The 57,671-nt window shown below is 32.9% G+C and carries 46 protein-coding genes (2 of these 46 running past the window's edge); 20 read left to right on the top strand and 26 right to left on the bottom strand.

Going from position 1 to position 57,671, the window contains the following annotated elements; all coding sequences use genetic code 11:
- Nucleotides 1-82, bottom strand: the 5' end (the start) of a protein-coding gene (locus FUA22_RS12710; RefSeq protein ID WP_147768919.1) for a TonB-dependent receptor domain-containing protein. Its footprint begins 2,879 nt before the window's first position; 82 of the gene's 2,961 nt are visible here — the first part of the coding sequence; the start codon lies at nt 80-82; its stop codon lies off the left edge, out of view.
- 223 nt (nt 83-305) lie between these two features.
- Between FUA22_RS12710 and aspS the strand changes: the two genes are divergently transcribed.
- The 3 genes from aspS to FUA22_RS12695 are packed head-to-tail and all read left to right on the top strand — an operon-like array spanning nt 306 to nt 4,129.
- A complete protein-coding gene (aspS, locus tag FUA22_RS12705; protein WP_147768917.1) occupies nt 306-2,060 on the top strand; it encodes an aspartate--tRNA ligase in 1,755 nt (584 codons plus the stop codon).
- Between the two features lie 45 nt (nt 2,061-2,105).
- Entirely contained in the window at nt 2,106-3,893 is a 1,788-nt protein-coding gene (locus tag FUA22_RS12700) for a chloride channel protein (RefSeq protein WP_147769081.1), read from the top strand.
- Nucleotides 3,893-4,129 (top strand): hypothetical protein, encoded by a 237-nt coding sequence (locus FUA22_RS12695; protein WP_147768915.1) that lies wholly within the window; start codon nt 3,893-3,895, stop codon nt 4,127-4,129. Before FUA22_RS12700 ends, FUA22_RS12695 begins: the two co-directional genes overlap by 1 nt.
- Here FUA22_RS12695 and FUA22_RS12690 read toward each other — a convergent pair.
- Both FUA22_RS12690 and FUA22_RS12685 read right to left on the bottom strand, forming a co-directional pair.
- Nucleotides 4,126-4,575, bottom strand: a complete 450-nt coding sequence (locus FUA22_RS12690; RefSeq protein WP_147768913.1) for a nucleoside deaminase — start codon at nt 4,573-4,575, stop codon at nt 4,126-4,128. The genes FUA22_RS12695 and FUA22_RS12690 overlap by 4 nt on opposite strands.
- A 91-nt stretch (nt 4,576-4,666) precedes the next feature.
- The gene (locus FUA22_RS12685) at nt 4,667-5,494 is read right to left on the bottom strand and encodes a T9SS type A sorting domain-containing protein (protein WP_147768911.1); all 828 of its coding nucleotides are present in this window, start codon (nt 5,492-5,494) and stop codon (nt 4,667-4,669) included.
- A gap of 189 nt (nt 5,495-5,683) precedes the next feature.
- Between FUA22_RS12685 and dxs the strand changes: the two genes are divergently transcribed.
- Nucleotides 5,684-7,441, top strand: coding sequence for a 1-deoxy-D-xylulose-5-phosphate synthase (dxs, locus tag FUA22_RS12680; protein WP_147768909.1), 1,758 nt, complete (start codon nt 5,684-5,686; stop codon nt 7,439-7,441).
- Here the strand turns inward: dxs and FUA22_RS18655 are convergent.
- On the bottom strand, nt 7,431-7,556 hold the full coding sequence (locus tag FUA22_RS18655) for a hypothetical protein (protein ID WP_262713235.1): 126 nt from the start codon (nt 7,554-7,556) through the stop codon (nt 7,431-7,433). The two genes, dxs and FUA22_RS18655, sit on opposite strands and share 11 nt — an antisense overlap.
- A 75-nt stretch (nt 7,557-7,631) precedes the next feature.
- Nucleotides 7,632-8,954 carry a dGTP triphosphohydrolase gene (gene dgt / locus FUA22_RS12675; RefSeq protein WP_147768907.1) on the bottom strand — a complete coding sequence of 441 codons (1,323 nt, stop codon included), beginning with the start codon at nt 8,952-8,954 and terminating at the stop codon, nt 7,632-7,634.
- 158 nt (nt 8,955-9,112) lie between these two features.
- Between dgt and FUA22_RS12670 the strand changes: the two genes are divergently transcribed.
- From FUA22_RS12670 to FUA22_RS12660, 3 genes are all read left to right on the top strand, one after another.
- Nucleotides 9,113-9,502 (top strand): carboxypeptidase-like regulatory domain-containing protein, encoded by a 390-nt coding sequence (locus FUA22_RS12670; RefSeq protein WP_147768905.1) that lies wholly within the window; start codon nt 9,113-9,115, stop codon nt 9,500-9,502.
- A 246-nt stretch (nt 9,503-9,748) separates the two neighbouring features.
- Nucleotides 9,749-12,490: a TonB-dependent receptor gene (locus FUA22_RS12665; RefSeq protein ID WP_147768903.1), complete on the top strand. Its 2,742-nt coding sequence runs from the start codon at nt 9,749-9,751 to the stop codon at nt 12,488-12,490.
- A 127-nt stretch (nt 12,491-12,617) separates the two neighbouring features.
- Complete coding sequence (locus FUA22_RS12660; protein ID WP_147768901.1) at nt 12,618-14,642, top strand: hypothetical protein; 2,025 nt, start codon at nt 12,618-12,620, stop codon at nt 14,640-14,642.
- A gap of 101 nt (nt 14,643-14,743) precedes the next feature.
- Here the strand turns inward: FUA22_RS12660 and FUA22_RS12655 are convergent, their stop codons facing one another.
- On the bottom strand, nt 14,744-15,082 hold the full coding sequence (locus tag FUA22_RS12655; protein WP_147768899.1) for a toxin-antitoxin system YwqK family antitoxin: 339 nt from the start codon (nt 15,080-15,082) through the stop codon (nt 14,744-14,746).
- 382 nt (nt 15,083-15,464) lie between these two features.
- Here FUA22_RS12655 and FUA22_RS12650 point away from each other — a divergent pair, with 382 nt between their 5' ends.
- On the top strand, nt 15,465-16,670 hold the full coding sequence (locus FUA22_RS12650) for a porin (RefSeq protein WP_147768897.1): 1,206 nt from the start codon (nt 15,465-15,467) through the stop codon (nt 16,668-16,670).
- A gap of 72 nt (nt 16,671-16,742) precedes the next feature.
- Nucleotides 16,743-19,079: an inorganic phosphate transporter gene (locus tag FUA22_RS12645; protein ID WP_147768895.1), complete on the top strand. Its 2,337-nt coding sequence runs from the start codon at nt 16,743-16,745 to the stop codon at nt 19,077-19,079.
- Between the two features lie 52 nt (nt 19,080-19,131).
- Here the strand turns inward: FUA22_RS12645 and FUA22_RS12640 are convergent, their stop codons facing one another.
- On the bottom strand, nt 19,132-20,874 hold the full coding sequence (locus FUA22_RS12640) for a Na/Pi cotransporter family protein (RefSeq protein ID WP_147768893.1): 1,743 nt from the start codon (nt 20,872-20,874) through the stop codon (nt 19,132-19,134).
- 183 nt (nt 20,875-21,057) lie between these two features.
- Here FUA22_RS12640 and ppnP point away from each other — a divergent pair, with 183 nt between their 5' ends.
- Nucleotides 21,058-21,339, top strand: a complete 282-nt coding sequence (gene ppnP, locus FUA22_RS12635; protein WP_147768891.1) for a pyrimidine/purine nucleoside phosphorylase — start codon at nt 21,058-21,060, stop codon at nt 21,337-21,339.
- Between the two features lie 97 nt (nt 21,340-21,436).
- The gene (locus tag FUA22_RS12630) at nt 21,437-22,159 is read left to right on the top strand and encodes a DUF6503 family protein (protein ID WP_147768889.1); all 723 of its coding nucleotides are present in this window, start codon (nt 21,437-21,439) and stop codon (nt 22,157-22,159) included.
- 70 nt (nt 22,160-22,229) lie between these two features.
- Here FUA22_RS12630 and FUA22_RS12625 read toward each other — a convergent pair whose 3' ends face one another.
- The 3 genes from FUA22_RS12625 to FUA22_RS12615 form a co-directional block, all read right to left on the bottom strand.
- On the bottom strand, nt 22,230-24,725 hold the full coding sequence (locus FUA22_RS12625) for a ribonucleoside-diphosphate reductase subunit alpha (RefSeq protein WP_147768887.1): 2,496 nt from the start codon (nt 24,723-24,725) through the stop codon (nt 22,230-22,232).
- A gap of 198 nt (nt 24,726-24,923) precedes the next feature.
- On the bottom strand, nt 24,924-25,904 hold the full coding sequence (locus FUA22_RS12620; protein ID WP_147768885.1) for a ribonucleotide-diphosphate reductase subunit beta: 981 nt from the start codon (nt 25,902-25,904) through the stop codon (nt 24,924-24,926).
- A 303-nt stretch (nt 25,905-26,207) separates the two neighbouring features.
- Nucleotides 26,208-26,771, bottom strand: coding sequence for a DUF3109 family protein (locus FUA22_RS12615; RefSeq protein WP_147768883.1), 564 nt, complete (start codon nt 26,769-26,771; stop codon nt 26,208-26,210).
- A 76-nt stretch (nt 26,772-26,847) separates the two neighbouring features.
- Here FUA22_RS12615 and FUA22_RS12610 point away from each other — a divergent pair, with 76 nt between their 5' ends.
- Genes FUA22_RS12610 through FUA22_RS12600 form a run of 3 tightly spaced genes read left to right on the top strand, consistent with a single transcriptional unit; the run spans nt 26,848 to nt 28,242 of the window.
- Entirely contained in the window at nt 26,848-27,429 is a 582-nt protein-coding gene (locus FUA22_RS12610; protein WP_147768880.1) for a MarC family protein, read from the top strand.
- Nucleotides 27,430-27,431: 2 nt separating this feature from the next.
- Complete coding sequence (locus tag FUA22_RS12605; RefSeq protein ID WP_147768878.1) at nt 27,432-27,635, top strand: hypothetical protein; 204 nt, start codon at nt 27,432-27,434, stop codon at nt 27,633-27,635.
- 1 nt (nt 27,636) lies between these two features.
- Nucleotides 27,637-28,242 carry an NAD(P)/FAD-dependent oxidoreductase gene (locus FUA22_RS12600; protein ID WP_147768876.1) on the top strand — a complete coding sequence of 202 codons (606 nt, stop codon included), beginning with the start codon at nt 27,637-27,639 and terminating at the stop codon, nt 28,240-28,242.
- Here FUA22_RS12600 and FUA22_RS12595 read toward each other — a convergent pair whose 3' ends face one another.
- The 4 genes from FUA22_RS12595 to FUA22_RS12580 all read right to left on the bottom strand — a co-directional run bounded on the left by FUA22_RS12595 (nt 28,243) and on the right by FUA22_RS12580 (nt 33,759).
- Nucleotides 28,243-30,753, bottom strand: coding sequence for a T9SS type B sorting domain-containing protein (locus FUA22_RS12595; protein ID WP_147768874.1), 2,511 nt, complete (start codon nt 30,751-30,753; stop codon nt 28,243-28,245).
- 104 nt (nt 30,754-30,857) lie between these two features.
- Complete coding sequence (locus tag FUA22_RS12590; protein WP_147768872.1) at nt 30,858-32,450, bottom strand: S41 family peptidase; 1,593 nt, start codon at nt 32,448-32,450, stop codon at nt 30,858-30,860.
- Entirely contained in the window at nt 32,450-32,881 is a 432-nt protein-coding gene (locus FUA22_RS12585) for a deoxycytidylate deaminase (RefSeq protein ID WP_147768870.1), read from the bottom strand. Before FUA22_RS12585 ends, FUA22_RS12590 begins: the two co-directional genes overlap by 1 nt.
- 287 nt (nt 32,882-33,168) lie before the next feature.
- Nucleotides 33,169-33,759, bottom strand: coding sequence for a HupE/UreJ family protein (locus FUA22_RS12580; RefSeq protein WP_147768868.1), 591 nt, complete (start codon nt 33,757-33,759; stop codon nt 33,169-33,171).
- Nucleotides 33,760-33,914: 155 nt separating this feature from the next.
- Here FUA22_RS12580 and FUA22_RS12575 point away from each other — a divergent pair, with 155 nt between their 5' ends.
- Together FUA22_RS12575 and FUA22_RS12570 are read left to right on the top strand one after the other, a co-directional pair.
- Nucleotides 33,915-34,427 carry a hypothetical protein gene (locus tag FUA22_RS12575; RefSeq protein WP_147768866.1) on the top strand — a complete coding sequence of 171 codons (513 nt, stop codon included), beginning with the start codon at nt 33,915-33,917 and terminating at the stop codon, nt 34,425-34,427.
- A gap of 3 nt (nt 34,428-34,430) precedes the next feature.
- The gene (locus FUA22_RS12570) at nt 34,431-37,883 is read left to right on the top strand and encodes a T9SS type A sorting domain-containing protein (protein ID WP_147768863.1); all 3,453 of its coding nucleotides are present in this window, start codon (nt 34,431-34,433) and stop codon (nt 37,881-37,883) included.
- A 77-nt stretch (nt 37,884-37,960) separates the two neighbouring features.
- On the opposite strand, the gene FUA22_RS12565 is transcribed toward FUA22_RS12570, so the two are convergent.
- On the bottom strand, nt 37,961-38,674 hold the full coding sequence (locus tag FUA22_RS12565) for a tetratricopeptide repeat protein (RefSeq protein ID WP_147768861.1): 714 nt from the start codon (nt 38,672-38,674) through the stop codon (nt 37,961-37,963).
- A 265-nt stretch (nt 38,675-38,939) separates the two neighbouring features.
- On the opposite strand from FUA22_RS12565, the gene FUA22_RS12560 reads away from it, so the two are divergent.
- Nucleotides 38,940-39,410, top strand: a complete 471-nt coding sequence (locus FUA22_RS12560; protein WP_147768859.1) for a CBS domain-containing protein — start codon at nt 38,940-38,942, stop codon at nt 39,408-39,410.
- Nucleotides 39,411-39,412: 2 nt separating this feature from the next.
- Here FUA22_RS12560 and FUA22_RS12555 read toward each other — a convergent pair whose 3' ends face one another.
- The 5 genes from FUA22_RS12555 to FUA22_RS12535 form a co-directional block, all read right to left on the bottom strand.
- On the bottom strand, nt 39,413-39,949 hold the full coding sequence (locus FUA22_RS12555; RefSeq protein WP_147768857.1) for a hypothetical protein: 537 nt from the start codon (nt 39,947-39,949) through the stop codon (nt 39,413-39,415).
- Nucleotides 39,950-40,141: 192 nt separating this feature from the next.
- Nucleotides 40,142-40,492, bottom strand: coding sequence for a hypothetical protein (locus tag FUA22_RS12550; protein ID WP_147768855.1), 351 nt, complete (start codon nt 40,490-40,492; stop codon nt 40,142-40,144).
- Nucleotides 40,464-41,024, bottom strand: coding sequence for a GNAT family N-acetyltransferase (locus FUA22_RS12545; protein ID WP_147768853.1), 561 nt, complete (start codon nt 41,022-41,024; stop codon nt 40,464-40,466). The genes FUA22_RS12550 and FUA22_RS12545 overlap by 29 nt, the downstream gene beginning before the upstream one ends.
- 10 nt (nt 41,025-41,034) lie before the next feature.
- Nucleotides 41,035-41,985: an aldo/keto reductase gene (locus FUA22_RS12540; RefSeq protein WP_147768851.1), complete on the bottom strand. Its 951-nt coding sequence runs from the start codon at nt 41,983-41,985 to the stop codon at nt 41,035-41,037.
- Nucleotides 41,986-42,036: 51 nt separating this feature from the next.
- On the bottom strand, nt 42,037-42,546 hold the full coding sequence (locus FUA22_RS12535) for a DinB family protein (protein WP_147768849.1): 510 nt from the start codon (nt 42,544-42,546) through the stop codon (nt 42,037-42,039).
- 167 nt (nt 42,547-42,713) lie between these two features.
- Between FUA22_RS12535 and FUA22_RS12530 the strand changes: the two genes are divergently transcribed.
- Nucleotides 42,714-43,046, top strand: a complete 333-nt coding sequence (locus FUA22_RS12530) for a single-stranded DNA-binding protein (RefSeq protein WP_147768847.1) — start codon at nt 42,714-42,716, stop codon at nt 43,044-43,046.
- A 49-nt stretch (nt 43,047-43,095) separates the two neighbouring features.
- Here FUA22_RS12530 and nadB read toward each other — a convergent pair whose 3' ends face one another.
- The 3 genes from nadB to FUA22_RS12515 all read right to left on the bottom strand — a co-directional run bounded on the left by nadB (nt 43,096) and on the right by FUA22_RS12515 (nt 47,617).
- Nucleotides 43,096-44,655 (bottom strand): L-aspartate oxidase, encoded by a 1,560-nt coding sequence (gene nadB, locus FUA22_RS12525; protein ID WP_147768845.1) that lies wholly within the window; start codon nt 44,653-44,655, stop codon nt 43,096-43,098.
- 1 nt (nt 44,656) lies between these two features.
- Nucleotides 44,657-45,583, bottom strand: coding sequence for a quinolinate synthase NadA (nadA, locus tag FUA22_RS12520; RefSeq protein WP_147768843.1), 927 nt, complete (start codon nt 45,581-45,583; stop codon nt 44,657-44,659).
- 225 nt (nt 45,584-45,808) lie between these two features.
- Complete coding sequence (locus tag FUA22_RS12515; protein WP_147768842.1) at nt 45,809-47,617, bottom strand: hypothetical protein; 1,809 nt, start codon at nt 47,615-47,617, stop codon at nt 45,809-45,811.
- A gap of 302 nt (nt 47,618-47,919) precedes the next feature.
- Between FUA22_RS12515 and FUA22_RS12510 the strand changes: the two genes are divergently transcribed.
- Nucleotides 47,920-50,508, top strand: coding sequence for a phosphoenolpyruvate carboxylase (locus FUA22_RS12510; RefSeq protein ID WP_147768840.1), 2,589 nt, complete (start codon nt 47,920-47,922; stop codon nt 50,506-50,508).
- A gap of 408 nt (nt 50,509-50,916) precedes the next feature.
- Here FUA22_RS12510 and FUA22_RS12505 read toward each other — a convergent pair whose 3' ends face one another.
- The 3 genes from FUA22_RS12505 to FUA22_RS12495 form a co-directional block, all read right to left on the bottom strand.
- Nucleotides 50,917-52,155, bottom strand: a complete 1,239-nt coding sequence (locus FUA22_RS12505) for an ammonium transporter (RefSeq protein WP_147768837.1) — start codon at nt 52,153-52,155, stop codon at nt 50,917-50,919.
- Nucleotides 52,156-52,179: 24 nt separating this feature from the next.
- Nucleotides 52,180-52,518 carry a P-II family nitrogen regulator gene (locus FUA22_RS12500; RefSeq protein WP_147768835.1) on the bottom strand — a complete coding sequence of 113 codons (339 nt, stop codon included), beginning with the start codon at nt 52,516-52,518 and terminating at the stop codon, nt 52,180-52,182.
- A gap of 77 nt (nt 52,519-52,595) precedes the next feature.
- Nucleotides 52,596-53,615 carry a porin gene (locus tag FUA22_RS12495; RefSeq protein ID WP_147768833.1) on the bottom strand — a complete coding sequence of 340 codons (1,020 nt, stop codon included), beginning with the start codon at nt 53,613-53,615 and terminating at the stop codon, nt 52,596-52,598.
- Between the two features lie 466 nt (nt 53,616-54,081).
- On the opposite strand from FUA22_RS12495, the gene gltB reads away from it, so the two are divergent.
- Nucleotides 54,082-57,671: the 5' portion of a glutamate synthase large subunit gene (gene gltB, locus FUA22_RS12490; protein WP_170309909.1), read on the top strand. The gene runs 925 nt beyond the window's last position; 3,590 of the gene's 4,515 nt are visible here — the first part of the coding sequence; it begins with the start codon at nt 54,082-54,084; its stop codon lies beyond the right edge, outside the window.

Here is a 57,671-nt window from a genome sequence, read left to right as displayed (position 1 = left end):
TAATTTTGCCTTGTGCAAAAATTATCACAGGAGAAAGTAGCAGTACGAATAAGCACATTTTTAGATGTTGCACTTTACTCATAATGTATAATTTTTAGAATTAGTCGATAACAATATCTCAATAATTTATCAATTTACCATGTTTTTAGTCTATTAATTTTGTATTTGACAATTTTTAGTCAGCATATTTGATATATTGATAAATAGTTGGTTTTTAGCTAAACCCTTGATGGATAAGAAAAAAACATCTCAAAAAATATATACTACAGCGTATTTCACTAAATTTGCACTTCAATTTTTACAACATGTACAGAAGTCATAATTGTGGTGAATTAAGGGCCACAAATATAAATGAAGAAGTTACCCTAGCAGGTTGGGTTCAAAAGTCACGTGATAAAGGATTTATTGTTTGGGTAGACCTAAGAGATAGATACGGAATTACCCAATTGGTTTTTGATGAAGAGCGTACTTCAAAAGATATGATGAGGCAAGCCCAAAATTTAGGACGTGAGTTTGTTATTCAAGTTAAGGGAACTGTTATTGAGCGTGCTTCTAAAAACCCAAACATCGCAACTGGAGATATAGAAATTTTGGTTACAGAATTAAACATTCTTAACCAAGCTATTCTGCCTCCTTTTACTATTGAAGATGAAACTGATGGTGGTGAGGAATTACGTATGAAATATCGTTATTTGGATATTCGTCGTAACCCTGTTAAAGAAAACTTGATTTTTAGACATAAAGTAACTCAGGAAGTTCGTAACTATTTATCCAACGAAGATTTTATTGAAGTTGAAACGCCTTATTTGATTAAGTCCACTCCAGAAGGAGCACGAGATTTTGTAGTGCCTTCAAGAATGAACGAAGGTGAATTTTATGCCTTACCACAATCACCTCAAACTTTTAAGCAATTGCTTATGGTTGGTGGTATGGATAAATATTTCCAGATTGTAAAATGTTTTAGAGACGAAGATTTACGTGCCGATAGACAGCCTGAATTCACTCAGATTGACTGTGAAATGGCCTTTATTGAACAAGAAGATATTTTAAATGCTTTTGAAGGATTAACGCGTCATTTATTAAAAGAAGTGAACGGAGTTGAGGTAGAAAAATTTCCTAGAATTTTATACGATGATGCCATTCGGTTATATGGAAATGATAAACCAGACATCCGTTTTGGGATGGAATTTGGCGAATTAAATGAAGTTGCCCAACATAAAGATTTCAATGTATTTAATTCGGCTGAATTGGTTGTTGGAATAGCAGTTCCTGGTGGTAATAGTTATACTCGTAAAGAAATTGACAAACTTACTAGTTGGGTAAAACGCCCTCAAGTAGGTGCCTTAGGAATGGTTTATTGCCGTTGTAATGAAGACGGCACATATAAATCATCCGTAGATAAATTCTATGATCAAGAAGATTTATCAAAATGGGCTGAAGCTACGGGCGCGAATGCAGGTGATTTAATTTGTGTGCTTTCAGGAGATACTAGTAAAGTAAGAGCACAATTAAGTGCTTTACGTATGGAATTAGCAGAACGTTTAGGTTTACGCAAACCAAATGAATTTGCGCCACTTTGGGTAATGGACTTTCCTTTATTAGAATGGGATGAAGAAACAGAACGCTATCATGCTATGCATCACCCTTTCACATCACCTAAACCTGGACAAATAGAATTATTAAAAACAGATCCAGGAGCCGTAAAAGCCAATGCGTACGATTTAGTATTAAATGGAAATGAAATTGGTGGTGGATCTATTAGAATTCATGATAAAGAAACGCAATCTTTAATGTTTGATTATTTAGGGTTCACAGAAGTAGAAGCTAAAGCACAATTTGGCTTCTTAATGGATGCTTTTCAATATGGAGCACCGCCGCATGGTGGTTTAGCTTTTGGCTTAGATAGATTGGTTGCAATTTTAGGAGGACAAGAAACAATTAGAGATTTCATAGCATTCCCTAAAAACAACTCTGGACGAGATGTTATGATAGATGCTCCGGCTCCTATCGATGATGAACAACTGAAAGAATTAAGTTTAAAACTTAACATAAAATCATAACTTAATAAATCCTGCTACGTGCAGGATTTATTATTAATTTTAAAAATGCCTTTTAACGCTAAAAGTATATTACGCAAATTTTTAATCTGGAAATATAAGCATATTTCAGAACGTCAGTTTGTGTATATTCTTAGTGTTTTGGTTGGTTTTTTGGCAGGAATAGGAACTGTACTCCTTAAAAACCTCTCGCATTATATTCGTCATTTTTTTAACCTCTATATTTTTAAAGACTACCAGAGTACGCTCTATTTTGTGTTGCCTATAATTGGGCTCTTTTTGGTTTATGTCATTAAACAAACATGGTTAAAAAAACATATCGGCCATGGTATTTCAACAACACTACATGCCATATCTAAACTTAACGGAATTATTCCAAGATATAACATTTATGCTGGATTAATTACAGCGCCATTAACAGTAGGTTTTGGTGGTTCTGTCGGGTTACAAGGTCCAGCAGTAAGTATTGGTTCTGCATTAGGATCCAATGCTGCGCGTTTATTTCATATGAACACAAAAACTCGTATGCTTTTAATAGGTTGTGCGGCTGCCGGAGCTATGGCTTCCATGTTCAAAGCGCCCATTGCCGCTATTATATTCGCCATAGAGATTTTTAGTTTAGATATTGCTTTCGCATCATTAGTACCCTTACTTTTGGCATCCGTTTCAGCAGTAGTTACCTCCTACTTCTTTTTGGGGACTGACGTGTTACTTCGTTTTGAGCTATTAGATAAGTTTGAAATTAATGACATAGGCTTTTATATTGTACTTGGATTAGTAACGGGGCATATGTCTGTTTACTTTTCAAAAGTATTTTTTGGTATTACCAATTTCTTCAAAAGATTTGAAAGTAGAGCAAAACGCCTTTTAATTGGAGGACTAGCTATAGGTACTATGTTATATATAATTCCACCCCTTTATGGTGAGGGTTATGGCATTATGAATAATTTACTTAAGGGAGACCACATAGCGGCTATTGGGACTACTCCTTTTAATTTTAATTTAGATAATATTTGGATAGTTATTGGTCTTCTTTTTGGTATTTCTTTATTTAAGGCTATTGCCATGACCACAACGTTTGGAGCTGGTGGTGTTGGCGGTGTATTTATTCCAACTTTAGTAATGGGAAGCGCCTTAGGAAATGCCTTTGCCAAGGTGATTAATAACATTGGCTTTGGGTTTGACGTATCTGAATCAAATTTCACCCTAATTGGTATGACAGGTTTAATGGCAGGGGTTTTACATGCCCCTTTAACAGCTATTTTCTTAATTGCCGAAATTACTGGTGGCTATGAACTGTTTGTACCACTAATGATAGTATCTGCCATTTCATTCGCCATTACAAAATACTATGTATCGCATTCAGTATACACACTTAAACTTGCGGAACGTGGTGAGTTAATCACTCATGATAAAGATCAGAATGTTTTAATGATGCTGGAAATTGACAAGGTTATTGAAACTAATTTTATAATTCTTACACCTGATATGACTTTAGGTGATATTTTAAAAAATGCCGTGGCAAAATCCTCAAGAAATCACTTCCCTGTAGTTAATGAAGCTCATGAATTTTTGGGAGTAATTAGATTGGATGACATAAGACATATGATGTTTAACACTGATTTATATGATAAAGTTTCTGCAGATAGCTTAATGCATGCTGATGCTGGAATCATTATCTATGAAGAAGATTCCATGAATGATATTATGAAAAAATTTAAAACTAGTGGCGCTTGGAATTTACCAGTCATCAAAAATGGAAAGTACTATGGTTATATTTCAAAATCTAAATTGCTTACTGCTTACCGTCGTCAATTAATTAATGTTACTCAGTAATGAAATATTTAATTCTTATATTTTTTTTAGCTTCAGTGGGTTTGATTTTAACTGGGTTTTTAAACCAAACTGAAAATTCTCAAAAACTGATTGGTTTTGGTGTTGCGGGCTTGTTTATTATAGTATTTCCTTTGTTTTCATACTATAGATGGAAAGATAAAAATCTTAAAGATTATATGCTAACCAAAGAAAATATAGAAAAGATGAGGGAATCTCAAGAAGACAAAAAACACTAATTCAAATTACGCTTCATTATAAAAAAGCGTTTCAACAATTCACTGGCTTCATCTGCCAAAATACCACCTTCAATTACCGTTTTTGGATGCAGTTTAGTCTTCAAATTAATACAACCGCGTTCTAAATCTCTAGTACCATAAACTATTTTAGAAATTTGACTCCAATACAAAGCTCCAGCGCACATTTGACAAGGCTCCAGAGTTACATACAACGTACATTTTTGAAGATATTTTCCGCCTAAAAAATTAGCTGCAGCAGTAATAGCTTGCATTTCGGCATGTGCGGTTACATCGTTTAAAGTTTCTGTTAGATTATGACCTCTTGCTATAATCTTGTTATCAATAACAATAACTGCTCCCACCGGAATTTCACCATTATCAAAAGCGGTTTCCGCTTCTTGTAGGGCCTTCTTCATAAAATAAGTATCATCAAAAGGTTCTATCATAATGGCTAAAATACAAATTCGTCTATTATATTAAATAAAAACTCCGGTTCTAAATTAGAATCGGAGTTGAATTTTATAAAGTGATAAATATCTATTGTTTAACTACTCTTTTTACAGCCGAAGCAGTTTCTGTTTCTATTTTAAATAAATAAACGCCAGATGCTAAACTAGACATATCTATTTGACGCTCAGTTGTAGAAAATAATTTTCTACCTGTAATATTATAAACATTAATAGTCATAACTTCGTTAGTGCTATTCTCAAAATTCACAACATCCTTTGTCGGGTTAGGAAACAACTTTAAATTATTTTCACTTATTTCACTATCATTATTACTTAGAGTAATTGTTCCATTATTATAATCCGTTAATTCTTGAACACTAGCAAAAGTTCCTATAAAATCAACATTCATTACAGAAATTGGGTCAGCTTGACCAGTATCCACACAATTAAATCCTATTAATTCAACATTTGATCCGATAAGGGCATTTATGTCCCAATACCATACATCAGTGGTTCCTGACAAAAGCATAGAGTTTTCATCTGTGCCTGGTTTATGGTGAGGGTCAGCACCTGAAGTCATAAGTCTAAAATTAGCATAAACAGGAGGCCTTTCTCCTTTCATAGCAAGGATAGGGTAATTTGAAACATCTAAAATGTTATCACCTGGCACTAAGGTACGCCAATAAAACCTAATGTAATCAGCCCCATTATTTTCAAAAGTACATATTGCTCTATCATTAACCTCATCTATAGTCATAACACCATAAGTAGTACTCCAATCAGAATCCCATCCGTAAAAAGGATCAGGATCTGTAATTGGTCTTTCAAAAGTATGGAGAATTCTTTGAGCATTTACTAGACTAATAACACCAATTAAAAAGGTAAATACAATGGTTTTGTGTAATGATTTTTTCATAAAATATCGATTAATTAATTTATTGCATCAAACATATACCCTTAACGAAAAATGAGTTGTAAATTATTATTCAATGTTTGAACATATTGGTCATTTTACTTCAGTTCTTTACTGAAAGAGTGATGTATTAACAAAAAACAATTAATAGACTATTTCCCTTTGCTTTGTAAAAACATTTACTTTTGCTTGGTGCAAAAGCAATTATTAACACATATAAATTCGCCTAAAGAATTACGCCTTCTAAAGGAGGATGAACTACCTCAACTCGCCAAAGAGTTACGTGAGTTTATTATTAATATTGTAGCCTCAAAAGAAGGTCATTTAGGCGCCAGTTTAGGTGTAGTTGAATTAACTATAGCCTTACACTATGTATTTAAAACACCTGAAGATTTACTAATTTGGGATGTTGGTCATCAGGCATACGGGCATAAAATTTTAACCAACCGAAAAAATATTTTTGATACCAATAGACAATTAGATGGTATTAGTGGTTTCCCTAAACGTGAAGAAAGCGAATATGACGCTTTTGGAGTTGGTCATTCCTCTACCTCCATTTCTGCAGCTTTAGGAATGGCAATTGCTTCAAAATTAAAAGGTGAAGACAAACATCATATCGCGGTAATAGGTGATGCTTCCATTGCCAGCGGAATGGCTTTTGAAGGCTTAAACCACGCAGGAGTTACTGATGTTAATTTGTTAGTAATTCTAAATGACAATGCCATTGGCATAGACCCAAGCGTAGGTGCTTTAAAACAATATCTAACCAATGTTAAAAAAGGAACTCAACGGCGAAATAATATTATTGAAGCTTTAAATATTGATTATTCAGGTCCAATTGACGGTCATGATATTCAAAAAATTATCACTGAATTAGAACGATTAAAAACTGTTAAAGGCCCTAAATTACTACATATTATTACCACTAAAGGAAAGGGATTAAAACAAGCCGAAGAAAATCAAGTTAAATATCATGCTCCTGGAAAATTTGATTCTTCTACAGGTGAAATTATCTTCAAATCGACCTCAGAATTACCTCCCAAATATCAAGATGTATTTGGACATACCATTGTTGAGTTAGCAAAACAAAACGATAATATAGTTGGAATTACTCCGGCTATGCCTACTGGCAGTTCGCTTAAATTTATGATGGACGAAATTCCAGAACGCGCTTTTGATGTTGGTATAGCAGAACAGCATGCTGTTACATTAGCTGCAGGTATGGCAACTCAAGGTTTAATCCCTTTTTGCAATATCTATTCTACTTTTCTACAACGCGCCTATGATCAAGTAATTCATGATGTGGCATTACAAAAATTACCCGTTGTATTTTGTTTAGATCGTGCTGGTTTAGTTGGTGAAGATGGTGCTACACATCATGGAGTTTTTGATTTAGCCTATTTACGTTGTATACCGAACCTTATCATTTTTGCACCAAGAAATGAGGTTGACCTACGTAATATTATGTACACTGCTCAATTAGGTTTAGAAAACCCTATTGCCATAAGATACCCAAGAGGAAGGGGTATTACTTTAGATTGGAAACAACCTTTCAGCAAAATAGAAATTGGAACGGGCATTCAACTTAAAGAAGGTGAAAATTTAGCTGTTTTAAGTATTGGAGCAATATCTAAGAATGTGACCGAGGCAATTGAAGACTTTGACGTTGCGCATTATGACATGCGTTTTGTTAAACCTTTAGATGAAAAATTACTTCGCATAATTTTTAAAAATTACAACACAATTATAACCGTTGAAGACGGCACCATTAAAGGTGGTTTCGGAAGTGCCATTTTAGAATTTGCCGCGGAATTTAACTATAAAAACCCAATCAAAGTTTTAGGTGTTCCGGACGACTTTCTTGAACACGGTAAAGTTGATGAATTAGAGAAACTGGTTGGGTTAGACCCCAGATCTTTAAATATCTATATAAAAAAGCTTATTTATTAGCAGAAAGTTGTTGGATATTATCTGTAGATGAAGAAGCATTTGTAATATCAGCAACAACTAAAGTACAGGCATAAGCCAAAAATGCTATAACTAAAATACCTAGTATTTTTTTCATGGTAGGTTTGGTTTAGAAAAGCCAATTTAAACAAAATATCGATTAAATACAATATTTTTTCGATTAAGTGTCGAATCATAGATTAATTCCTCCAATTTTTTTGTGTTGCATTATCGCCTTACTATCAGATAGTAGAGATACATAATGGCATACTGCCAATAAGCGTTCGTACAAATCGTCACTAGAAAAATCTATAGTTTTAGGCACTCTTTTTAAAATGAGTTGGTCATAATTTGAGGCAGTTCCATCAAAACTTTTATTAACCGCATTAGTGTAAACACCTAAAAGTTTATTGATGATTTGATAACCGGCAATCTCCTTATCAATAACTTCTTCAGACTGATAAATATTCTCAACACTTATCTTTATAATATCATCAATTTGGGCTTCATATTTACTTTTATCAAATAAAGCACAATCAAAATCTCCATTTAAAATAGCTTCTTCATTATTCATGAAAATTTCTACCGCTTCATCAATTAAAGTACCAATAGCCAAAGCTCTTAAATAACTAACACGCTCTTCTTTATTATTGAGAGCATAATAGGTTTCGGTTTTAATATTGTCTCTTACTAAATTGATTAAATATTCTAATGCAAATTCTTCTTCAATCAATCCAAGGTTAATCCCATCTTCAAAATCAATAATGGTATAACAAATGTCGTCAGCAGCCTCTACTAAATAAGCTAACGGATGACGTGCATAGCTCACATCTTTTTCGCTTCGATTTTTAAGACCTAACTCTTCAGCTACATTTTCAAACATGTGCTTTTCTGTTTGGAAAAGCCCATACTTTTTATCTGCAATGTGGTTTGTTGGTTTTTTAGGCAGGGACTCTTTAGGGTATTTCATAAAAGCCCCTAAAGTAGCATAGCTTAATCTTAATTTGTTTTGAGTTATGATTTTAAAACCATTGGCATTACCTTCAAAATCACATAAGTCTTGATATTGCTTATCTGATAATTGCGTTTTATAAACTTTACCAATACCAGATTTAAAAAACTCACCAATAGCCTTTTCACCAGAATGCCCAAAAGGTGGGTTTCCAATATCATGAGCCAAAGCTGCTGCAGCCACAATAGCACCAAAATCATTAATTTGATAACCATGAACTTCTTGTAAATGCGGGTATTTTTTTAAAAGTTTCTGGCCTACTTTTCGGCCCAAAGAACGTCCTACCACGCTTACCTCTAAACTATGTGTTAACCTAGTATGAACAAAATCGGTTTCTGATAATGGAATGACCTGCGTTTTATCTTGAAGACTTCTAAATTCTGATGAAAAAATAACTCTATCATAATCTACTTCAAAACCCAACCTGGTTTCGTCTTGTTCTTTTCTTATGCGTTTATTGGTGTCGCCAAAGCGTTTTAATGATAGTAATTGTTCCCAGTTCATTCGTTCAATTTAAGAACAAGCAAGATAAATAAATTCAACAGAAATAAAACTCAAAAATTTGGTAACATTAAGGTAACATTTTAATCATAGTTGTTTAAACTTTAGGTAACACAAGTATTACATGAAAACTTTTTCTTTGCCATAGAAAAAGAATTCTGATGAAAAACTTTTTATTCATTTTAGTAACGTTAGTGACGTATAGCACTTTTGGCCAAGGATTTGGTTCTGTTGTTGGGACTTTAGGTGATGCCGAAGAGAATAACGCTCCATTAGTTTATGCGCACGTAAAGATTAAAGAAACGGGAGTCACAACTCAATCAGACCTAAGCGGTGTATTTCAATTTGAGCTTTTAAATGAAGGTACTTATACGCTTCAATTAAGTTTTGCAGGTTATGAGTCTAAAGAGTTAAAAATAAATGTTGCTTCTAATAAAATTACAGAAATCAAATCTTCATTAGGCGCTAGCTCTATTTCTTTTGCAGATTTAATAGCATTAGAAAGTACTGCTTCTAGAGAAGAAAAGGAAAATTCTACTGAAGATAATTAGTCACTCTTCTTTTAAATAGAAATGAAAAGCAACTTAATCAAGTTGCTTTTTTTATATACCAAATTCGAGCTTTTATCTATTAAGAATATTAAGTGTAACCGTATATTAAATTATTGTAACCAATTACCGTTTACAGAATAATTTAGGTAACATTTAGCTAACATATCTATTACTATTGTTTAACCTACTGGTAACATCGTATTCACATTACGGGTCTTTCTTTGCAAAAAATTTAATTACCAAATAATGAAAAAATTCACACTATTATTAGTGCTATTAATGTCTGTATTTTCCTTTGCACAAAACACAGGTTCTGTGTCTGGAAAATTAACCGACAAAGAATATAACAATGAACCTTTGGCTTTTGCTAATGTTCTTATTAAAGGGACTACTCACGGAACCACTTCAGATATGGACGGCTCTTATAGATTAGATAATTTAGAGGTGGGATCTTATACTTTAATATTTAGTTTTGTAGGTTACGAAACTCAAGAAATAGCAATTGAAGTTTTAGCGGGTAAAATAACTGAAGTTAATGTTGTTATGGCTGCTAGTGCTGCATCTTTAGATGAAGTGGTTATTACAACAGTTAAAACTAGAGAGAATGAAACTGCTTTGTTACTTGAACAAAAAAAGGCCACAGTAATTAAAGAAAGTATTGGGGCCGAAAGGCTTTCAAAAATTGGTGTTTCTAATGCTGCCAATGCAACTACCAAAATTTCTGGTGTTACAAAAAGTGAAGGTTCTGGAGCTATTTATATTAGAGGATTAGGAGATAGATATTTATCAACAACCATGAATGGCTTACCTATCCCTTCTGATGATGTTGAAAACAAGAATATCAACCTTAGTTTATTTTCAACCAACATCATTCAAAATGTTGGTATAAGTAAAACGTATTCAACTTCAAGTTATGCAGATCAAAGTTCAGGTAATGTTGATGTTGTTTCAAAAGAATATACTAAAAAAGGATTCTCAGTAGGGCTTGGTTCTGGTTATAACACCAATGTTGTTGGTTTAGATGGCAATTTTAAAAGAAGTATTATAACGGAAGATGTTACTTTAGGATTTCATAAAAAGAAATACGCGGTTGTAGACTTAATAACTAGACAAGGTTGGGATCCGTTAACCAAAAACGGTACTGGTAACTATAATATTTCTCTTTCTGGAGGGAAGAAGTTTGATGTATTCGGAAAAGAACTTGCCATTACGATTGCTGGTACTCATTCTATAGTACACCAGTATCAAGAAGGAGTATTTAGAAGTTACAGATCTAACATTTTGGATAATGAATTTACAGATACCGAATTGTTTACAACTAATATAAACTCTACGGGTTATGTAAATTTTAGGTTAAAACTGAATAATGACAATAAAATAAAAATAAGCAGTTTATCTGTTATTAATAGTTCAGACAATGTTTATGAGCAAGGTAGAAATGGTTTAGGATATGTTTTTGATCAAGATCCACAAGAAGATGGGGCTTTTGTAAGAGATCAAAACTACAAGCAAACGGTTTTGCTAGTAAACCAAATAAACGGAGAACACAGTCTTACAGAAAATAATACATTAAAATGGGCTGCAGGTTATAATTATGTTTGGGCACAAGAGCCGAACAGAATTAGGAATGAAGCCAATATTCTTGATGAAAACACAGTGCAATATGCGCATGTTGGTGATTTTCAACAGAGAAAATCTAGTCAAAATATTGAAGACACAGAATACAATGCATTTATAAAAGATGAAATAAGTTTTGGTAATCCTGATGATGATGAAATATTACCATATAAGCTTCACGTTGGTGCTAATATTCGTCAGAAAGACAGAGTATTTAGCTCTTTGTTTATTGGAGTAAGGGCTAGAGATTTTCAAGTACCTTCTGTTGATATGTTCTCTCAAACTTTTACAGAGAGCGGATTTGAAAACGGATTAGTTTTAAGAGAAAGAGACCCAGATAGATATGATGCCGATTTAAATATAATTTCAGGGTTTGCAAATTTAGATTTCGGAATAAACAAACGTTTTTCAGGAAATGTTGGGGTTAGATTTGAAAGGGATGAACTAAATGTAATTTGGGACGTAGCTAATTATGTTGGCAGAGTAGGGTCTATTTCTAAATCATACTCAGAAATCTATCCAAGTGCAAATGGAAAATACCAGCTTAATGAAAAACAAGCTTTACGTTTTGCTGCTAGTTTTACACAAACATTGCCTGAGTTTAAAGAATTAGCTCCTTTTGAATACGTATCACCTACAGGTCGTGTTACAAGAGGTGATCCTAGTTTAGAAAAATCTGATGTTTTTAATTTAGATTTAAAATGGGAGTTCTTTCCAGAAACAAGTGAGTTAATTTCAGCTACTACTTTTTACAAACAAATTAAAAACCCTATAAACTTAGCACAAACAAGAGGGTCATCAGGAATATTTCAATATTCAAATACGGGTGAAGAAGCCAATGTTTTTGGTTTAGAATTTGAAACCAGATTGAGTCTTCTTGAAAATGAAGATGAAGAGAGTCTTTTAAACTTCAATACTAACATTACAAAAATGTGGTTTAATCAAGATTTGTTAGAAGAATACCAATACAACGGGCAGACAGATTCTGAATTACAAGGTGCATCAGATTTTATAGTTAATGGTTCTTTAGGTTATAATAATCAAAAAGAAAAAGAGTTTATTGCGACATTGACTGGGAACTATTCTTCTGATAAAATATTTGCATTAGGTTCTCCTGAAGATTTTGCTAACAGTGCAGTATTATATAATGACGAGATTATTGAAAAGGGGTTCTTTACCATGGACCTTGTTATGAGCAAGCAATTAACAGATAAGCTGTTGTTGAAATTTGTGGGTAGAAATTTATTAAACCCTGAAATTGAACAAACACAGCTAATAAGAGATATAAATACTAGTGAAGTTACTAACGCAACCGTAAGTTCTTATAAAAAAGGAAGTTTATTAAGTCTTAGCCTTAAATACACTTTCTAATAACCTTTAGATAACAAAAACAGATTATTGAAAGGTTAAAAGTAACCTAGGTTTAATATTCTATTAAAGATCAGGAGAAACATGTATTCTTTCTTTGCATAGAATAAAAAAATAACAAAAATCAAAAATGAAAAAATTAACTTTAAAACTATTAAGCTTAACTATAGCTTTTTCTTCTTTAACATTAACCAACTGTAGTACTGAAGATCCAGCTCCAATTGTAGCTGGTAAGACTAAAGTATTGGAAAACTTAGATGCAGGTGTATTGAACGGGACTTTAGAAGAAAATTATTCTTTAAGTGCTTCTACTATCTATAATTTAACTGGTCAATTCATTATAGCAGATGGTGCTACTTTAAATATTCCTGCGGGGACAAGAATTCTTGCCGATAACGGAGGAACAGATGTTTATATTGCTGTATTAAAAGGTGGTGAAATTAACATTAACGGTAATGCTGGAAATCCTGTAATCATGTCGTCTTCTGATGGAAATCCTGGAGATTGGGGTGGTTTAACACTTTGCGGTAAAGCAACCACTACTGCTGGTGTTGATGCTGAAGCTGAAGTTGGTGGTTTTCTTTATGGCGGTAATGAAGATACGGATAGCTCAGGAATCATTAGGTATTTACAAATTGCTGGTACTGGAGCACAGATTAATCCAGAATCTCAATACAATGGTATATCATTTTATGCTGTAGGATCTAGTACTTTAGTAGATAATGTTGCTGTAATTAATGGTTCTGATGATGGTGTTGAATTCTTTGGAGGAACGGTATCTGTTTCTAATCTATATTTAGAAAATAATGATGATGATTCAATTGATTGGACAGAAGGTTGGAATGGTTCTGTAACTAATGCTTATATTTCTCATACTGTTTCAGGGTTTTCAACAGTTTTTGAAGGAGATAAAGATAATGGTAACCCAACCTTTACTAATATTACAGCTATTTCTACTGTAGGTGGTACAGCTTTGCAATTCAAAAAACAATCAGGAGGAACTATCACTAATTTACATTTAACTGGTTACGCTGTAGATTTAGATATGAAAGATGGCGGTGATATCTCTAATGTTCAAATTGAAGGAGCAACTCCAGATGCAGCATTAATCTCTGGAGAAACCAGTAAATATACATTAAACTCTGGTAAAGATGCCGCTGCTATTGATGCAGGTTCTTTCTCTTGGGTAGATACAGATGTAAACTTAAGTAATAATATTCTAGCTGGGAATATTTCTGGAACTACTACATTAGATGCTTCAATTTCATACTTGTTAACATCGTCTTTAATAGTTCAAGATGGTGGGAAATTAGTAATACCGGCTGGAACAAAAATTACTGCTAAAGATGCAGGTACTGATGTATATATTGCGGTTTTAAAAGGTGGTGAAATTGATATTCAAGGTGAAGCAGGAAATCCGGTGATTATTGCTTCTATAAATGGAAATGGTGGAGACTGGGGAGGTCTTACTTTATGTGGTAAAGCAACAACAACAGCTGGAATTGATGCTCAAGCAGAAGTTGGCGGATTTATTTACGGTGGTACTGAAGACACCGATAACTCAGGATCTATAAAATATCTTGTACTTAAAGGTACCGGAGCTCAAATAAATTCTGAATCTCAGTACAACGGTTTATCATTATACGCTGTAGGATCAAGCACCACAATTGAAAATGTATCTGTAATTAATGGCTCTGATGATGGTATTGAATTCTTCGGTGGAACCGTTTCTGTTTCTAACTTGTACCTAGAAAACAATGACGATGATTCAATTGACTGGACTGAAGGCTGGAGCGGAGGTGTTTCAAACGCATATATCTCTCATACAGTTGCTGGATTCTCAACAGTTTTTGAAGGTGATAAAGACAATGGTAATCCTAGTTTTTCAAACATAACAGCAATCTCAACTGTAGGCGGTACTGCTTTACAGTTTAAAAAACAGTCTGGAGGAACCATTACAGGATTACACCTTTCAGGTTATACAGTTGATTTAGATATGAAAGATGGAGGTGCTTTAGCAAACGTACAAATTGAAGGTGCAGATGCTAATGCAACTTTACTTCCAGATGAAACAAAAAAATATACTTTAAATTCTGGTAAAGATGCTACCGCTCTTGATATTTCAGGATGGACTTGGAAAGATGCTAGTCTTTAAATATTTTTAAATTTAACATATAAAAAAAGGCATCCTAAATAGGATGCCTTTTTTTATTAAGAATTTAATCTTTAAATGTGTCTGATTCAGGGCAAGTATTTTTAAATACCTGGCTGCTCTACAACATTTGCGATTTGATTATTACTATAATCTACTTCTCTTACGGTTTTACCTGTCCAGTAAATCCATTTGCCGACTTTTTTACCATTATCATAATTTGCCGAAACTGTCTTTTTGCCTGCTTCATCAAAGGTTAACCAATTACCTTGTAATTTACCATCTGCAGTATAAGTTCCTGTTTGACTTACAACTCCATTGTCATGATAATAAACCACCTCAATAAGGTTAGTTTCTTTGTTAAGTTTCATGTCGCGCTTTTGTTGACCAAAAGACGCTATTGAAAGTAAACCAGCAAAAAGAAATAAAAATAATTTCTTCATAATTATGGGTTTTTTAACATTCTATATCAAATTTACAACTTACATAATATTTACGCAACATTTACATAACATTAAATTAACATTGAAATGTAATTAACTAATTGTCAATGTGTTGTATATGAAAACTTAACATTGGAATTATTAATAATTAATTAATATTGAGGTTACATTAAGATTAACTTAAACTTTGATATTTGCACTGTCTATAGACATTAATTAGTATTTCATATAATCTATTAGTTTTTGTCGACTACATTATTATGATTTCTATGTAGACTGCCTTGGCCAAGGCAGTCTTTTTTTTGTTCTTAAATTAATCATTTGGAAACATTAAGTTAACATTGAATTTGGTTCTTTGCAGCGACAAAAATTAATAATTATAATGAAACTTAAAATTGCACTTGTTGTAGCTGCTTTATTTGCTATTAACATTACATTTAGTCAAGAAATTAGTGATACTTCTTTCGGAAAAGGCCTTATAAATTTTACTGCGAAAGACAGTTCTTTTAGCATAAAATTTGCTCCTCGTTTTCAAATGCGATATATGTCATCTTGGGATCATGATGGAAATCAATATGGTTCTCCTGATCACAATTTTATTATTCGTCGTGCACGTTTAAAATTTGATGGATTTGCTTATAGCCCTAAATTAAGATACAAATTAGAATTGGGCCTTTCTAATAGAGATTTATCTGGCGGAAATGAATTTAATCGTAATACACCTCGTTACATTTTAGATGCCGTATTAATGTGGCATTTTGCTAAAAATTGGGAATTATGGGCAGGACAAACTAAATTGCCTGGAAACGTGGAGCGAGTTATATCTTCAGGAGATCTTCAGCTAGTAGACCGTTCTTTACTTAATAGTCGTTTTACTCTAGACCGTGATATAGGTGTTCAATTACGTCATAAATTTTATTTGGGAGATAATTTCTTAATTCGAGAAAAAGTTGCCTTGTCTCAAGGTGAAGGTAGAAACGTTACTGAAGGTAATGAAGGCGGTTTGCAATACACTGCTCGTTTAGAATTATTACCATTTGGTACTTTTAAGTCTAAAGGTGATTATACTGGGTCTGATTTAAAAAGAGAAGAAAAACCAAAATTATCCTTAGCATTTACTTATAACCTAAACGAAAATGCCGTTAGAGAAAGAGGGTTTGCTGGTGATTATATGATTAGAACAGACGGTTCTATTTACGGAACAGATCAAACTACAATATTTGTAGATGCCATGTATAAACATAATGGTTTTTCATTTATGGGAGAATATGCTAAACGTGCTGCCGATAATGAAATTGCTACCGAATTGGATGGCGTAACACCAACCGGAGATGTAGTTTTAACTGGTAATGCGTTAAACTTACAGGCAGGGTATTTATTTAAAAATAATTTTGAAATTGCAGGAAGATATACAGGTATAGATTATGAAGCTATAACAACTGCGCTTCCAGTAAAACAATATACGCTTGGTTTAAACAAGTTTGTACACGGTCATAAACTAAAAGTACAAAGTGATATTGTCTACACTTCTCTTGATGGAAATGATGACAATATTACATTCCGAATAGGGTTTGATTTTCACTTCTAAAAAAATAACAGTTACATAACAATATAATCAATAATAGTCATGATATTTGCAGATATACTACAATTAAATACTATGGATAATATTTACTTATACATGCTAATAGCCTTGACAATTTTGGCTGTTGCAGATATAGTTGTTGGCGTAAGTAATGATGCAATTAACTTCTTAAACTCAGCAATTGGTTCTAAAGCACTTTCCTTAAGAACTATTATGATAGTTGCAAGTTTAGGTATTTTTATTGGAGCCGTTTATTCTAGCGGACTAATGGAGGTTGCAAGAAAAGGAATATTTGTGCCGGCACAATTCAGTTTTCATGAGATTATGCTCATTTTTATGACGGTTATGATTACTGATATTTTATTGTTAGACTTCTTTAATACTCTGGGATTACCAACTTCTACTACTGTTTCTATTGTATTTAATTTACTTGGAGCTGCTGTTATTATGGCTCTTATTAAAATTAGCGCATCGGATACAGAAACATTTGCTGATTTAGGTACCTATATAAATACCAAAAAGGCTATTGAAATTATTAGCGGAATTTTACTCTCGGTAGTCATAGCATTTAGTGTGGGAGCGGTAGTTCAATGGTTCTCTCGTTTAATATTTACATTCCATTATTCTGAAAAAATAAAAAACTTCGGAGCTCTTTTTGGAGGTGTTGCCTTAACAGCTATTCTTTATTTCATATTCATGAAAGGTTTAAAAGGAACACCTTATTATAGCGATATGAAAGGTATGATTGAAGGGAATGAAATATATATAATTCTTGGTGGTTTTGTGCTGTTCACAATTCTTTCTTTTGCTTTTCAAAAAATTACTAAAAAGAGTATTCTACTTGTAGTAATTGCTGTAGGAACGTTTGGTTTAGCTTTAGCATTTTCAGGTAATGATTTGGTTAACTTTATTGGTGTTCCAATGGCCGCATATCATTCATTTGAAGCTTGGTCTGGCACTGGGATTCCTGCTACAGAGTTTGCAATGGGTGTTCTAGATAAAAAGATGCCTGCAGAGCCTTTCTTATTATTCATTGCCGGCGGTATCATGGTGGTAACTTTATGGTTTTCTAAAAAAGCCAAAACTGTTGCTGAAACTGAGATTAGTTTATCTAGACAAAGTGAAACTCATGAAAAGTTTAAGCCTAACATGTTATCTAGAAGTATAGTAAAAGGAACTTCATTAATGTCTGATGCTTTAACTGCAATTATTCCTAAAGCTACTCAAGAGAAAGTAAATGCAAGTTTTAAGAAACCAGATTCTACGGTATTAACTAAAGATCAAAGTATTGAAGCTCCTGCATTTGATATGATTAGGGCTTCTGTTAACTTAATGGTTGCAGGTGTTTTAATTTCTATTGCAACAGCCATGAAATTACCTCTTTCTACTACCTATGTAACATTTATGGTGGCAATGGGTACTTCATTGGCAGATAGAGCTTGGGGAGCAGAAAGCGCGGTTTATAGAGTTGCGGGTGTACTTAATGTAATTGGTGGGTGGTTTTTAACTGCTTTAGGCGCATTTACGGGAGCTGGAATTGTAGTGTTTTTAATTAATTGGCATCCTGCTGTAATGACACCAATTCTTTTACTTTTAACAGTTGTTTTATTGGCAAGAAACTATCTTTCACATAAAAGAAAGACGTCTATTGCTAAAAGTGAAGACAGTTTAAAAGGTGCAGAAAGTAGTTCAGTTCAAGGTGTAATACATGAAAGTGCTGATAATATTGCTAATGTTGTTAAAAGAGGAAATAAAATATACTCTAATGCCATTAACGGATTAGCAAAACAAGATTTAAGCTCGCTTAAAAAGAACCAAAAGCAAATAGATAAGTTGTCTTTGGAAGTAGATAATTTAAGAGATAATATCTTTTATTTTATTAAAAATTTAGATGAATCTAGTATTGGTGCTAGTAACTTCTATATTAATATTTTAGGATACTTACAGGATATGACACAATCTTTAGAATACATATCTAAAGTAAGTCATAAACACGTTAACAATAATCACAAAAAATTAAAGTTCAATCAAATTAAAGAGCTGAAAGAAGTTAACGAAGCCATAGAGCTTTTGTTTAATGATACTAAAGCTGCATTTGATTCTCGTTCTTTTGAGCAAATTGGAAATATTATTAGTAGAGAAGAAAATGTTGTTTCTATAGTTTCAGATAAGATACAAAAACAAGTGGAGCGTACTCGTAAAGAAGAATCGAGTCCAAAAAACACAACGCTTTATTTTAGTCTTCTATTAGAAACAAAAGATTTATTAAAAGCAACAATGAATCTTTTAGAAGAGTATCATGATGCTCATGATGCATCTGTAGAACCTGCTACAATTTCGGAAGATACTATTGTATCAACGGAATCGAATGATGAGAATAATGAGAATAATGAAAATGATGAACAAGAATAACAATAAAAACCTTGTATAAAACATAAAAAAGCACCTCTATGAGGTGCTTTTTTTATTCTATTAATGGGTCAGTTTTACCATATAATAACTCAGCAACTTCAATTAATTTTTTAATCATATCGTTAACATTGGTATAATCGTTAAAAAGAGAGGATGCCATTTCAACAGTTATTAAATCTTTACGTATAAGTTTATCTATTGATTTATTACTAGACCTAATATTTTCTTTTGCATCTTGTTTTAACGCTTTAAGTTTTTCTTCGTATTTCTTACTATCTCCATTGTTGTCTTTCCTAAATAAATATATGACACGAAGCACCTTTGCTACCTTCTTTCTAAAACCATCATATTCCTTTTGAAGGTGCTTGTTATCACTATTTAAGGCATATATTACATTTTTATTTAATTCTTTGGCATCTTTAATAATCTCAACCATTTTTCTGTTAGCAATTTTTATTTCGCCAACCATATTAGCTTGTTCTTTATTTAAATTGAACTTATTCTGAGCGGTTGTGGCAAATCTAATTATTTGACCATAAATAGATTTAACTTTGGTATAGTACAGGTCTTCTACATCGGTTTTTAAATCCTCTTGCGAGTTTTTCATTACTTGCTTTAACTTCTTATCAGATTTTATGTCTTCTCGATGAATATTTAAAGCGTGAGTTACTATTTCAAAAATGGTGTTTTTATATAAATATTTAGATTCTTTGATTAATGATATTAACGCTGTTTCAGGATATTTTAATTGGTTTGCAGTTAAAAACTTTGCTTCCTCTACCGCTTTTTCTGGCAAAAGTCTCTCAGGAATAATACGTTCTACAAATCTTGCAATGGGGTTAATAAACCATAGTAATAAGAATGTGTTACAAATATTAAATGTAGTATGAAATAAAGATATAGCCACGGGTATGGCAGCGGCTGTTATATATGGCGATTCTGAACCAAACTGAACCGATAACCAGCCTATAAACTTCAAAAACGGATAGAATAATATTAGCATCCATAAAACTCCAATTAAATTGAAAATTAAATGTGCCCTTGCCGTTTGTTTTGCCTTATAATTAGCTACTAGGGCTGCTAAATTAGCTGTTATGGTGGTTCCTACATTTTCACCTAAAACCATAGCTGCTGCCATTTCAAATGGAATCCAACCCTGTGCACACATAATTAGTGTTAAAGCCATAGTTGCACTAGATGACTGTATAACCACTGTGAGTATAGTGCCAATTAATAAGAAGATTAAAATTGAAAGATATCCTAAATCTGTATACCTAGATAAAAAAGATAAAATTCCTGGGTTATTCTTAATATCAGGCATCGCTTCTTTTAAAAATTGCAGTCCAATAAAGATTAATGCAAACCCTATAACAAAATTTCCTATTTCTTTGGTCTTATCCTTTTTTGAAAAGGTGAGTCCAAAACCTAATCCAACCAAAGGAAGCGCAATAGCACTCATACTTACCTTAAAGCCTAAAATAGTAATTAACCACGCCGTAATAGTGGTTCCTATATTTGCTCCCATAATTACGCTAATAGCTTCTGTCAGGGTTAATAAACCTGCATTAGAGAAACTAACAACCATTAATGTAGTTGCCGATGATGACTGAATTACAGACGTAATTAAAAAACCGGTTGTAATACCTAAAAACCTATTAGAGGTCATAGTGGCAAGAATGGACCTCATTTTGTTTCCTGCTAGTTTTAAAAGTGCATCACTCATCACCTTCATACCAAACAAGAAAACCCCAAGTGCCCCAATAAGTTGAAGCACATCAGTAAAACCGTATTTCATAATCTATTGTTCTATTAATTTTTGTCAACTATAAATATAAAGAATCTGAACTTAGTTTGACAAAGGTTAATTAAACTACAGTTTTAAAGTAAATATTTTAAAAAGAATTACCTAAAACCAGCTACAAAAGAAAAATATAAATGCAAAAAAATTACATTTGCAATCTTAATTAAATAATGAAATATGATTTCTACAAACGAATATTTTGACGGTAATGTAAAGTCTTTAGGTTACAAAACTTCAACAGGAAATTCTACTGTTGGTGTTATGGAAGCAGGTGATTATGAATTTGGCACCTCTACTCATGAAACCATGATTATTATTGAGGGTGAAATGACTGTGAAATTGCCCGGAGACTCTGTATGGGCAACTTATAAAGCTGGCGAATCTTTTGAAATTGACGCCAATGAAAAATTTCAAGTAAAAGTTTCGGCTCAAACGGCCTATTTGTGTCAGTATAAATAAAAAGACTTCTAACGAACGAGAATTTAAAGCACATCGAAAGAGGTGCTTTTTTGTTTCGCACATTTGAAATATTACCTTAGAAGCAAATTTCATCATTATGCAAAAGCCTTATTTTCTGTATTTCATCCTTTTATTTACGACAATCAACACTTTCGGACAAAATATAACTAGCAAGGAATTATTGGATAAAGCCATTGCTTATCATGATCCAAATAATAATTGGAAAACCTTTAATGGACGTCTAAATATCACTATGGAAATTCCAAAGAAGTCTTCTAGACATAGTGATATTCAAATAAATTTACCCAATGATTTTTTTCAAGTAATTGCTACAAGAGATTCTTCAACTACCAGAATGACAATTGATAAAGGAATTTGTTCTTACGCATTGAATAATTCTGAAAAAATTTCAGAAGAAGATAAAAAGAAATACACTCTTAATTGTGAACGGGCAAACCTTTACAAAAACTACTATACATACCTTTATGGATTACCCATGAAGTTAAAAGACCCCGGAACATTAATTAATTCTAGAGTTGAAGATAGAACTTTTAAAGGGAAGAATTATTTCGTTCTAAAAGTAACTTATGATGAAAATGTTGGTAGCGATATCTGGTATTTCTACTTTAACCCGAAAACATTTGCCATGGAAATCTATCAATTCTATAAAACTGATGAATGTGGTTATCAAAAAAACGATTCTGGTGAGTATATCATTTTAACCAAAGAAAAGACAATAAATGGTATTAAAATGCCAAAAAATAGAGCTTGGTATTACAATAAAAATGATGAGCTGCTTGGAACAGATATACTGAAATAAAAAGCACCTCAAATAAGAGGTGATTTAATAAATTTGGGGTTCCCTCCGCTAGGAGGGAACCAACCCACTCTTAAGATCCGCACATTAGGCAGTCATCACCTTCACCAGCTTTAGCTTGAGCAATAAGTGCTTTCATTTCTTCAGGAGACATAGGTTCTGCATCTACTTCGGGTGCTGGTGTATTTTGTTTTGCAAATTTAGCGGCGTTTTGAGCTGCCAATTTCTTTTTCTTTGCTTCTTGCTGCTCTATAACAGCATTGTCAACTTCAACCGTTTCAGCAGCAGGTTCTTCAGCCTTAGTAGTTTTAAGTGTAAACTTAATAGCGTCAACAGCACTTTTAGTACGTAAGTAATACATACCTGTTTTTAGGCCACTTTTCCAAGCATAAAAATGCATTGAAGTTAATTTAGCCATAGTTGCTCCTTCCATGAACAAGTTTAATGACTGGGACTGATCTATAAAGTAACCTCTATGACGAGACATATCTATAATATCCTTCATACTTAATTCCCAAACCGTTTTATAAAGCTCTTTTATATCTTGAGGAATAATATCTATGTCCTGAATAGAACCGTTTGCCCTCATGATATCTTGTTTCAAAGATTCGTTCCAAAGACCTAAATCAACTAAATCTTCAAGTAAGTGTTTATTAACTACAATAAACTCTCCAGATAATACACGACGCGTGTAAATATTAGATGTATAAGGCTCAAAACATTCATTATTTCCAAGAATTTGAGAAGTAGATGCTGTTGGCATTGGCGCTACTAATAACGAATTACGCACTCCGTTTTTAAGCACTTGTTTACGTAATTTTTCCCAATCCCAATTTCCACTTAATTCATCATCTTTAATATTCCAAAGGTTATGTTGGAAATCCCCTTTACTCATTGGAGATCCTTCATACGTTTGATATGGACCATCTTTTTTAGCTTCTTCCATACTCGCTGTTACAGCAGCATAATAAAGCGTTTCAAATATGTCTTGGTTTAATTTTTTAGCAGCATCACTTGTAAAAGGCATACGCAATTTAATAAAGGTATCTGCTAAACCTTGTACCCCTAATCCAATAGGACGATGGCGCATATTTGAGTTTTCAGCTTCAACTACTGGATAGTAGTTTCTATCTATAACTCTATTTAAGTTTTTAGTAACACGCTTTGTAATTCGGAATAACTCTTTATGATCAAACTCACCGTTTTTAATAAACATTGGTAGAGCAATAGATGCTAAATTACAAACAGCAACCTCATCTGGAGATGTGTACTCCATAATTTCAGTACATAAATTTGAAGAACGAATTGTTCCTAAATTTTGCTGATTTGATTTACGGTTAGCAGCATCTTTATATAACATGTACGGTGTTCCTGTTTCAATTTGAGATTCTAATATTTTCTCCCAAAGTTCACGAGCCTTAATAGTTTTACGTCCTTTTCCTTCAGCTTCATACTTTGTGTATAAGGCCTCAAACTCTTCACTATGAGTTTCAGGTAATCCAGGGCATTCATTAGGACACATCAACGTCCAATCTCCGTTTTCTTGAACACGTTTCATGAATAAATCAGAAATCCACATCGCATAGAATAAATCACGTGCACGCATTTCTTCTTTACCATGATTCTTCTTTAAATCTAAGAAATCAAAAATATCGGCGTGCCAAGTTTCTAAATATATTGCAAAACTTCCTTTACGTTTCCCGCCTCCTTGATCTACATAACGTGCTGTATCATTAAATACTCGTAGCATTGGCACAATACCATTACTAGTTCCGTTAGTTCCTGCTATATAGCTGCCTGTGGCTCTGACATTATGCATTGCTAAACCAATACCTCCGGCAGATTGAGATATTTTAGCTGTTTGTTTTAAAGTATCGTAAATACCATCAATACTATCTTCTTTCATTGTTAACAAAAAACAAGAAGACATTTGAGGTTTTGGTGTACCTGAATTAAATAATGTTGGTGTAGCGTGTGTAAAATATTTTTTAGACATTAACTCGTAAGTTTCAATGGCTGCATCTAAATCATTTAAATGTATTCCAATTGAAACACGCATTAACATGTGCTGCGGACGTTCTGCAATTTGTCCGTTCAATTTTAGAAGATATGAACGTTCTAGCGTTTTAAATCCAAAATAATCATATCCAAAATCACGGTTGTAAATTATGGTAGAATCTAAACGGTCTTTGTTTTCCATAATAACATTGTAAACCTCATCTGAAAGTAAAGGTGCATCTTTACCAGTTCTTGGGTTCACATATTTATGAAGGTCTTCCATAACGTCGCTAAACGTTTTTTTGGTGTTTTTGTGTAAGTTAGATACGGAAATACGAGCTGCTAAACGCGCATAATCAGGGTGCGCAGTTGTCATTGTTGCAGCAACTTCAGCTGCTAGATTATCAAGTTCACTAGTAGTAACACCGTCATATAAACCTTCTATAACTCGCATTGCTACTTTTAATGGATCTACTAATTCGTTTAATCCATAACATAATTTTCTCACTCTAGCAGTGATTTTGTCGAACATAATCTGCTCTTTTCTTCCGTCTCTTTTTACTACATACATTGTTTTTACACGTTTTTTAAATTTTCTGATACACCTTCAGAAAAATGGTTAGTTAGTTATTCTAATTTTGGGCTTTATTACAGCCAAAACCAGTTGGTTTAATTAATTCAATAAATGGTATTATGTTAATTTTCCATTAAAATGGAAATGTCATTCCAATTGATTTTTCAAAACAAAACTGTTTGAAACTAAGGTCAATTAAAAATCGGCGTCAAAGCTGAATTTATCTGCTTCCTCTTCTTTATTAAGCACTCCAGCTTTTTGATATTCTGAAACACGTTTTTCAAAGAAATTGGTTTTCCCTTGTAATGAAATCATATCCATAAAGTCAAATGGATTTGCGGTATTATATTCCTTTTCACAACCAAGTTCGCTTAATAATCTATCTGTCACAAATTCTAAATACTGCGCCATTAAAACAGCATTCATACCTATTAAACTAGCTGGTAATGATTCTGTTATAAATTCACGCTCTATATCTAAAGCATCTATTAGAATTTCTCTGATACGAGATTTAGGCACTTTATTTATTAAATGTTTCTGATGTAAGTGTACTGCAAAGTCACAATGCACACCTTCATCTCTTGAAATTAATTCGTTAGAGAATGTCAATCCAGGCATTAATCCTCTTTTCTTCAACCAGAAAATAGAACAAAAGGCTCCAGAAAAGAAAATACCCTCTACAGCCGCAAATGCAATTAAACGTTCTGCAAAGCTTGGTGATTCTATCCATTTTAAGGCCCAATCTGCCTTTTTCTTTATAGCAGGAAAGTTTTCAATAGCATTAAAAAGCAAGTCTTTTTCTTTTTCATCCTTTACATAGGTATCTATTAAAAGAGAATAGGTTTCACTATGGATGTTTTCCATCATAATTTGAAACCCATAAAAGAATTTTGCTTCACTATATTGGACCTCATTCACAAAATTCTCAGCTAAATTTTCATTTACAATACCATCACTTGCCGCAAAAAATGCTAAAATATGTTTTATAAAATAGCGCTCATCATCATTTAGTTTTGTAGCCCAATCTGTTAAATCTTGATGCAAATCAATTTCTTCAGCAGTCCAGAAACTAGCTTCAGACTTTTTATACCACTCCCAAATATCATGATGTTGTATTGGAAATATAACAAAACGATCTTTGTTTTCTTGAAGAATGGGTTCTACAGCCTGAGACATAATTTTTGGATTTTTTAATTAAAATTTAACGATTTTTTCCCTCGATTCGAGGATAACAAAGATTGCAAAATGATTGGTATGTTTTTAATAAAAACAAGAAAGCTTTTCAACAAGTTTTTAACAAATAAAAAAACTCCTGATAATCAGGAAGTTTACAAGAAAAAACAGTTATTATGTTGATTTTTAGTGTTTTAACTTTTTTTCAATTTAAAAAAGTTTACAAAAAAAATATAAGATTGAAATTTAAAAAGCCCTTTGTTTAAAAGGGTTATTAGCCTTTTTTTGTGATATATTTTATGCTTGTTAAAAAGTTTCTGCAACTTTTTCTAACTCCATATACCAGTCTTCTCCAAATTTTCTAATAAGTGCTTCTTTTACAAATTTATAGATTGGCACTTGGAGCTCTTTTCCAAGTTCACAGGCATCATCGCAAATTTGCCATTTATGATAATTTACCGCTGAAAATTCAGTGTAATCCATAACTCTAACAGGATATAAATGACAAGAAACAGGTTTCTTCCATGAAACCTCCCCTTGATTATATGCTTCTTCAATTGCACAAAGTGCCACTTCATTCTCATCAAAAATCACGTAAGCACAATCTGCATTATTAATTAATGGTGTTTCAAACTCACCATCTTCAGTAGTAATATATGCTCCTTGGGCTTCAATAGCCTCAATACCTTCTTTTCGTAAAAATGATTTCACTTTAGAATAGATCTCGTCTAAAATAGCCGTTTCATCTTTATCAAGCGGTGCACCAGCATCTCCATCAACGCAGCAAGCTCCTTTGCATGCCGATAAATTACAAACAAAATCTTTTTTGATTACATCATCTGAAACGATTGTCTTTCCTAACTGAAACATTCGGCAAAAATAGATAAACTTTAGATGTAATTTAAATTAAATACCGACCTTTGCGCAAATTTTAACAACGTCTAATATGGAGCTAATATTAAAAGAAATCTTTACGGCATTTATGGTATTGTTTGCTGTAATTGATATTATTGGTAACATTCCTATAATAATTGATCTACGAAAAAAAGTAGGTCATATTCAAAGTGAAAAGGCATCCATTATTGCTGGGGCTATAATGATTATATTTCTTTTTTTAGGAAAGAGTATTTTAAATCTTATAGGCATTGATGTAAACTCTTTTGCCATTGCTGGTGCTTTTATTCTATTCTTTATTGCTTTAGAAATGATTTTAGGCATTACACTTTACAAAGAAGAAGAGAATAATGTAATGACAGCTTCTGTATTCCCTTTAGCATTTCCTTTAATTGCAGGCCCTGGAAGTTTAACAACTTTACTCTCTTTAAGAGCAGAATTTAGAGTTGAAAACATCATAATAGCCATTGTTTTAAATGTTGTTGTTATATTTATTGTTTTAAAAACCTCATCAAGAATAGAGCGTTTTTTAGGGCAAAACGGTATTAGTATTATTAGAAAAGTATTTGGAGTTGTATTGCTGGCTATAGCCGTAAAACTGTTTGCTGAAAACATTAAAATTTTATTTAATTAGTTATGAAAATTCTTTCTGCCATAATAATTGTTCTTGCTACTATTCTAGCCATATTCAATGTTACAAAAATTGATTTTGAGGCACCTTTTAAGGGTGAGAGTATGATTGCAATTATCACTATTGTAGCTGCTTTATGCGCTATCATTTTAATGGTTATTCTTAGAATCTCTAAGCGTATTGAACAAAAAGTAAAAGAACGCAAATAATATGTACGATGCTCTAATTATTGGTGGTGGTGCCGCTGGCTTATCTTGTGCATTAGTTTTGGGGTCTGCTCAAAAAAAAGCTTTTGCAAAAGATAAACTTGTAGGCATTATTGCTCACCAAAAAACATCGCATTTACAAACCGCATTATTTAATAATGTTTTAGGCTTAACTCCTGGAACTACTGGAGCATCTATTTTAGAAAGCGGCAAGCAACAACTAACTGATTTATACCCGCATGTTGAACAAATTAACGACCAAAAGGTTTTAACTATTTCAAAATCTGAAAATAGATTTGAAATTAAAACCAACAAAAGCATCTATAAATCAACAATAGTGGTAATAGCTGTTGGCTATACAAATTTAATGCGCATTAAAGGTTTAGAAGAATATGTAAAACCTCATCCAAAAGCAGCTATTGAAAAAGACCGTATTTGGTTAAAAAATGTTGACCATTTAATTGAAGACAACTTATATGTTGCGGGAACCCTTGCTGGTTGGAGAAGCCAATTCTCAATTGCTTCTGGAAGCGGAGCTCATGTAGCAACTGACATTTTAACGCTTTGGAATGATGGGAAACATACTAAGGTTCATGATAAGATTGAGTAATTATCTTTTTAAGGTGAAATTATCTATTCTAGTTTTGTTATCTGAAAAAACTGCTTTAAACCAATAATCATCTGCAGGTAGGTTTATTCCATTAAAAGTGCCGTCCCATACTTTATTGTTAGATGACAATATATTAAGAAGCTTACCGTAACGATCATAAATATATACTTTAATGTTTTTTTCTCCTTCTAATCTCCATTCATCATTTACTCCATCACCATTTGGAGTAAAGAATTTTGGGAAATCTAATATAGTAATCACATCTTCTATATAACCGCATCCATGTACCTCTTGAGCATAAACATTAAATACTCCAGAATTCAGATTATCAAACCTGTTGTTTAACTGATAGTTAATACCATCTATAGAATATTCTAAATGCAAATCCGAATCCACTATCACTTCAATAAAATTTGAAACCTCATAACTTGATGTTTTAATATTATAATTTTTTATAGGAAACAAACCTGTAATATTAACCGATACACTAGAAGTTTGTTTACCACATAATTCATTTGTAGTTACTTCATAAGTGTATATCCCTGATTGATCAACCGATGGGTTAAACATATCTGACCCGCTTGCTAATTGTGGAATCCAATGACCACCAGAAGCCATTGTGTCATCTAGGATATTTAACAAGTTGAAGGATGCATTTTTGTAGCAGACTTCTAACCTAATATAATCATTTGTGTTTTCGTCTGGATCTTTTAAAATAACAGATACTGTGGCAGTTTGATTCCCGCATACTCCATTTGGTATGACATATGTATAAATTCCAGAAGTGTCTAGGGAAGGATCAAAAACACCTACTCCTCCTGATAACGAAGGTATCCAATACCCTCCAACATCTGCATCATCACCTAAAACATCAAACAAATCAACCGGTAAATCATAAGGGCAAATGGTTATTGTTCCGTTTTCTCCAGCATTTTGTACATTGTATTGTCTAAAATCTAAAATGCCATCATTATCTAAATCCAAAGGAATTGTATACCCAGTTAATTCTCCAATAATTAAACCTTCTGAATCTACAGTATCCGGAATATCCCCTAAACTCCCGTTAGCATCATCGTCATTAAAACCAGCTTCAATTACATCAAAACAACCATCATTATCACTATCTAAATCTCTATGGTCCGGATACCCATCTTCATCAGTATCTCTTCCAATATCTCCATTTTGTTCTACTGAATCTAGAATACCATCATTATCATCGTCCAAATCATCAATATTCACAACTCCATCATTATCAAAGTCTGGATTACAATCATCAATAATTTCGATATCACTTGAGCATTTTGATGGATTATCGGCAATATCAACTCGCCCCAAAATGTCTCCATTCTGCAATAAATTACATATTTCAGAACAATCAGTCAATGCTGGATTCGCCCTGATATAAATACCGTTAGAATTCAATCCTCCTACTTTAATTAAACTACTTAATCCATTTAAATTAGGAAGAGACATATTATTATAAATATTTAAAGCCCCAACCTGAATCAAATTAGAAAACCCATTTATGCTATACAAAACATTGTTTGAATCTACCTTAAACTCACCCTCTAAATTTTGCAAATTACTAAACCCATAAATATCTGTTAGGCTATTATTTTCTGAAATAAATAGGTAACCTAATGCTGGATTTATATCGCCAATAACATTGAGATTATTAAATGCATTAATACTAGACAATGCTGTGTTATTAATATATAAACCACCTCCTAAAGTGATTAACGAATTAAAATCAGGAATACTAGATAGTGCTATTCCATTTAACTCCATTTCAAAAATGACTTCTGAAAGCTGACTAAAACCGCTTAGTGATGTTAAAAGTATATTGTCCTTTACTGTAAAGCTACGGTTAATCCTCTCCAACTTATTAAATCCATTTATGTGTGTTAATTCATCATTATTCTGAATAGTAAAATCATTATTAATTAACTTTAATTGATTAAAACCTGGTATACTTGGTAACTTCATGTTATTAGAAATAGTAAACCAACCCTCTGCATTTACTAAATTAGAAAACCCCTGAAACGAAATTAAATCTTGGTTCTGAGACACCGTAAAATTGCCTCCTATTCTCTCAAGGCTGTTAAATCCTGAAATTGATTTTAAACCGCCTTCTTCAGTAGCAAGAACTAAATCTCCACCTACATTAGTAAGTTTATTAATTCCTTCAATAGACTCTAAATTTGCATTATGCTCCAAATAAAAATCTCCTAAAATAAAATTGACATCTTTAAAATTCAAAATACTAGTTATACGAGTATCTCTAATAACTAAAGAACCTTCAATTCGTTTTACTTTATTAATTCCTGAAATATCATCAATGTCATCAGCTATTATTAAATCGCCTGTTATTATTTCACAATTAGGATAATCTCTAACCATATTATTCACTTCTTCTTGAGTGAACAAAAAAATATTTCCTGAAGGACATTGCGCCAATGCAAAATGACATACATTAAAAATAATTATTATGAAGAAGTGTTTAAGATTCACTATTAAAAGAATTAAAAGGGAACATTAAATATAAGGAATAAGAACACACAATAGCCAAAGCAATTGAATGTGAACCATATAAAGTAAATAAAGGTAAGTTGGAATTATTGCCCTTCGCTGAGCTTAATAACCTCATCAATCATAATATCAGATTGATTGAAAACTTCTTCAAAAGCACCACTATTGTACAGTTGGTCTGCAAGTGTAGCTTTTAAGTATTGTTTTACTTCATCATGATAAGCAACAAAGGTCACTTTAGAACGTGTTTGTGTATTTACGTAATCTTGAAATTTAACAACCAATTCATCATCAACTTTAAAATTATCTATAAAATCTTGTCTAGTAATACCATCATAAGCATGACGATCTAAATCCAATTGTCTAAAAACAAAATTATCGAAGAATTGATATTGTTCTATATATTGAAGTGTTTCGTTGTGTAAACTATTATCAATAGGAACAAACACATCTGGAATTATTCCTCCTCCACCATAAACCACCTTACCTTTTGGGGTAGTAAACTTCAAAGAATCGGCTACTTCAATTTTACTAGGGTCTAATAATTCACCACTATCTAACCTATCAGAATACTCATCATAATAGTCTTTATGACCATTCTTTTTATATGGTCTTTGAATAGAACGCCCTGTAGGAGTATAATAACGAGACACCGTTAAACGGACTGCACTACCATCACCTAAATCCATTTCGCGTTGCACTAGGCCTTTTCCGTAAGAACGACGTCCAACAATAGTTCCCTTATCATTATCTTGAAGCGCTCCAGCAACTATCTCGCTCGCTGAAGCAGAGTTTTCATCAATAAGCACATACACTTTTCCTTCTTCAAAATCGCCTTTTCTTGTTGCGTAGCTTTCCTCTATATCACCACGTTTATTTTTGGTAAACAAAATAAGTTTGTTTTTGCCCAAAAATTCATCTACCATCTGTTCTGCAATTCCTAAAAACCCTCCGGGATTTCCTCTTAAATCTAAAGCAATTTCAGTAGCACCCGAATCTATAAGTATATCTAAACCCTTTTTAAACTCTTTATAGGTAGACTCCGCAAATCGGTTTACTTTTATATATCCTAATTTCTCGGTAAGCATGTATACCGCATCCACGCTTTTAATAGGAATAACGCCTCTCTTTACGGTAAAATTCATTAATTCAGGCTCTCCCTTTCTTAAAACTGTTAAATCTACTTTGGTATTAATAGGGCCTTTAAGTCTTTTTACAATATCTCCATCTAAAACACCTTTACCGTAAAGTGAATCACCATTAGCCATAAGGATTCTATCGCCTCCTTTTATCCCAGCTTTTTCACTTGGACCACCTTCAATAGTTTTAATAACCGTAATAGTATCTCTATACGTATAAAAACTCACACCAATACCTACAAAATCACCTTTCATGTTTTCAGCAACACGTTCCATATCTTCTTTTGGAATATACACAGAGTGTGGATCTAAATTATCTAAAATACCATTGACAGTAACGTCAACAATACTATCGGTATTAACATCTTCAACATAGTCATAATCAATGTAATCTATAAGTCTGTTAAGTTTATCTTTTTTACTATTTGTAGAAAATAGTCTGTCTGGTGCATCACTAAAATTTAGTTTACCACCAATAAAAATACCCGCTGCAATGGCAACTCCTAGAACTAATGGTAAATATTTTTTTTGATAAGACATTATGCTGTTAAATCTTCTATTAAATTTAATTCTATTCCAGCTTTTTGTAAAAACCTTAACCCAGAATCATCTTTGTAAGCTTTGTTATACACTACCCTTACAATTCCTGCCTGATGTATTAATTTGCTACACTCTTTACAAGGGGATAAGGTAATATACAAAGTAGCTCCCTTACATGATTGGGTTGATGCTGCTACTTTTAAAATGGCATTGGCCTCGGCATGCAATACATACCATTTGGTGTAACCTGCCTCATCTTCGCAAAAATTTTCAAATCCAGATGGCGTTCCATTGTACCCATCAGAAATTATCATTCTATCTTTTACAATTAGGGCCCCTACTTGTTTGCGTTCGCAATATGATAACTTTCCCCATTCCTTTGCAATTCTCAAGTAAGCTTTATCGTATTTTAATTGTTTTTGTTTTGGCATTAATCTTATTTGTAATTATGTGGTGTGTACTTTAAAACCTACACAAGTATTAGGTAGCCTAATTCTTAATAAATTTATGAGAGTTTCAGCAAACACATCAATTCCTCGCGCAAAATAGTATAACGAATATACTTGGTTAGTATTTTAATTACAACGTTGTTACTTAAAGTTTTATAAAAGTTTAACGTTTCAAACTCTTAAACGCCAAATATGACCATCTGCGTTAGCGATTGTAGCAAGTTACCGTGTAACGCGGAAAGCGCGACCCGTAGGGTAACGCACAAAATTTAAGTTAATAAATCACTACCCATTATCATAGGAATTACCAACCCAACTACCATGGCCGAAATTACCATTACCCAATCTCTTTTTGAGAATCTGAAAATGGTTTGACCAATGTAACCCAGAAAAAGTACAACAAATACTATAATTATTTGAGCAATCTCTATTCCTAGAGCAAATTCTAGTAAGAGTAGAAGTTTGCTATCTGAATCTCCTAAAAATATATGAAACTCACGTGCAAAACCTAAGCCATGTATTAAACCGAAAAAAAGTGTTGATAAAAACAATATACCTATTTTTTCTTTTTGAGCACCTTTCCCTGCCGTAAATACATTGAAAAGGGCTACAATTAAAATAGTAATAGGTATTAAAAACTCAACTATTTGACCGTTTACACGTACTGCTCCATAAGCAGCTAAAACCAAAGACAATGTATGCCCCAATGTAAAAGTAGACACAAGTAGGAGTACTCGTTTCCAATTGTTAAATAAATACGGAACGGTTAAAACCATTAGAAATAAAACATGGTCATAACCATTGATATCAAGCACATGATTAATGCCATATTCTACATTAAACCAGAAATTCTCAAGCATATTAAATTAGATTTTTTAGGATGCCTCCAAAAATACAGGATTTTTTTTATTTGAAAATTTAAAAAAGAAATTCAGAATTAATTAGATTTAATTTTAAATAAATTAAAAGATAAACTATTCCCATATATTTGCGTTATACATATAAAACATCCTTTATGAGTAGATTGCTTTTAAGTAGTTTTTGTTTATTTTTTCTTGTTTTTTCTTGTAAAGGAACACAAGATTCTAACGGTGATAATGTTGAAACTGAAAGTCAAGAAATCACAGCAAAAGACATAGAACAAATTGACTTTATAGAGTTTTTACTTGATGTAAAAACAGAGGAATACACCATTGATTGGGCCGAGTACAATCAACTTCAGGAACTAGTTGATAATTTAAAAACTGGTGATTTGAGTCTCTTTTTTGACAACAGAGAAGCGAATAATACTATGTTAACAGAATTTGAACAAAACATACCAGAACCTTTAAATTCAGCTTCAATTACAGCCAGAATATCCGCTTTTAAGACTCAGTTTTTAAAGCTAGAAAGTTTATCTAACCTTACTACCACCTCAAAACAAGAACTATTAGTTTCAATTAAAGATTTTTTTGTAGCTTTCTCTAACTTAAACTTACAATTGAATAAAAAAGTAGAGTTTGACAGTCAAGCCATTATAAAGCCCTAAACCATGAAAAAGCCCTTACTTCTAGTTTTTATCTTTTTTTTATTCCATACATTATATGCACAGTACAATCCAGACGCTCCATGGATGAAATCTTTAATAAGCAAGAAAAAAACGTCTTCTAAAACCATTGACAGCCCCTTGACTTTTAACGAAATAGTTAATGCCTTTAATTTATATTGGAAAGATAAGGATGCTAGCAAGAAAGGTAGCGGTCACAAACCGTTTAAACGATGGGAAAATTTTTGGAAGAATTATGTTAAAGATGACGGAACCCTTCCTTCTTCCAAAGAATTTTGGGATACCTGGGAAAGCGTACAATTATCAAAGCAAAATAGTTCTTTGGTTGACCAAAGTAATTGGCTACCAATAGGACCTAATAACTTTACAAATACTGGCTCATGGAGTTCTGGGATTGGGAGGATTAATGCCATTATAGTTGATCCTTTGACACCCACAACTTATTATGCTGGGGCGCCCGCTGGAGGCATATGGAAATCTATAAACTCAGGAACTAGCTGGGTTCCATTAGCTGATGATTTACCACAAATTGGGGTCTCTGGTATTGCCATTGACCATACAGATTCAGATATTATATACATAGCTACTGGTGATGACGATGGCTGGGATACCTATAGTATAGGTGTTATGAAATCTACTAATGGTGGTACTACTTGGAACACCACAGGTTTGAATACTAGTATGAGTAACAGGCCTACCAATATGAATGATATCTACATGCACCCATCAAACTCTTTACTGCTTTGGGTTGCAACCAATAAAGGGGTGTTTAAAACCATAGATGGTGGTACAAACTGGAGTAACTCTAATGGTACTCAGAACCTAAACATAAAAGACATTAAACTTAAACCTGGAGACTCTAATACCATTTATGCGGTTACCGAAGACACTTTTTATGTCTCAACTGATGCAGGTGAAACATTTACAAATTCTGGTTTCGGAATAGGACTACCAGCTTCTTCTAACCGTTTGGTTATTGATGTGACACCAGATAACAGTAATACAATTTATGTTTTAAGCGCTTTAAATAATGGTTTTCAAGGGCTATATAAATCTGTAGACTCTGGAGTTAATTTCATCCAAATGGCTGCCAATGTGCCAGTAGATGAAGATCTTTTTGACGAAAGTACACAGGCTTATTATGATATGGCACTGGCTATATCTGATAATAATGAAGATGAAATATATGTGGGCGTACTAAACATATGGAAATCAATTAACGGAGGTACAGATTTCACTCCTGTAAACAAATGGTATCAACCAAATTCAGCTTCATACTCTCATGCAGATATTCACCTATTACGATTTTATGACGGCATTTTATTTGCCGGAACAGATGGTGGGTTTTACAAAACTACAGATGGCGGAACCAACTTCACAGATTTAACGGCTGGTATGCAGATTGGTCAGTTTTACAGATTAACCGTTTCAAAGGACAATTCTCAAAAAATGGTTGGTGGATTACAGGATAATGGAGGGTATGCATACAACTCTAATTCATGGCTAAATTATTATGGCGCTGATGGCATGGACACTGCTATAAATCCTGATAATTCAGACTTAATGTATGGTTTTATACAATATGGAAGTAGCTTATATGGCTCTAAGACCGGAGGCAACAGCAGGAACTTCATAATTAGTATACCAGATTCTGAAATTGATGTAGATAATGGAGACAATGGAGGTAACTGGATTACCCCACTAACTATGACCAGAGATGGAGGGTTATATGCTGGCTATGAAAGTCTGTATAAATTATGTAGTGGATATTGGACAAGCATATCAACAAGCTTTGGTAGTAATATTGATGTTCTAGAAATTGATGAAGTAAATCCAGATAATATTTTTGTTGGTCTCAATAAAGATTTACATAAAAGTTCAGATAGAGGTGTTTCTTTTACAAATGTAGAATCTTTCCCAACTAATATTACATCTGTTGAGGTTAATAATAATGATAGTAGTATAGTTTATGTAACGACATCAGGATCAAGCGGAGGAGTATATAAGTCTATGGATGGAGGTTTGAGTTTTAGTGATATAACTGGCTCATTGCCAAACATAACCAAAAACATAATAAAACATCAAAATTTACATGGTGATAACCCATTGTTTCTAGGAACTAGTTTAGGCGTTTACAGATATGATGACCTCCTAGGAGATTGGGAAGCTTTTGAAAATAATTTACCAACTGTTCCGGTTAGAGATTTAGAAATTAATATAAATGATGGTAACCTCACTGCAGCCACATATGGCAGAGGCATTTGGCAAACAGATATTCCAACGGAGTCAAATTTAACCGAAATAAGTCTTGAGGCCATTACTGATGCTAAACAATTAGTTGGATGTGGTACATTAGGAACAGCAAAGGCTTTAGTAAAAAATAGAGGGACTAATACTATTAATTCAGTCACTCTCAACTACACGCTTAATGGAACTCCAAATAATACAGTTTGGAATGGTAGTTTAGCTCCTGATGCTAGTACACTAATAAACATACCATCTATGAACCTATCAGGATCTGGTCTTCAAGAATTAAAAGTAAATACCTCTTCTGCGGGAGATTCATTTAGCGGAAACAATGAATTAGTAACTACATTTTATTCAAATGATTCGGGTTCTTTTAATGTTGTAAACGAATTTGAAACTCTTTCAGATGAGTTATTAGCATTTGATGATAATAGTTCTTGTGCAGGTTACTGGCAATTGGGCGAGCCTACAGGAACTAATCTAAACAGTACTCAGTCTGGAGATAATGTTTATGGAACTAACTTATCAGGAGACCACGGTAACAGTTTAAAAAGTTATTTAGTGTCTAAATGTTATAACTTATCATTGATTTCTAATCCTGTTTTTAAATTCTATATGGCATTCGATTTAGAACTTGATTGGGATATAATGTATATTGAATACACAACAGACTCCGGTTTAAATTGGAATATTTTAGGAAATTCAAGTGATCCTAATTGGTATAACAGCAATACATTACCAGGTTCGAATTGTTTCAACTGCCCAGGTGCACAATGGACAGGCACCGATACTACAATGAAAGAATATAGTTATAATCTTGCAGCCCTTAATAGTGAAACTAATATAGTTTTTAGATTTGTATTTCATTCTGATGAAGCCACCGTGCAAGAAGGTGTTATAATTGATGATTTTAGTATCGAAGGTGCTTTAAGCACTTCATCTCCTTTGTATTCCTTATTCTCTGTTTACCCAAACCCATCTCAAAGTATCTTTAACATAAATATTAAACATGTTGCTTCATTTAATTTAAACGTAACAGATATAACCGGTAAAACAGTTATTCAAACATCAAAAATTAAGAATCAGAACAACTCTTATAAATTGGATATGAGCGGCTATGCTTCAGGAATATATTTCTTGAATATAGATTCTGAAATAGGCGTAGCTACAAAAAAGATTATTTTGAAATAGTGTAAACTCTAATAAAAAAAGAAATGCGGCTTTCTGAAAATTTAGAAAGACGCATTTTAATCTTTCTAATTAAACACTTATTTCTTAGGCTGAGCAGCTTGTGCTTGCAACACTTGCTTTTGTCTTAATAATTCGTTTTTGGTAATTTGAATCATATTAAAATTAGGTGATTCTTTTAATGCTGCATCTAAAATATCAACCGCCGCATCAATATTTGTTTTGGTATCTTTATTATAGATGTTAAGGGCATTTAAATACATAAAAGCCGATTTTAACGACACCTCATAAGGTGTTTGAGTTTCAAAGAAAGCTTTTTTCATATCGGGTTCAGAATTAGCCAATCCGTAATTAATATGTTTTTCTGCCTCTGGTAATTGTTGAACCTGTAAATTAAGTTCAGCTAGCTCATAAGCAATTAAAGCATTAGGTGTTCTTTTAAACATTTCTTCAAAAAATGGAATAGCCAATTTAGGTTGCTTAAGTGCTTTTAATGCCAAAGCTTTTACTTGAATAGCAATGTCTGAATCATCTATCTTTGCATCATATCCAATAGTATTTATAGCTTGATTATTCATACCTTGATCCATATAAATATATGCTAAAGTATCTTTTCTAGCTTCAGATGGTGATAATACATTCAAATGGGTCATAGCATTTATAACACCCTGTATATCACCTTGTTTTTTCATTTGCTTGTAATAAGCTTCGTAATGCGCAATTAATGTCTCATTACTTTGAGCATTCATCATTAAACCACTCATCAATAACATCAATCCTAATAATCTTTTCATCTGTTTATTTGTTTATCCTTCTCGGTTGGATGCAATTGGCAATAGTGCCTTACATCATTTAAATTTTTAACGAGCCTAAAACTAAAAAAAATTAACATTTAATCTCTTAAAAGAATGCTAATTATTTCAATTAAGTACTAATTATTAGTTTTTAAGAAACATAAACAATGCCAAAAATAAATTTAACGTTTAAAGACTGATATTAATCCTTTTAGGAAAACTCAAAAAAAATATTTACATTTAGTAATAACTAAAATTAATTATTATGGGAATAAAGAGTTTTCAAGGTGCCAGAAGGCAACAAGCAAATGCAGCGGATAAAACACCTTTAAAGGTTAGTGATTATATGACCCGAAATTTGATTACGTTTACCCCAAACCAAACTATTGAAAGTGTAATGCAATCATTAATTAAGCACCGTATTTCTGGTGGACCTGTTGTTAATGAAAAACAAGAATTAATTGGTATTATTTCTGAAGGCGATTGTATAAAACAAATTAGTGAAAGCCGCTATTACAATATGCCAATGCAAGACAAAACCATTGAAAAGCATATGGCCACAAATATTGAAACTATTGATGGCAACATGAATATTTTTGATGCCGCTAATAAGTTTTTAAATGCTAAACGCAGACGTTTTCCTATTATTGAAAATGGAAAATTAGTAGGACAGATAAGTCAGAAAGATGTTCTTAAAGCGGCCATGACATTAAAAGGTAGAAATTGGTGGAAGTAATTCTATAAATCTGTTCTTCTTGCCTGTATGAGGTCTGTTATTATTAATTTTTGAGAGTCGCTACTTTCTAGAGCTGCAATCTTTGAATAATTATATCCTGAAATGGTAGCATCTACTGCCTTCCATTTGGCAATACCTCCTACGGTAATAATTTCACCTACTTCAATAATTCGTTCTGAATATTTTAATCGTTTGTTAAAACCAAGGAAGTTTTCACTAGGTATATTAAATCCATCTAGCAATTCTTTAAACTCCGGTGTTGGGTCTTTTAAAAACCCAGAACCCGCGCTACTATCTTCAACTAAATAACTGTAATAGTTTTTTGGAGTATTTGTAGGTCTAACCAAAACCACCTCTCCCCTTTTTTCAATATAGAAATCCTGTATGTCTTCTTTTTCAATTAAGGTTCTCCAATGGGAATGCTTTCCAGTACTTACTTTCTTTTCAATTTTAAAATAATACGCTACACATTTACGCTTACTATATGGCACTACAAAAGGTTCATGCACGTGTAATACTTTACCCGTTATTTTGGTCAATTCATTAGTTTTGAATCTTAGAACAGGTTTAAAGTTAAACTTAGATAACTTTCTCAGGATTATTTGTTTTCTATTAAAATAGTAGACCAAAAAAACTATAACGATGATAGCTATTGGAATAAGTATAATAAGTAATTCTGAAGCCATAAATGGTGTTTACATTGTTAGTATTTAAATACCATAAATTGTTACTTAAGATTCCCTTTTTACCAAGGCATAGTAATCACCTTCTAATGGTAAATAACCTTGGTCATAAACAAAGTAATACACAGTTCCTTTTTTTGTGGTATAAATACTGGTAAAGTAATTAAAATCAAACCCTCTTTCAATAAGTTTTGCTCTTGATACCTTGGTTTTATTATTTGGATTTAAAGCTTCTAAAACTCTATAGTTCTTTCTAAGGCGATTATTGGTATTACGAATTAAATTTTTACTGTCTTTATTCACCCTATTATTATAGGCATTTCTACAACCATCACTACAGAATTTTTTATCAACTCTACCAACAATTTTATCACCACATTCTAAACATTGCTTTTCCATATCGCTTATTCTCTATTTTATACCAGCGAAGATTCATTTGTTCTTTTTCAAAATAAAAATCTTCCACATACTTTAATCCTATTTTTAATAATGCGTTATGGGAAGCTTCATTTCCTACTTCTGTAATACCATAAACCTCTGGCAAATTCATCACATTAAAAGCATACTCTATAGAAGCCTTACCAGACTCTGTTGCATAACCTTTACCCCAATATTTAGGTTTTAATCTATAACCAACGTCATAATATGCATCAAAACCGTTCATATTATATTCCGTATTCAACCTAAGTCCGGACCACCCAATAAAATCACCCGTATATTTCTCAATAGCAACCCAACGCCCAATACCTCTTTCTTCATACTGTTTTATAACATCTTCTACCATTATTCTAGATTCTTCAATCGTTTTCACAGGTTTGTTCCCTAGATATTTATGAACAATTGGGTTAGAATCTAACTCAAACATTCCATCTACATCTGTTATTCTCATTTCCCTTAAAATAAGACGTTCTGTTTCTATATGATAGGTCATAGTAATTTATTTATTCCCAAATGCTTTCAAGTGTATAAGGGCTTCCTTCATAAACCCAATGCTCTCCTGTTAAGAACCTGTAATTTTCATCTAGAGCCTTTATTTTGGCCATGTCACTTTCAGACAAATCAACATTTTGAGCTTCAAAATTCTGAACAATACGTCCTGAGTTCACCGATTTAGGAATTACCGAAGTTCCTCTATGCAGAGCCCAGCTTATAAGAATTTGACCGGGGGTAGCATTTTTTGATGCTGCTATTTCAAGAATTACTGGGTCTTCTAAAAGTTTAGGTTCATCTTCAGCTTTAAATTTGGCCGCCCTATCGCCTGACCCTAAAGGTGCATAAGCTGTAACATGCATATTATTAGATTTACATAAAGAAATCATATCGATTTGTTGAAAATACGGGTGAGATTCTATCTGATTCATTTCAGGTTTAATTTTGGCACTTGAAATAAGTTGCTGTAACGCTTTAGGCCCAAAATTTGAAACCCCAATATGTTTTGTTAAACCAAGCTCTACTGCTTTTTCCATGCCTTCCCAAGTAACTTCATTTGGTAATTCTTCTAAAGAAATAAAATCATCCACTTTACTAACAAACGGAATTTCCTTTTTCTGAGCAATTGGCCAATGCACTAAATAAAGGTCTAAATATTCCAATTGTAAATCGCTTAATGTCTGCTTTAAGGCTTCAATCACATCATCTTTGGCATGCATATTACACCATACTTTTGACGTAATCCAAATATTTTCTCTCTTTACAACCCCCTCATTAAAGGCTTCGCTAAGCGCCTTACCAACCTCACTTTCGTTGCCGTAAGCGGCTGCACAATCAATATGTCTATATCCGTTTTTAATTGCAGTTTTTACGGCATTGTAAACGTCTCCCTCAGCAGATTTCCAAGTTCCCAAGCCAAAAGCCGGCATTTCATCGTTATTACTAAGCTTTAATGTTTTCATCTAATTATCTTATCGTTATATTTTTAGTTGAGTACTAAATTAACACTCTTTTTACCAATCTCCAGCATACATCAAACTAGTATCTGCATTGGTTTTAAAATATTCATAATGATATCTGTTAATTTGACGAATATGTAAATAATCATGAGCCAACCAATTGTTTAAAAATTGTTTCGCACTAAGTTTTCCCAGTTGTGGATGCTCATAACTGTTACTCCAGTTGCCTTCAATTTGAGTTTTCAACCAACCAATGGATTTCTTTCGCTCATGTAAAAAATCTTCTAAAGTCTTGCTGTAATCCTTTGAATCATAATTATGCTTTTTAACCCAACCTTCCGGATCGATAGGAGGTGGAAGAATAGACGGCCTTTCTATAGTATTCTTAGTTCTTGCTCTAAAATCTAGAATTTCTTCATCTACTAAATGACATACAATTTCCAATAGATTCCATTTGTTTGGTTGTGGTCTCCACAAATATTCAGATTCTTTTTTGCCTTCCAATAAAGCTTTAAAGACAGATTGGTTCTGCTCAAGTTTATTGATTATTTCTACTAATTTCATATTAGCAATATACAAAATTTTAAATCCGTTTACAAACGACTACAAACATTTACAAACGATTTTAAACAAGTATTAACCGAATAATATTTTGAAGCTGTTTCATATTTGCAGTGTCGAAACATAAGAACTCGATTGCATTAACTGTTTAACACGAAAAATTTAAAATTATGAACGCACTTAGAAACAAAGTTCAGTTGATTGGAAGATTAGGTCAAGACCCTGAAATTATTAACTTTCAAGATGGTAACAAAATGGCAAAATTTACGCTTGCCACAGATGATAGTTACAAAGACAAAAATGGCAATAAAGTAGAGCGTGCCTACTGGCACAATGTGGTAGTAAAAGGAGGCTTGGTTAACGTGGTTGAAAACTACATTACAAAAGGCAAGGAAATTGCTGTTGAAGGAAAACTTACAAACAGAACTTACGAAACCAAAGAAGGTGATAAAAGATATGTTACTGAAATACTTTGCAATGAATTATTAATGCTTAGTAAGTAACAATGTTGGTTTGCTATTAATCAGAAAGAGGCTCTTTACGGAGCCTCTTTTATTTTTTTACATTATCCTTATTAAAATAACCACCTTTATTTTCTTTACGCTCTAAAGACTGACCAATTATAAGGTGAGATACATTAATCATATTTCTAAGCTCACATAACGAAGCTGTTATTTTTGACTCACGGTATAAATCTTCAACCTCCTTATAAATCACGTCTAGATGTGTTATTGCACGCTTTAATCGTTTATTACTTCTAACAATACCAACATAATCTCTCATTAAAGCTTGAAGACTTTTAAGGCTATGTCTTATAAGTATATGCTCTTCAGGAATGGTAGTTCCTTCATCATTCCATTCTGGTATAACAACATCAAGTTTCTTATATTCATTCTCACAATGATGTTTAAATATATTATGCGCATAAACTAAAGCTTCTAACAACGAATTTGATGCCAGTCTATTAGCACCATGCAAGCCCGTTCTTGAACATTCACCACATGCAAAAAGGTTTTCAATTGTAGTCTTTCCGCTTTTATCTACTTCAATACCGCCGCATAAATAATGAGAAGCTGGCACAACAGGAATCCAATCTTTTTCAACGTTAATATGAAGTGATAAACATTTATTATATATAGTTGGGAAGTGTGTTTTAAAACCTTCCATATCTAAATGAGTGCAGTCTAAAAACACATGGCTATCTCCAGCTTTTTTCATCTCAGCATCAATACTTTGAGACACAATGTCTCTGGATGCTAATTCTGCTCTATCATCATAATCTAGCATAAACCGTTTACCTTTTCTGTTTCTAAGGTAAGCTCCAAAGCCTCTCACAGCTTCCGAAATCAAAAATGCTGACTCTCCTTTTCTTTGGTAAAGTGCAGTTGGGTGGAATTGCACAAACTCCATATCTCTAATCCTTGCCTTTGCTCTATACGCCATAGCAACACCATCGCCTGTAGCAATTACAGGATTTGTTGTATGCCCATAAACACAACCAATACCACCAGATGCCAACAAAGTAGCATTAGCTTGAACCGTAAAAATTTCACCACTCTTTTCATTTAACACATAGGCTCCGTAACAAGAAATATCTGATTCATCAGTGCCTTTAATTTGGTGATTTGTAATTAAATCTATAGCAAAATGATGTGGTAGTAAAGTAATATTTGGTAGTTGATGTACTCTTTTCAGCAAAGTGCGTTCAACTTCAGCACCAGTTAAATCTTTATGATGAACAACCCGATATTCTGAATGCCCTCCTTCTTTTCCTAAATCTAAATTACCAGTAGAATCTTCATCAAAATTGGCTCCCCATTGAATGAGTTCTTTTAATCTTTGAGGGCCTTCTTCAATAACCATTTTCACTACCCCTTCATCACACAAACCATCGCCAGCAATAAGCGTGTCATCAATATGTTTTTTAAACGAATCTTCTTCTTTATTTTGCACAACAGCCATACCGCCTTGGGCATATTTGGTGTTAGATTCATCTTCGGCATCCTTAGTAACAATGACTACAGTGCGATCTGGAAATTTTTCAGCAATTTTAACCGAAAAAGTCAAACCTGCAACTCCAGACCCTATTACTAAGTAATTAGCTTCTAACATACTATTTAGACAGTTCTAACATACGTTCTATTGGCAATAATGCACGTGTTCTTAAAGGTTCTGGAACATCAATAGCTGGTGATTCATTCAATAAACAATCATAAAGTTTTTGCATGGTGTTCATTTTCATAAAATGACATTCACTACATGCACATGTATTATCCTCTACTGCAGGAGCAGGAATTAATTCTGTATTAGGCATTTCCAGTTGCATCTTGTGTAAAATACCAGCCTCTGTAGCCACAATAAACTTTTGATCTTGATGTTCTTTCACGTAATTAATCATTCCAGAAGTAGAGCCAATATACGTTGCTGTATCTAAAATATGTTCTTCAGATTCAGGGTGAGCAATAATTTTGTAGTCAGGATGCTTTTTATGTAGTTCAATAAGCTTATCCATTGAAAAGGCTTCATGCACCACACAAGCACCATCCCAAAGCAACATGTCCCTACCTGTTTCTTTCATTATATATCTTCCCAGATTTTTATCTGGAGCAAAAATAATAGGTGTTTCTTTTGGAATAGAATTTACAATCTTTAAAGCATTTGATGATGTACAAACAATATCACTCAATGCTTTAATTTCAGCAGAACAATTCACATATGTAATCACAATATGATCTGGGTGTTGTTCTGTGAATTTTTTAAATGGTCCTGGAGGACATGAATCAGCAAGAGAACAACCTGCATTCAAATCTGGTAAAACTACCTTTTTTGATGGGCTTAATATTTTAGCTGTTTCTGCCATAAAATGAACGCCAGCAAATACAATAATATCAGCATCTGTTTCAGCGGCTTGTTGTGATAAACCTAAACTATCACCTACATAATCTGCAATATCTTGTATAGCACCATCTTGATAATAATGTGCTAAAATTATTGCGTTCTTTTCCTTCCTTAATCGGTTTATTTCTTTTACTAAATCCATTGTAAACCCCTTTTCCTAAATAAAATTATAAAACAAATTTGGTTGAAGTTAACCAAATTTCAAGGTACAAATATCTTAATTAAAATTTTTAATAAATTATGTTTCACCTAAAAAAAGACTATGAATTAAGAACCAATAATCTTTTTATAAATTCATTAAACTATTGTTAAGTAAACACTTAAATTATTAATAAAACTAAAACAAGAATTTGTCGACCTATTAATATTATTGGGCTAATGACAAGTTGTTAATGCGTATCTGAATTTGTTTTAAAGTAGTTTCACTCCTTTCTAACTCCTTTAAAGCAGAAACCTTCACCTCTTCTAATAAGCTATTCACATTACTAAATAATTGCTTATAATATTCTATACCAGATTGCATATTATTTGAAAATGTTTTCAAATATCTTTCCTCTTTTTTATTGAAAGTATGCCTCACATTTTCAATTCTATTTTTTAAAAAGTCGGTATAGATATTTAATTCTTTAATAAACATATTGGGTCTGTCTGTTCTAGAAATCATGTTATCACGCCCATAAATATGGTCCGTAATATTTTTCAAACTCATAACATTTGAATAATATGCCATATTTGGGCCAGGACAAATTGAAACTCCTGTACCTTCAACCTTAGTATCTAAACCATGTGCCAATAAAGCAGAAGTCCCCAAACCTACACAAGTACAAGACTTCTCGGTTATATCATTTAATTGAGCTTGATGTTCTTCATTAGTTAAATCTTTCGACTTTAATTCGTTTATTTTTAAATTTTGATACTTTCTTGAAGCTGTACAAGCACCCTTTTCGGTAAACTCTTTGTTAAGGGCCACAAACTTTTTAGGACATGAACTCCCTGGTCTTCCTTTAGCAATAAAGCCTTCTTTTTCCGTATCCTTGGTATTACTTTTAAGGTTGTTAAAAGGTACCCCAAGAGGCGATATATTACTTAAATATAAATCTTCTTCTTTAGCCTTAGTCAACTTTTTTAAAGTATCATTATCAACTGTTGTAGCTTCTGGAACCAGTAAAAATGGACTTCCCCAACCTACAGAATCTAGGGCGTATTCGTCCATTAAAAATTCGTGTTCTTCATGCGTACCAACGCCTCCCTGAGCTGAAATTTCTAACTTCAAATGCTGCTTAGGAATCACACGTCCGGTATTTTCTAATTCTTTATTTAAAAGCTCCTGAATTGTACTTCTTAACGCCTCTCGATTCTCTTTAAACTCTGCCAAAACCGGTCCTAACAAATAGCCTTCAGTTGCAAATGCATGCCCTCCACAATTAAGACCAGACTCAATTCTATATTCAGATACCCACAAACCTTTTTTAGCCAAAAATTTACCTTGAATTAATGCCGACCTATAATCACTTACTTTTAAAATAATGCGTTTTTTAAAGACGCCATTTAGGTCTGGATAAAAATCATCAAACTGAGCCATATAAGAAAACAACCTAGGGTTTAATCCAGCCGACAGAATAACCGAAGCATTCAAATTACTTGTTGCAAATCCTCTTAACGCTGCATGTGCATCATTATACTCAGTGGGTAATTTTTCACTTTTTATATAATTATCCTTATCAACTTTGGTCATGATATTTACATCAATACTTCCCTTTTTCAAATTTTTAAAACCCCAATTTTTAATTTCGGAAGTATGAAATCCTTTTTCGGTAAGTTTGAAAAATTCTTCTTTAAGCTTTTCTCCATTTGGAAGCATATTCAAATACGCTTTAATGTCTTCTATTTTATCATGCGAAATAGTTTTAAGAGATTCAAATTTCTCATCAACCAAATCGTTCATCAAATTTAGATAAGAGGTAATGCGCTTAGACCTAAAATCAATTACCTTATTAGTGATTTCGGTGTATGGCATTTCAAATTTTTCGCAGTACATCTTTCTTAATCGTTCTAACAAAATATCGTCTACTAAAGAAATAACTGAGTCTATTCCATATTGAGCTACCTTTAAGGGTGTATCTATCGTGAATCCAATACCCATTACAGGGATATGGAATGAATGTTTATGTTTCATGTGAAAAAGTTCTAATTTATTAAATGGCTTAAGCACCAAAAAAACAGCAAAGGTATACCCTTGACTTCCGTTATAATATGATATTTATCATGCTGATTAGAGGGTTATGAACTCTCCCAGTAAGAGATGCGTTTAACTTAAGGCACAAAAAGGATTATAAAAATTGAACGATACACTCGGTTTCTTTCATTTTTCTTAATAACAATCAATGAAACAATAAAAATTAATAAAACTTCAAGCTACTTAGGGTCTTTAAATAAAGCTTTATTATTTTTACCCTCAATTTACACTAGAGCAAAAGCATGTCAGTAAAACCAAAATTAACCAGATTCCAACAAAATGTAGTGTCTAAATATCAAATATACAATAGTATATTTATGACATTACCATTTGATGCTATAACCAAAACAGGCGTATTATTACCATTATTTCATGAAACTTGTGAAAAGGGTTTTAAGAATGGAGACAACCCTACAACCATTGTAGAAACATTCTTTGAAAAATACCAAGGGCGCAGAAATGAGCAAAGTCAAATAAACTTACTTTTTAGATTTATTCAATATATAGAAAGACAAGTTGTACTGTTTGATGCTGTTGAAGATGCCGCATTTCCAGTTGTAAATAATATGGATGGTGTTGGTACCCTTAGAAATTTAAAAGGGTCTGCAACCTCTGAAGGTAAGATGAAAGAACTTCAGGAGTTTTTAGAAGAGTTTAAAGTACGTATTGTTTTAACGGCGCACCCTACACAATTCTACCCTGGTTCTGTTTTAGGAATCATCACTAATTTAAAACATGCTATTGAAGATAATAACTTATCAGAAATTAATAATCTCTTTGGGCAATTAGGAAAAACACCTTTCTTTAAACACAAAAAACCAACCCCGTATGATGAAGCAAAAAGCTTAATCTGGTACTTGGAAAATGTGTTTTACAAAACCTTCGGTGAAATTTACAATTACATACAAACCAATATTTATGCTGATGGTAAAAAACATAACGAGATTATCAATATTGGATTTTGGCCTGGTGGCGATAGAGACGGAAATCCTTTTGTAAAGCCAGAAACAACCCTTAAAGTAGCCAAAAAACTAAAAAAGGCAATTCTTAAAAGGTATTACGAAGACTTAAAAGATTTAAGAAAGAAGTTAACGTTTAGAGGTGTAGAAGAGCGCGTAATAAGGTTAGAAACTATTCTGTATAATTACAGTATAGATTTAAAATACAAGAAAAGAATCACTGCTAAAGAACTTAGATTAGAGTTATTAAGCATAAGGAATGTGATTGTTAATGAACACCAATCTTTGTACGTGAATGAATTAAACAACTTAATTAACAGAGTTCATTTATTCGGATTCAGATTTGCCTCTTTAGACATAAGACAAGATAGTAGAATTCATCACTCTGTATTTACTACCGTTGCAGATTATTTAATAGGTAAAGGGAACTCCTCTTTCCCAGATAATTATCATGATTTATCTGAAAGTGATCAAATAAAAATCTTATCTAAGGTTACAGACACACTTGATGATTTAGAAGTTTTTGAAGATGAAATGGTAGGTAACACCCTAAAAACAATTGGTGTTATTAAGAAGATACAAAGTATGAACGGTGAACGCGGTGCTAATAGATATATTATTAGTAATAACCAGACGGCACTTAATGTTATGCAGCTATTTGCTATGTTAAAAATGGTGGCATTTCAAGATAATTTAACTGTTGATATAGCGCCTTTATTTGAAACTATTCCGGATTTAGAAAATGCACCTCAGGTTATGGAACAATTGTACCAAAACCCAGAATACATGGCTCATTTAAGAGCAAGAGGCAGCAAGCAAAACATCATGCTTGGTTTCTCTGACGGAACAAAAGATGGTGGTTACTTAATGGCAAACTGGGGTATTTATAAAGCAAAAGAATTGCTTACTGAAATGTCTAGAAAATATGATATTACTGCTATTTTCTTTGACGGGCGTGGTGGACCACCAGCAAGAGGTGGTGGTAGAACACATAACTTCTACTCTTCTTTAGGGCCTACTATTGAAGATAAAGAAGTACAGTTAACTATTCAAGGACAAACAGTTAGTTCTAATTTTGGCACACTTGATTCTTCACAATACAACCTTGAACAATTAATTAGTTCTGGTATTAAAAACAGAATTGATGGTGAAAGAAACAAACTATCTGATGAAGATAGAGTTGTGATGAATGATTTAGCAGAAACTAGTTATCAGGTTTATAAAGACTTTAAGAGTCACCCAATGTTTATTCCTTATTTAGAACGCATGAGTACTTTAAAATACTATGCCAAAACTAATATTGGAAGTAGACCTTCAAAACGAGGATCATCTAATAAGTTAGTGTTTTCAGATTTAAGAGCAATTCCTTTTGTAGGGTCTTGGAGTCAATTAAAACAAAACGTTCCAGGTTTTTACGGTGTTGGTACTGCATTAAAAATGTATGAAGATAGAGGTGAATTTGACAAGGTAGAGCAACTTTACAACAACTCTAAATTCTTTAAAACACTATTAGAAAATAGTATGATGTCTTTAACAAAGTCATTCTTTGATTTAACCAAATATATGGCTGATGACCCTGAGTTTGGAGAATTTTGGACAATCATATACAATGAGTACCTAGAAACCAAACGCTTATTATTAAAAGTTTCTGGTTACGACGAACTTATGGAAAATGAACCTGCAGGTAAAGCATCAATTGGTGTTAGAGAATCTATTGTGTTACCGCTATTAACTATTCAGCAATATGCATTGAAAAAGGTTCAAGAATTAAATAAGGCCGAAGTTAAAGATGAAGAGCAAATCAAAATCTTCGAAAAGATTGTAACGCGTTCTTTATTTGGTAATATTAACGCTAGTAGAAATTCAGCTTAAATTGTTTTAAGCATCATTTATTAAAAAAGGGTAAACTCTTTAAAGTTTACCCTTTTTCTTTTTACCGCTTCTTTAAGATAGCAACTATCTGCTAGATTCCAAATATTCAAATTAATTCAACCCAAATAAATGTAACAGATTTTATAACCCAAAAATATATCACTACAAACTCATATTTAAAGCTAAAACAGGTTATTTACATAATTTCAAGCCTCACTATCCCATACTTATTTTAAATAACTTCAGTATGCTATATAAAAACAAACCCCAAGCTAAAAGACTTGGGGTTGCATAATACCTTTAAGTTAGGATTAATTAAAAGTATTGAAGTAATATATAAAGTAACTTAAAAAAGGGTGTCTAAAATAAAGACACCCTTTTTACTAACTATAAACTAATTATTAAATACTAGTGCTCGTTCATACGGAAGTCTGCATAAGCACTCATTCCATGCTCATGACCATCAAGTCCTTCCAATTCTTCTTTTTCAGAAACTCTAATACCAACTGTTTTCTTCATTATAAAGAATATAATAAATGAAGATGGTATACAAATAGCAGCATAAGATAACACTCCTACTAACTGACTAATGAATTGATCTACTCCTGCTAAAGCTCCAAAAAGACCAACAGCTAAAGTTCCCCAGATACCACAAATTAAGTGTACTGCAATAGCACCAACTGGATCATCTAACCTTAATCTATCTATAAAGCTAACCGCAAATACAATTAACGCACCCGCAATAGCTCCAATAACAATCGCATTTTCAGGACTCATTTGGTCTGCACCAGCAGTAATACCAACTAAACCTCCTAAAATACCATTTAAAAACATAGTTAAATCTAAGTTTTTATATCTTAAGAATGATACCAATGCAGCAACTACACCACCTGCAGCAGCAGCTAAACATGTAGTTACTAAAGTTAAAGATGTTAATTCTGGATCTGCAGATAATACAGAACCACCGTTAAATCCGAACCATCCTAACCATAATATTAATACACCAGCTGTTGCTAATGGAATACTATGTCCTGGAATAGCCTGAGGCTTACCGTCTTTAAATTTACCAATTCTAGATCCTAGTAAATAAACCGCTACTAAAGCAGCCCAACCACCAACGGAGTGTACTAATGTAGAACCAGCAAAGTCATAAAAAGGAGTTTCTCTCATATCTAAGAATCCACCACCCCATTTCCAAGATCCTGCTAAAGGATAAATGATTCCTACGTAAATTACCGTAAAGATCATAAATGGTCCAATTTTAACACGCTCAGCAACAGCTCCAGATACAATAGTTGCAGCTGTAGCAGCAAACATACCTTGGAATAAGAAATCTGTCCACCAAGTATATCCGCCATCAGCATATTCTGGAGTCATTCCTCCTTCTGGTGGTGCTATACCAAATCCTGCGAATTCAAAAAACCCTGAAGATCCTTCTGCAAATCCTGGATACATTAAGTTGAATCCTAAAATGTAATATAATAAAAGACCCGCTGTAATAATAAAGATGTTCTTAAATAATATGTTGATTGTATTTTTTTGTCTTGTTAACCCAATTTCTAAAAATGCGAACCCTGTGTGCATGAAGAAAACGAGTGCCGTACAGACCATCATCCATACGTTATTTGCTGTAAATAATCCTTCCATAATTAAATGATTTTTTAGTGTTTATTATTTTAAAGTGTCTCCACCCTTTTCTCCTGTTCTTATTCTGTAAACCTCATTGATATCAGATACAAATATTTTTCCATCACCTACTTCCCCAGTTGATGCAGCTTCCAATATTGCCTTGATAGTTACCTCTTCAAAATCATCATTTACAACGATTGATAAATGTCTACGTTGAATATCACTTGTGCTATATGACACCCCTCTATATACATGTCCTTCTTTTTCATTCCCTAAACCGGTTACATCCCAGTAAGAGAAAAAGTTTACTCCAACTTCATGTAGTGCTTCTTTTACTACGCTGTACTTGGACTTTCTAATAATTGCTTCAATTTTCTTCATAATTGAATTATTTTTTAATGGTTAGACATTTAATCAAAAGCACTGCTTTAAGCAATGCTTTTGATTTTCTTTATATGTTAGAATGAGTAGATTGCGGCTAAAACAAATGAACTTAAGCTTTTTGAAGGCATTAAATCATTGTCCATAAAAGCATCATCAGATGCACTATCTAATCTAAGTTCTGGCTTAATTGTTAAATTGTCAACAGCAAAACTTCCAGTTAATGTTAAAGCAAATACTTCTGAATCTTCAACACCTGTTCCAATGGCACCAAAATCACCATCTTCAACAAAAAACTCTCCTCTTAAACCTATTGTAAAAGAATCTGAAGTAGCTAATTGAGGATAAAGAGCTACACCCGTAAATCCACCTTCATCATCTTTAAGTGTTAAGTGAGCAGCGTTAATTCCTAAGTAGAAAGAATCTGAAATATCAACTCCTCCTGTGAAATCTATTTCTGTAAAACGCGTATCCATTAAAAGGTTTAAGTACTGACCAACAAATCCGAATTGAGCTCCAAATGAATAACTTCCATCAGGATTAAACTCAGTTAAATCTGTGTCATTCATAACACCTAACATTAAGCTAAAATCATCTGATAAAGTAATATCTGCTTTTATACCAGTATGACTAAAAGGACCATAAGAGAATAAATAAGAAGTACTATAGTTAAAGTTTGCTACCGGAGAAATAACTTCATATCCTAAGAATGTATTAAAGTTACCCATTGTAAGTGTTAAATTATCACTAACATTCCAGTAAGCATATAATTGGTTAACTATGTCTCCTGTTCTTGAATACATTGGAGATTCAAAAATTGCATCTGTCCCTCTAGGGCCAAATACTAAATCAGCAACAAACCCTGCTTTTTCGCCTTCGTAACTAGCAATAACATTTGCCATACCAATAGCAAAACCGTTTAGATTAGCAAATGAAGAACCTGGAGCAATAGCATCCACATCGTTTCTAGCATTTAGGTTAGTTCTGTAATAAGCATCAACACTACCACTAATACTTAATGATGGTTTAGCTTCTTCCTCTTGTGCAAATATTGCCGTGGCAACAAAAAGCATTGTAAGTGTAAATAATTTTTTCATAATCGTTTTCAATTTTAAGTTATTAATTATGTTCAATTTTCTTTAAGAATGGGTCAAAACTATGTCAAAAAGATTTAACCCCCATAAAAAATAGGGGGTATTGATTCATTTTTAGAGATATTTTAATTTTTACCCTCTTTTTTTATAGGTATTCACATAATTTTTTGATTTTTTGGTTTTTCTACAACAGGAATGTTTGAAATATTGTCAGTATTTTCAATCTTTTAATATTATTCTTTTCAATAATTTCATATTTCATTATTATTAATTCACATATTCTCATTTATTATTAAATTTTAGCGATTGAATATTTATTAAAAAACTTCGGGAATATTGATATATAATTATTTTTATCTCTACTTAGTCACTAAAATCGAAATAATGAAATGCCCATTATTATAAATTTAAAATCTATACCTATCTTCGCTTACTTAGTCGCGTTTTAAACCATTATAATTAGTTGATTATGCTGAAGAAACAAGGAATGTATTCACCGGAATTTGAACATGAAAATTGTGGTGCCGGTTTTATTTGTAACCTTAAAGGAGAAAAGACAAATCAAATCATCCACGATGCATTAGAAATTTTGGTAAAATTAGAGCACCGTGGTGGTGTAAGTGCCGATGGAAAAACAGGTGATGGTGCTGGTTTATTAATTGATATTCCTCATGATTACTTTAAACGTGTTTGTGATTTTGAAATTCCCGCTGCCAGAGAGTATGCTGTAGGAATGGTTTTCTTACCAAAAATTGACAACCAATATGAACACTGTAAAAATATTTTTGAAAACGAAGTAAAAGCTCAAGGCTTAACAGTTCTAGGGTGGAGAAAAGTACCGGTAGACTCTTCACAATTAGGACAAATAGCCAAGGCTTCAGAACCAAATATTGAACAATTATTTGTTGGTAAATCTGAAGATATAACTGAAGCTGTATTTAAAGCTAAACTGTATGCTGCGCGTAAGATTACAGAACATGAAATTAGATTATCTAAGGTTTCGCAAAGCGATTATTTTTATGTGCCTAGTTTTTCTAATACTACCTTAATATATAAAGGTATAATAATGCCAGAAGATATTGAGCTTTATTATACAGATTTACAACAAAAAGATTTAGTTACAAGATTAGCTTTAGTGCACCAGCGCTTCTCTACCAACACAATGCCAACATGGGAGCTTGCACAACCATTCCGTTATATGTGTCAGAATGGAGAGATTAACACCTTACGTGGTAACGTAAGTAGAATGCGTGTACGTGAAGAAATCATGAGAAGTGAGGTTTTCGGACCCCAAATAGATAAGTTATTCCCAATCATTTTACCAGGAAAATCTGATTCTGCATCAATGGATATGGTGGTTGAGCTATTAACTCATACAGACCGTTCTTTGCCAGAAATTATGATGATGATGATTCCTGAAGCATGGGAAAAGCACAAAACCATGTCTGCCGACAAAAAAGCTTTCTATGAATACAACTGTTGTATCATGGAACCTTGGGATGGGCCAGCTTCTGTACCTTTTACAGACGGCGATTATATTGGCGCTTTATTAGACAGAAATGGTTTAAGGCCATCTAGATATACAGTTACAAAAAGTGGTAAATTAATAATGTCTTCTGAAATTGGAGTTGTTGATGTAGCTCCTGAAGATGTTGAAAGCCATGGTAGATTAGAACCAGGAAAAATGTTCTTGGTAGACATGAATGAAGGTAGAATAATAGGTGATGAAGAAATTAAAACTAAAATTGTTTCTGAAAGACCTTATAAAGAATGGTTAGACAAAACAAGGTTACACCTTAGAGATGTTCCTTATACAAATGAGACCTGCCCTATTGAAACGATTGACATAAAAACACGTCAACGTTTATTCAATTATACTATAGAAGACATTCAAGAGGTTATCACACCTATGGCTCAAAAAGGGAAAGAAGCTCTTGGGTCAATGGGTATAGATACGCCTTTAGCAGTATTATCAGATAGACCTCAACTAATTTCAAACTATTTTAAGCAGTTATTCGCTCAGGTAACCAATCCACCATTAGATGGTATTCGTGAAGAAATTGTTACTGATATTAGTTTGAATCTAGGTAAAGACCGTAATATTTTCAGTATTACCGAAAGACAATGTAGAAAACTACGTATTCAAAACCCGGTAATTTCTAATGCTGATTTAGAAAAAATCAGGACTATTAAAATAGAAAGCTTTAAGGCAGAAACTATTCAAATGCTTTACCCAAAAGATAAAGGATTAAATGGTTTAGAAGATGCTCTGGAAGATATTATAATTCAAGTAGAAAAAGCCTTAGAAAGAAAAACTAATATCATTATTCTTTCTGATAGAGGTGTAAATAAAGAATTTGCTCCTATCCCTGCTTTATTAGCCTGTTCATATGTAAATCATCAATTGAATCGTTTACGTAAGCGTTCTTATTTCGATATTATTATCGAATCTGCAGAACCACGTGAGCCTCATCATTTCGCTACTTTATTTGGCTATGGCGCTAGTGCCATCAACCCTTATATGGTAAACGAAATTATTAGAAGACAGGTTAAAGAAGGCTATATTGAAGGTTACAATGAAAATGAAGCCGTAGAAAACTTTAATAAAGCCATAGGAAAAGGAATATTAAAAATTATGAATAAAATTGGAATCTCTACATTACACTCATATAGAGGTTCTCAAATTTTTGAAATAGTTGGTTTCAACTCACATTTCGTTGAAAAATATTTCCCATATACTGCCTCTAGAATTGAAGGTATTGGCTTATACGAAATTGAAAAAGAAATTACCGAACGTTATAAGTATGCTTACCCAGACAATGAAATTAAAAACCGTTTAGGTTTAAATATTGGTGGTGATTACAGATGGAGACGTAACGGAGAACGCCATATGTTTAACCCAACTACAGTTGCTAAATTGCAGCAAGCTGTTCGATTAAGTGATCAGAAAAGTTATGATGTTTATTCAAATACTATAAATGAACAATCTGAAAACTTAATGACTATTCGTGGTTTATTTGAATTCGATAAATTAGATCCAATTCCACTTGAAGAAGTAGAGCCTTGGACAGAAATAGTGAAGCGTTTCAAAACAGGTGCTATGTCGTACGGATCTATTTCCAGAGAAGCACATGAAAACTTAGCAATTGCTATGAATAGAATTGGAGGTAAATCCAATTCTGGTGAAGGAGGAGAAGATAGACGTCGTTTCCAAAAAGATGTAAATGGAGATAGCAGAAATTCGGCAATTAAACAAGTTGCTTCTGGTAGATTTGGTGTAACATCTCACTATTTATCAAATGCTCAAGAGATTCAAATAAAAATGGCTCAAGGAGCTAAGCCTGGTGAGGGCGGTCAGTTACCGGGTGAAAAAGTATTGCCATGGATTGCAGATGCAAGAAACTCAACGCCTTTTGTAGGGTTGATTTCACCACCACCTCATCACGATATTTATTCTATTGAAGATTTAGCGCAATTGATTTTTGATCTTAAAAACGCAAATCGCGATGCTAGAATAAATGTAAAATTAGTATCAGAAGTTGGTGTAGGTACTATTGCTGCCGGTGTAGCAAAAGCTAAAGCTGATGTGGTACTTATTTCTGGATATGATGGTGGAACAGGAGCCTCTCCTTTAACATCATTAAAACATGCTGGACTTCCTTGGGAACTAGGTTTAGCTGAAGCACAACAAACTTTAGTATTAAACGACCTTAGAAGTAGAATTGTAGTAGAATGTGATGGCCAATTAAAAACAGGACGTGATGTTGCAATTGCTGCTCTATTAGGTGCTGAAGAATTTGGATTTGCAACGGCGCCATTAGTAGCTTCAGGTTGTATCATGATGCGTAAGTGTCATTTAAACACCTGTCCTGTAGGAGTTGCAACTCAAGATAAAGAGTTACGTAAAAACTTTAAAGGAACACCAGAACACGTAATTAACTTCTTCTATTATGTAGCAGAAGAGTTAAGAACAATCATGGCTAGATTAGGATTCAGAACCTTAGCAGAAATGGTTGGTCAAACGCATAAAATTAATGCAAACAAAGCCATAAAGCATTA

The sequence above is a fragment of the Seonamhaeicola maritimus genome, assembly GCF_008056315.1.
GTDB lineage: Bacteria > Bacteroidota > Bacteroidia > Flavobacteriales > Flavobacteriaceae > Seonamhaeicola > Seonamhaeicola maritimus.
Note: the sequence above shows the minus strand (reverse complement) of the source record. Positions and strands in the feature narration are given on the sequence as shown.

Excerpts from the sequence above, each read along its gene's own strand:
- aspS (WP_147768917.1), top strand. The coding sequence starts at position 306 with ATGTACAGAAGTCATAATTGTGGTGAATTAAGGGCCACAAATATAAAT.
- FUA22_RS12700 (WP_147769081.1), top strand. The coding sequence starts at position 2,106 with ATGCCTTTTAACGCTAAAAGTATATTACGCAAATTTTTAATCTGGAAA.
- FUA22_RS12695 (WP_147768915.1), top strand. The coding sequence starts at position 3,893 with ATGAAATATTTAATTCTTATATTTTTTTTAGCTTCAGTGGGTTTGATT.
- FUA22_RS12690 (WP_147768913.1), bottom strand. The coding sequence starts at position 4,575 with ATGATAGAACCTTTTGATGATACTTATTTTATGAAGAAGGCCCTACAA.
- FUA22_RS12685 (WP_147768911.1), bottom strand. The coding sequence starts at position 5,494 with ATGAAAAAATCATTACACAAAACCATTGTATTTACCTTTTTAATTGGT.
- FUA22_RS18655 (WP_262713235.1), bottom strand. The coding sequence starts at position 7,556 with ATGAAAAAAATACTAGGTATTTTAGTTATAGCATTTTTGGCTTATGCC.
- dgt (WP_147768907.1), bottom strand. The coding sequence starts at position 8,954 with ATGAACTGGGAACAATTACTATCATTAAAACGCTTTGGCGACACCAAT.
- FUA22_RS12670 (WP_147768905.1), top strand. The coding sequence starts at position 9,113 with ATGAAAAACTTTTTATTCATTTTAGTAACGTTAGTGACGTATAGCACT.
- FUA22_RS12665 (WP_147768903.1), top strand. The coding sequence starts at position 9,749 with ATGAAAAAATTCACACTATTATTAGTGCTATTAATGTCTGTATTTTCC.
- FUA22_RS12660 (WP_147768901.1), top strand. The coding sequence starts at position 12,618 with ATGAAAAAATTAACTTTAAAACTATTAAGCTTAACTATAGCTTTTTCT.
- FUA22_RS12655 (WP_147768899.1), bottom strand. The coding sequence starts at position 15,082 with ATGAAGAAATTATTTTTATTTCTTTTTGCTGGTTTACTTTCAATAGCG.
- FUA22_RS12650 (WP_147768897.1), top strand. The coding sequence starts at position 15,465 with ATGAAACTTAAAATTGCACTTGTTGTAGCTGCTTTATTTGCTATTAAC.
- FUA22_RS12645 (WP_147768895.1), top strand. The coding sequence starts at position 16,743 with ATGGATAATATTTACTTATACATGCTAATAGCCTTGACAATTTTGGCT.
- FUA22_RS12640 (WP_147768893.1), bottom strand. The coding sequence starts at position 20,874 with ATGAAATACGGTTTTACTGATGTGCTTCAACTTATTGGGGCACTTGGG.
- ppnP (WP_147768891.1), top strand. The coding sequence starts at position 21,058 with ATGATTTCTACAAACGAATATTTTGACGGTAATGTAAAGTCTTTAGGT.
- FUA22_RS12630 (WP_147768889.1), top strand. The coding sequence starts at position 21,437 with ATGCAAAAGCCTTATTTTCTGTATTTCATCCTTTTATTTACGACAATC.
- FUA22_RS12625 (WP_147768887.1), bottom strand. The coding sequence starts at position 24,725 with ATGTATGTAGTAAAAAGAGACGGAAGAAAAGAGCAGATTATGTTCGAC.
- FUA22_RS12620 (WP_147768885.1), bottom strand. The coding sequence starts at position 25,904 with ATGTCTCAGGCTGTAGAACCCATTCTTCAAGAAAACAAAGATCGTTTT.
- FUA22_RS12615 (WP_147768883.1), bottom strand. The coding sequence starts at position 26,771 with ATGTTTCAGTTAGGAAAGACAATCGTTTCAGATGATGTAATCAAAAAA.
- FUA22_RS12610 (WP_147768880.1), top strand. The coding sequence starts at position 26,848 with ATGGAGCTAATATTAAAAGAAATCTTTACGGCATTTATGGTATTGTTT.
- FUA22_RS12605 (WP_147768878.1), top strand. The coding sequence starts at position 27,432 with ATGAAAATTCTTTCTGCCATAATAATTGTTCTTGCTACTATTCTAGCC.
- FUA22_RS12600 (WP_147768876.1), top strand. The coding sequence starts at position 27,637 with ATGTACGATGCTCTAATTATTGGTGGTGGTGCCGCTGGCTTATCTTGT.
- FUA22_RS12590 (WP_147768872.1), bottom strand. The coding sequence starts at position 32,450 with ATGTCTTATCAAAAAAAATATTTACCATTAGTTCTAGGAGTTGCCATT.
- FUA22_RS12585 (WP_147768870.1), bottom strand. The coding sequence starts at position 32,881 with ATGCCAAAACAAAAACAATTAAAATACGATAAAGCTTACTTGAGAATT.
- FUA22_RS12580 (WP_147768868.1), bottom strand. The coding sequence starts at position 33,759 with ATGCTTGAGAATTTCTGGTTTAATGTAGAATATGGCATTAATCATGTG.
- FUA22_RS12575 (WP_147768866.1), top strand. The coding sequence starts at position 33,915 with ATGAGTAGATTGCTTTTAAGTAGTTTTTGTTTATTTTTTCTTGTTTTT.
- FUA22_RS12570 (WP_147768863.1), top strand. The coding sequence starts at position 34,431 with ATGAAAAAGCCCTTACTTCTAGTTTTTATCTTTTTTTTATTCCATACA.
- FUA22_RS12565 (WP_147768861.1), bottom strand. The coding sequence starts at position 38,674 with ATGAAAAGATTATTAGGATTGATGTTATTGATGAGTGGTTTAATGATG.
- FUA22_RS12560 (WP_147768859.1), top strand. The coding sequence starts at position 38,940 with ATGGGAATAAAGAGTTTTCAAGGTGCCAGAAGGCAACAAGCAAATGCA.
- FUA22_RS12550 (WP_147768855.1), bottom strand. The coding sequence starts at position 40,492 with ATGGAAAAGCAATGTTTAGAATGTGGTGATAAAATTGTTGGTAGAGTT.
- FUA22_RS12545 (WP_147768853.1), bottom strand. The coding sequence starts at position 41,024 with ATGACCTATCATATAGAAACAGAACGTCTTATTTTAAGGGAAATGAGA.
- FUA22_RS12540 (WP_147768851.1), bottom strand. The coding sequence starts at position 41,985 with ATGAAAACATTAAAGCTTAGTAATAACGATGAAATGCCGGCTTTTGGC.
- FUA22_RS12535 (WP_147768849.1), bottom strand. The coding sequence starts at position 42,546 with ATGAAATTAGTAGAAATAATCAATAAACTTGAGCAGAACCAATCTGTC.
- FUA22_RS12530 (WP_147768847.1), top strand. The coding sequence starts at position 42,714 with ATGAACGCACTTAGAAACAAAGTTCAGTTGATTGGAAGATTAGGTCAA.
- nadB (WP_147768845.1), bottom strand. The coding sequence starts at position 44,655 with ATGTTAGAAGCTAATTACTTAGTAATAGGGTCTGGAGTTGCAGGTTTG.
- nadA (WP_147768843.1), bottom strand. The coding sequence starts at position 45,583 with ATGGATTTAGTAAAAGAAATAAACCGATTAAGGAAGGAAAAGAACGCA.
- FUA22_RS12515 (WP_147768842.1), bottom strand. The coding sequence starts at position 47,617 with ATGAAACATAAACATTCATTCCATATCCCTGTAATGGGTATTGGATTC.
- FUA22_RS12510 (WP_147768840.1), top strand. The coding sequence starts at position 47,920 with ATGTCAGTAAAACCAAAATTAACCAGATTCCAACAAAATGTAGTGTCT.
- FUA22_RS12505 (WP_147768837.1), bottom strand. The coding sequence starts at position 52,155 with ATGGAAGGATTATTTACAGCAAATAACGTATGGATGATGGTCTGTACG.
- FUA22_RS12500 (WP_147768835.1), bottom strand. The coding sequence starts at position 52,518 with ATGAAGAAAATTGAAGCAATTATTAGAAAGTCCAAGTACAGCGTAGTA.
- FUA22_RS12495 (WP_147768833.1), bottom strand. The coding sequence starts at position 53,615 with ATGAAAAAATTATTTACACTTACAATGCTTTTTGTTGCCACGGCAATA.